The sequence below is a fragment of the Streptomyces sp. NPDC058579 genome (assembly GCF_042718575.1).
Lineage (GTDB): Bacteria > Actinomycetota > Actinomycetes > Streptomycetales > Streptomycetaceae > Streptomyces.
On record NZ_JBHXPI010000001.1, the window covers coordinates 112,125 to 168,758 of the forward strand.

The following is a 56,634-nucleotide window of genomic DNA, read 5'->3' on the forward strand; positions in this document are numbered from 1 at the left end:
CGGAGGTCGGTCGCGTGTCGTGCGACGGCCTCGGCGGCGGGCGCCCCCGAGGAGCCGGCCCGTTCCAGGCAGCGGGCCAGGGCCTCGGCGCCGGGTATCGCGCCGAACCTCCGCCACACGTCGGCCGGTTCGCCCCCGAGCCGCAGCTCCCCGGCCGTCCGGGTGAGCCGCTCGCCGAGCGGTCCGCCCAGCGAGCGCCCCACCGCCTCCGCCGCCTCGCCCGGCCCCGCCCCGGCGGACGCGCAGGCCGCCAACAGGTCGGCCGCGAGCGGCAGCTGACGTACGGCCTCGTCCTCGTCGCCGGTCACCGGGGCGCGGCGCGCGCTCCACCGCCGTACGCCCAAGCCCGCCGCGATCCCCGCCAGGATCCCCGGCACCCCACCGACGAGGGCCCACCCGAGGGCCGCCGCCGCGAGCGGGGTGGCCCAGGTCCTCAGCCAGGACGGGCAACCGCTCGCGAACCGTCGCCCCCGTGCCGGCCCGGTGCCGAGCAGGGCCTCGATCCGTTTCCGGGTCCGCCGCTCGCGCCGCCGGTCGGCCACCGTCCAGGCCGCCCAGGCGAGCGACGCCAGCACCGCGACCGTCACCCCCAGGCTGTGGATGAACTCTCCGGTCACGCCCGCTCCCCTCCTCGGACGATCCGGGCCGCCCACCACAGGCCGGCCGCCTCCAGGGCCGTGCCGACGGCCAGACACCCGAGCCCCACCGGCGTGTGCAGCAGCACGTACAGCGGGCGCGCGCCGAGCGCCGAACCGAGCACGAGCCCGACGGCCGGGAGCACCGCGAGGACGGCCACTGTCGCCCAGGCGCCTGCCAGTTGGGCCCGCAGCCGCTCCCGCTGGTCCCGGTGTTCCCGCAGGGCGGCCTCCAGCCGGTCGAGCCCGGCGGCAAGGCCCGCGCCGCCGTCGACGGCGACCTGCCAGCAGGCCGCGAGGCCGGCGAGACCGTCCGCCCCGTCCTGCCGCGCGGCCCTCCGCAGCGCCCGCGCCACATCGCCGCCGAACCGGGCCGCCGCGAGCACCTCCGCCTCCTCCTTCGGCCCGAGCGCTCCGGTCGCCCTGACCGCGAACAGCAGCGCCGACGCGGGCTGCCGCCCCGCCCTCAGCTCGGCCGCGACCGCGCCGCACAGGCCCACCACCGCGTCGGACCGCGCCTCCCGCTCCCTGCGGAGCGCCACCGCCCGCATCCGGCGCCCCACCAGCGGCACCGCCAGCGCGCCCGCCACCAAGGGCAACAGCGACTCCCCGAGCACCGCCAGCACCGCCGCCACGGGCAGACAGAGCCACGCGCGCCTCCCTCGGACGGCGGCCCACCACCGCTCGCCGACCGCCCGCCACGACGGCCCCCGGTGGTCCCCCGCCATGCCCGGCGCCCCGGCGCCCGCGAGCACCAGGCGCGCCCTGCGCAGCCCCCGCTCCCGCTCGGCCACCCGCCACAGCGCGGCCCCGGCGCACAGCACCGCCGCGCCCTGGGCCATGGCCCACTGGTCCCCCGTCACGCGCCACCCCCGATCAGCGACCGCAGCCGCTCCCAGCCCCGCTCCCGCTCGAACCCGGCCGCTCCCCAGCGCAGCGCGGGGACGGTCACCACAAGACCCGCCCGGTCCCGCTCCAGGACGTGGATCTCCGCGATCCGCCGGAGCCCCGCCCTGTCCCGTACGAGATGCAGCACCGCCGAGAGGCCCGCCCCCAACTGGCTGTGCAGCGCGGCCCGGTCGAGTCCTGCGGCCGTCCCGAGGGCTTCGAGACGGGCCGGTACGTCCGCCGCCGTATTGGCATGGAGCGTCCCCGAACCGCCCTCGTGGCCCGTGTTCAAAGCCGCCAACAGATCCACTGCCTCACCACCGCGCACCTCTCCGACCACCAGCCGGTCCGGCCGCATCCGCAGCGCCTGCCGGACCAGATCCCGCAGGGTCACCAGACCCGCGCCCTCCTGGTTCGCCGGCCGCGCCTCCAGGCGCACCACGTGCGGATGGTCGGGCCGCAGCTCGGCCGAGTCCTCGGCGAGGACGATCCGCTCCCGCTCGCCGACCAGGCCGAGGAGCGTGGACAGGAGCGTCGTCTTGCCCGAGCCCGTCCCTCCGGAGATCAGGTACGAGACCCGGGCCTCGATCAGGGCGCGCAGGATCCGCTCCCCGCCGGGCGGGACGGTGCCCGCCCGGGTCAACTCCCCCACGGAGAAGGCCCGGGGCCGCACCACCCGCAGCGACAGGCACGTCGATCCGACGGCCACCGGCGGCAGCACCGCGTGCATCCGGGTCCCGTCCGGGAGCCGGGCGTCCACCCAGGGCCTGGCGTCGTCCAGGCGCCGACCGGCGACCGCCGCGAGCCGCTGCGCGAGTCGGCGTACGGCCGGAGCGTCCGGGAAACGGACCCCGGTCAGTTCGAGACCGGCGCCCCGGTCGACCCAGACCAAGTCGGGGCCCGAGACCAGCACATCGGTGACGTCGGGATCAGCGAGCAGCGGCTCCAGCGGTCCGGTGCCGACCAGTTCGCTGCGCAACGCCTCGGCCGCGCCCAGGACTTCCGTGTCCCCGAGCAGCCGGCCCTGCTCCCGCAGCGCCGCCGCGACCCTCGCCGGTGTCGGTTCGGCCCCGCTCTCGGCGAGCCGCTGCCGTACGGCCTCCAGGAGCCTCGCGCCGCCTGCCTGCGTCGTGGTGGTCATGAGACGGCCTCCGAGGTGAGAGCGCGGTCCCAGAACGCCCCGCAGAAGCGGCCGAGCGGTCCGCGCGCCTCGCCGCCCGGCGGCGCCCCGCTGTCGAGCGCGGCCAAGAGGCCTGGATCGTGCGGGAGTTCTCCGGCGAGCGGCAGCCCCAGGGTGTCCGCGACCCACTGCTCGTCGATGCCGGGCGCGTACGGCCCGCGCACCACCGCCCGCAGGTCGGCGAGGACCTGGCCCGCGAGGGAGGCGACCCGGTGGGCCGCGGCGACGGCCCGCAACTCGCCCGGGACGACGAGGAGTCCGAGGTCCAGCTGAGCCAGCGCCTCGGTCACCGCCTCGTCGATCCGGCGGGGCAGGTCCACCACCACGATCCCGCCCCTCCTGCGCGCCGCCGCAAGGACCGCGCGCATGGCCTCGGCCGGAACGAGGACCGCGTCGCCCCGGTCCCAGCTGAGCACCCGCAGCCCGCGCACCGAGGGCAACGACTCCTCCAGGGCGCCGCCGCCGACCCGCCCCTTGGAGGCGACGAAATCGGGCCACCGCCGCCCTTCGGCCCGCTCCCCGCCCAGCAGGACGTCGAGGCCGCCCCCGAGCGGGTCGCCGTCCACGAGCAGGGTGCGGCGCCCGGTCCTGGCGGCGGCCAGCGCGAGCGCGCAGGCCAAGGTGGAGGCCCCGGCTCCGCCGCGGCCGCCGATGACTCCGACGGTCAGGGCCTGCCGGCCCGCGCCCTCGGCCGCGTCGGCGATGCGGTCGACGAGCCAGCTCTCGGCGTCCGGCAGCCGCAGCACGCAATCGGCGCCGATCTCGACCGCCCGCCGCCACACCTCGGGGTCGTCGGGAACGTCAGGGTCCCGGCCCACGAGGATCACCCCCTGCCTGCGCGCCGCACCACGGCAGCGGGCCGCGGCGTCGTCGCCGACCAGGACGAGCGGGGCGTCGGCCCAACTCGCGCGGCGCTCCGGCACCGTGTGGTGCACCTCGGGCTCTGCGCCCGCCGCGGCGCAGAGCCGCAGCAGATCGTCGAGGAGCCCGAGGTCCTCGGTCACGATCAGCGGCCCGGCCACGCGAACGCCCCCGGCCGGCCCCGGCGGCCCCGCCGCCCTCGAAGCCCAGGAAGCCCGGGAAGCCCTACGCACCCGCGCCGAAGCCCCCGAAGCCCGGGCCGCCGACGAAGCCCCCGCCGTTCCGAAAGTCATGGTTCCCGCCACAGCACACGCCCCCTGTCGATGCGATCCCGTCCGTGCCCGTGGCACGGTCGAGATCGGTGATTCCTTCCGTCCGCGGAGTTCGCGGTCGGAATCACCGTGGCGCCATCCCGGAAATCGTGTGGATCTTGCTCAAAAACTGTGGATAACCCAGCCGATGTGAATATCCCCGTGCCCCATACCGGGGATGTCCGGAGAGCAGCCCAGCCGCTACGCTGAGTGACGAAACGAGGGCATCAGGCCATCGCGGCCACCCGGCCGCGGAGAGGGGGAGAGATGGGGATCCGGCGGACGAAAACGCGTCCGGACATGCGACGACCCCCGCCGGGGGGGAGAGCGGGGGTCGTCTCTCCGGCCGACTCGGGGGGGGAGGAGCCGGACCGGGTTAGCACGGTCGCGAACGATCCGTGACTTCCATGGTGTACCCGAGAGCCTTCTCAGGCAAACCCACACGCCCGAGCGTACGCCGAATGGCCGCCACCTATGCTCGGCTCGTGGAAAACCACTCGTTGCCGCGCACAGCTGCCTTCTTTGACCTGGACAAGACGGTCATTGCGAAGTCCTCGACGCTGACCTTCAGCAAGTCCTTCTACCAAGGCGGACTGATCAACCGCCGCGCCGTCCTGCGGACGGCCTACATCCAGTTCGTCTTCCTCGTGGGCGGCGCCGACCACGATCAGATGGAGCGGATGCGCGAATACCTTTCCGCGCTCTGCAAAGGATGGAACGTCGCGCAGGTCAAGGAGCTCGTCGCCGAGACCCTGCACGAGCTGATCGACCCGATCATCTACGACGAGGCGGCGTCCCTCATCGAGGAGCACCACGCCGCCGGCCGGGACGTCGTGATCGTCTCCACCTCGGGCGCCGAGGTGGTCGAGCCGATCGGCGAGATGCTCGGCGCCGACCGGGTCGTCGCCACGCGGATGGTCGTCGGCGACGACGGCTGCTTCACCGGAGAGGTGGAGTACTACGCCTATGGACCCACCAAGGCGGAGGCGATCCAGGAACTCGCGGAGTCGGAGGGCTACGACCTCTCACGCTGTTACGCGTACAGCGACTCGGCGACCGACGTACCGATGCTGGAGTCCGTGGGCCACCCCTACGCGGTCAATCCCGACCGGACGCTCCGCCGCGAGGCGACCGCCCGGGACTGGCCGATCCTCTCCTTCGAGAAGCCGGTACGGCTCAAGCAGCGGCTGCCGGGATTCCGGATGCCGCCGCGCCCCGCACTCCTCGCGGTCGCGGCCGTGGGCGCGGCCGCCGCGACGGCCGGTCTCGTCTGGTACGCCAACCGGCGGCGGCACTCCGCCCTTGCCGATCGCTTTGCCCGAATTTGAGGCGAAAGTAAAGAACTGGAGCCAGGACTTTCGCTTCCCACTCGACAGGAGTAGAAAGGAATCAGGCCCGCGAGACCTAGGACATCCGAGAGGATCACCTGTTGAGCAAGAAGGCCCCACGGACCACGCACAGAAGTTGAGCACCCACGCGACGTCGACCCGTCGATTACGGGCCAGCCGCACCAGGCGAAGGGCAAAGCAACCCCGCCTGATGGGCACATATCGAGGACGCTTGGTAACTCGGCAGACGTGCCAGCGGCGGTACCAGGACTGGTACCGCCGCAACCCTGTTCAGGGGGCTTTTCAGACCCCGCAACGTCTCATACGGCGCCCCACCTCAGACCGCGCCGTGCCTCAGGCAGCTCCGCGCTGGAGCGCCTCGCAGACCGCCGTCGACTCGCGGACACCCAGCTCCACGGCCCGTCCGCAGTGGGCGATCCAGGCGGCCATGCCCTCCGGAGTCCCCGACAGGTACCCCTCGAACGCGGCGACGTACGCCGCCCGCCCCTGCTCCGCGTGTCCGACCTCGGCCGGGCAGATCGCCTTGGGGTCGAGCCCGCTGCCGATCAGCACGATCCGCTCGGCGTTCCGGGCGATGAGGCCGTTGTACGAGGTGAAGGGGCGCAGCGCGAGCAGTTCGCCGTGCACGACGGCCGCCGTCACCAGCGCCGGGGCCGTACCGCCCGCGATGATCAGCTCGCTGAGCCCGTCGAGCCGCCCGGCGACCTCCGCCGGATCCGGCAGCGGCGCCTCGATCAGCGGCTCGTCGACCGCCTCACCGAGCTGCCGCGGCCGCCCGACCGAGTCGGCCACCCCGAGCCCCGCCCCGCCGCCGGACGCCCCGGAAGCCCCGGCCGCCCCCGCACCGACCGCCGCGTCGCCGACCGCGACCAGGTGCAGCCGGGCGAGCACCCGCAGCGGGGACTGGCGCCAGATGGAGAGCAGCTGGCCCGCCTCGGCGCCGAGCCGCAGGGCCGCGCCGACCGTCCGCGCCTCGGTGTCGCCACCGAAGTCGGTGCGCCGGCGGACCTCCTCGAGCGCCCAGTCGGCACCGGACAGCGCCGCCGAGCCGCGCGCCCCGCGCAGGGCGGCCTCGGAGGTGATCTCGTTGCTGCGGCGCCGCATCACGCGGTGCCCGTAGACCCGGTCGACGGCCTTGCGTACGGAGTCCACCGAGTCGGCGACGCCCGGCAGGGAGCCGAGGGCGGCCAGGGGGTCAGAGGCGTGCGTACTCATAAGTAGGGAGGCTACGCGCCCGTGGCTCCCACCCCGGCCCGCCCCACGTTGGAGTGGTCTTCTTCACGGACCTTGACCACTCGACGCAATCATGACGCTACGCTTCGTGAACATGAAGATCGCTTTCGTAGGGAAGGGCGGCAGCGGCAAGACCACGCTGTCCTCGCTCTTCATTCGCCATCTGGCCGCCAATGAAGCCGCCGTTGTCGCCGTGGACGCCGACATCAACCAGCATCTCGGGGCCGCGCTCGGGCTTGACGAGGCCCAGGCGGCCGCGCTGCCCGCGATGGGCGCGCAGTTGCCGATGATCAAGGAGTACCTGCGGGGCGACAACCCGCGGATCGCCTCGGCGGACTCGATGATCAAGACGACTCCGCCCGGTGAGGGTTCCCGCCTGCTGCGGGTGCGCGAGGACAACCCGGTGTACGAGGCCTGCGCGCGGACCGTGCGCCTCGACGACGGCGACATCCGGCTGATGGCGACGGGCCCGTTCACCGAGTCGGACCTGGGAGTGGCCTGCTACCACTCCAAGGTGGGCGCGGTGGAGCTGTGCCTGAACCACCTGGTCGACGGCGTCGACGAGTACGTGGTCGTCGACATGACCGCCGGCTCGGACTCCTTCGCCTCGGGGATGTTCACCCGCTTCGACATGACGTTCCTGGTCGCCGAGCCGACCCGCAAGGGGGTCTCGGTCTACCGCCAGTACAAGGAGTACGCGCGGGACTTCGGGGTCGCGCTCAAGGTCGTCGGCAACAAGGTGCAGGGCCCGGACGACGTGGACTTCCTGCGCGCCGAGGTGGGCGACGACCTGCTGGTGACGGTGGGCCACTCGGACTGGGTGCGCGCGATGGAGAAGGGCCGCCCGGCCCGCTTCGAACTCCTGGAGGCGGACAACCGGATGGCGCTCCAGGCCCTCCAGAACGCGGCGGACGACTCGTACGCCCATCGCGACTGGGAGCGGTACACGCGCCAGATGGTCCACTTCCACCTGAGGAACGCGGAGAGCTGGGGCAACGCCAAGACCGGGGTCGACCTGGCGGCGCAGATCGACCCCGGTTTCGTACTCGGCGAGGAACTGGCCGTCCCCCAGCCGAGCTGAGCGACGGCGCCCCTGAGGCCGCCGGGTCAGTCCTGTCCGGGCTTCCTCAGAGGCTCGGACCCGGCCAGAGGCTCGGAACCTGCCAAGGGCTCAGCCCCGGCCAGCGGCTCCGACCCTGCCAGCGGCTTCGCCGGCGGGGTCAGCGGCTTCGAAGGGGCCAAGGGCTGGGAGGCCAGGAAGGTCGCCCAGCCGCCCTGCGGGGCCTCGCCGACCTTCAGGGTCCGCATCTTCTCGATCACCGCCGGGTCCTGGGCGTCGAGCCAGTCCGCGAGCTGCCGGAAGGACACGCACTTCACGTCCTTCTGCACGCAGACCGTGGCGATGGTCTCCTCGATGGCGCGCATGTACGTGCCGCCGTTCCAGGACTCGAAGTGGTTGCCGATCACGACCGGCGCCCGGTTGCCGTGGTACGAGCGGTTGAAGGACTGCACCAGGCCGTCCCGCATCTGGTCGCCCCAGTGCTTGTGCTGGGACGGGTCGCCCTGAGTCGTGGTGCCCGACTGGTTGACCATGAAGTTGTAGTCCATCGAGAGCGTCTGGAACGCGCGGCCGGGCACCGGGACCAGGTGCATCGACAGGTCCCACAGGCCGTGGTCCTTCTTCGGCCAGATCTGGTCGTTGACGCCACTGGTGTCGTAGCGGAAGCCCAGCTCGGCCGCGGCCTTCACGAAGTTGTCGCGGCCCTCCAGGCAGGGCGTGCGGGCGCCGACCAGTTCCTTGTCGTAGTCGAACGGCAGCGGCTGCTCGGTGGCCAGGCCGGAGTTCGTCTTCCAGTTCTTCACGAAGGACTTGGCCTGCGTGATCTCGCTCTTCCAGTCCTCGACCGACCAGGTGCCGACACCGCTCTCGGGCCCGCAGAAGTGGCCGTTGAAGTGCGTGCCGACCTCGTTGCCCTCCTGCCAGGCGCCGCGCAGCTCGCGGACGGTGGCGCGGATGCCCTCGGTGTCGTTGAAGCCGATGTCCGAGCGGCCGGCCGCGTGGCCCGGCGGGTCGTAGAGCGTGCGCTTGTCCTCGGGCAGCAGGTACACGCCACTGAGGAAGTAGGTCATGGTCGCGTCGTACTTCTTGCCCACCTCGCGGAAGTGGGAGAAGAGCTTCTGGCTGTCCTCGCCCGCGCCGTCCCAGGAGAACACCACGAACTGCGGGGGCTGCTGCCCCGGCTTCAGCTTCTCCCAGACGGGCTGGCGCGGCTGCGCGCCGGTGAAGGCGGTGGAGCCGTCGCCGATCAGGCGCGGCGCGTTCGGCGCGGCGGCAGGGGCGGGCTTCTTCGCCCCGGCGGCGCCCTTCTCCTTCGGCGCCGACCCCGAGGGATCCGAGCAACCGGCGAGGCCGGTCATCAGGGCGACGGCGAGGGCACCGGCGCCGAGTGCCCTCCTGCGGACAGTGCGGACAGTGGTCCTTCTTCCGGCGGCTGGCATCCGCCCACCTCTCCTCGGTTCCGTACAGGTGCGAGCGGCGTCAACGTCGCACCACGGAAGCCGGAATGATGAAACGACAAGCGGACCGGTGACCGACTGTCACTCCAACCGGTGAATCATTGCCCTGTTTGCCCCGAAAATAATGCCGCAGTCTTTACTCTCCATTACGATCCATTTACCGAGCGTTGATAGTCGCCGTCGGGTCGATGGTCACCGTCGCCGCCCGGTCATCCCGCCACTGCACGCCGTGACCCACGGCCGCGACCCCCACGTTCGTCCCGCACGAGCCGCGACCGCGCAGCCCCGGAGAAGACGGGAACACATGACTCTCTGCCCACCCCTTCGCCGTACCCACGACCAGCGACCGCACAGCCCACCGGACGGCGGCCCCCCGCGCCGCTTCCGCATCGCCGGCGCCGACGTGTCCGCCTCGATCGCCGTCTTCCTGATCGCGCTGCCGCTCTCCCTCGGCATCGCGCTCGCCACCGGAGCCCCGCTCCAGGCAGGCCTGGTGGCCGCCGCCGTCGGCGGCATCGTCGCCGGCCGGTTCGGTGGGTCGCCGCTCCAGGTCAGCGGCCCTGCCGCGGGCCTCACGGTGGTCACCGCCGAACTGATCCAGCGCTACGGCTGGCGCACCACCTGCGCCATCACCGTCCTCGCCGGGCTCGCCCAGATCGGCCTGTCCGCCCTACGGGTGGCCCGCTCCGCCCTCGCGGTCTCCCCCGCGATCGTGCACGGCATGCTCGCCGGCATCGGTGCGACCATCGCCCTCGCGCAGCTCCACATCGTGCTCGGCGGCACCCCGCAGAGCTCCGCCGTGGACAACGCCCTCGGCCTGCCCGCCCAGTTGGCCCATGTGCACCCGGCCGCGCTGGTGATCAGCGCCCTCACCGTGGGCCTGCTCCTGCTGTGGCCGCGTCTGCCCGGCGGTACGGGACGGCTGCTACGGAAGGTCCCGGCCGCCCTCGCCGCCGTGGCCGCCGCGACGGCCGTCGCCGCGCTCGCCGGGCTCGCCGTCCCGCGCGTGGACCTGCCGTCCTGGAGCAGCCACGCCCTGCCCGGGCTGCCGGAAGGCCCCGTCCTCGGCATCGCGGCGGGCGTCCTCACCATCACGCTGGTCACCAGCGTGCAGTCGCTGCTCTCGGCCGTCGCCGTGGACAAGCTGGTGGCCGCCCGCGCGGACCACGGCCACGGCGTGCCCCGGTCCCGGCTCGACCGCGAACTGGCCGGCCAGGGCGCCGCGAACGTCGTCTCGGGCGCCCTCGGCGGGCTCCCGGTCGCCGGAGTCGCGGTGCGCAGCGTCGCCAACGTCTCCGCGGGCGCCGTGAGCCGTAACTCCACGATGCTGCACGGCCTGTGGATCGTGCTCGCCGCGCTCTTCCTCGTGCCCGTCCTCGACCTGATCCCGCTGGCCGCGCTCGCCGCGCTCGTCATGGTCGTCGGCATCCAGATGGTCAGCATCACCCACATCCGCAGCGTCACCCGGCACCGCGAGGTCCTCGTGTACGCCGTGACGCTCAGCGGAGTCGTCCTCGTCGGGATCCTCGAAGGCGTCGCGCTCGGGATCGCGGTGGCCACCGGCGTCGCCATGCACCGCCTCACCAAGACCCGCATCACCCGCGAGGAGCGGGACGGCCGCCACCTGGTGCGCATCCGCGGGCAGTTGACCTTCCTCGCCGTCCCCCGGCTGAGCCGGGCCCTGCACCAACTACCCCAAGGAGCTCGGGTGGTCGTCGAACTGGACGGGTCCTTCATGGACCACGCGGCGTACGAGACCCTGCACGACTGGCAGGCGAGCCAGGTGCGTCACGGCGGCGAGGTCGAGGTGACCGGCCCGTCCGGCGCCCGGATCGCCGAGCCCGACACGACCTCCCACGCCTGCTGCCGCCCCTGGACCCCCTGGCGCAACCACTGCGGCGAGCACCACCACCCCACGGAGGAGACGCGCCGGGCGACGGGTCACCAAGGGGCGGCCGGCCACCGACCCGCGACGGGACACCGCCCGGCGACCGCGCACCAACTGGCGAGCGGCATCGGCAAGTTCCAGCGCAACACCGCGCCACTGGTGCGCGACGAGCTCGCCCGCCTGGCCCGTGAAGGCCAGCGCCCCTCGCAGCTCTTCCTCACCTGCGCCGACTCCCGCCTGGTGACGAGCATGATCACTTCAAGCGGGCCGGGCGACCTCTTCACCGTACGGAACGTGGGCAATCTCGTTCCGCTGCCCGGCGAGGAGAGCGGCGACGACTCGGTGGCGGCGGCGATCGAGTACGCGGTGGAGGTGCTGCGGGTCCAGTCGATCACCGTCTGCGGACACTCCGGCTGCGGCGCCATGCAGGCCCTCATGAACAGCACGCCGGACGCCCCGCAGACCCCGCTGCGGCGCTGGCTGCGCCACGGGACGCCCAGCCTGGAGCGGATGGCCAGCCGCAGCCACGCCTGGGCCCGGATCTCGGGGCGGCTGCCGGCCGACGCGGTGGAGCAGCTCTGCCTGACCAACGTGGTCCAGCAGTTGGAGCACCTGCGGGCGTACGAGCCGGTGGCGCGGCGGCTCGCCGAGGGCACGCTGACGCTGCACGGGATGTACTTCCACGTCGGCGAGGCGCAGGCATACCTACTGGCCGCACCGGACGAGCAGCACCGCTACGAGGACGTCTTCGACCAGGTCGCGCCTTCGGGACCGGCGGAGGACCGGCTCACCTCCTCGGCGGAGGACCGACTCGCGACTTCAGGACCGGCGCAGGACCTGACAGAGGCCCGCGCGTCCTGAACCGTCCCGCCCGCGCGTCCGTGAGACTGGGTGGCCCCTTCGTCCTACCGCTCGGGACGGAGGGGCCACCGCGCATCCCGCCATCGCGCACCCCGTCGACTCACAGGTCTAAACCAATTGCCGGGAGGCTCTTGTCACCCGGCCATCTGACTGATGAGCTATGACGCGGGACACATAGGCACATAGGACGCCCTGGGAAAGGGAGATGTCGTGAGCAACGAAAGCCTGGCCAACCTGCTCAAGGAGGAGCGGCGGTTCGCGCCGCCCGCCGAGCTGGCCGCGCACGCCAACGTGACGGCGGAGGCCTACGAGCAGGCCGCGGCGGACAGGCTTGGCTTCTGGGCCGAGCAGGCGAAGCGCCTCACCTGGGCCACCGAGCCGACCGAGACGCTCGACTGGTCGAACCCGCCGTTCGCCAAGTGGTTCGCCGACGGCACGCTCAACGTGGCGTACAACTGCGTGGACCGCCATGTCGAGGCGGGCAACGGCGACCGGGTCGCCATCCACTTCGAGGGCGAGCCCGGCGACGGACGCACCCTCACCTACGCCGAACTCAAGGACGAGGTCTCCCGGGCGGCCAACGCCCTGACCGAGCTCGGCGTCACCGCGGGCGACCGGGTCGCGATCTACCTGCCGATGATCCCCGAGGCCGTCGTCTCGATGCTGGCCTGCGCCCGCATCGGCGCCGCGCACTCCGTGGTCTTCGGCGGCTTCTCGGCCGACGCCATCGCCACCCGGGTCGAGGACGCCGACGCCAAGCTGGTGATCACCGCCGACGGCGGCTACCGCCGCGGCAAGCCGAGCGCCCTGAAGCCCGCCGTCGACGAGGCCCTCACGCGTACCGACAAGGTGGACAACGTCCTCGTCGTCCGCCGTACGGGCCAGGACGTCGCCTGGACCGAGGGCCGGGACGTGTGGTGGCACGACATCGTCGCGCGCCAGTCGGCCGAGCACACCCCCGAGGCGTTCCCGGCCGAGCACCCGCTCTTCATCCTGTACACCTCCGGGACGACGGGTAAGCCCAAGGGCATCCTGCACACCTCCGGCGGCTACCTGACCCAGGCGGCCTACACCCACCACGCCGTCTTCGACCTCAAGCCGGAGACCGACGTCTACTGGTGCACCGCCGACATCGGCTGGGTCACCGGGCACTCGTACATCACGTACGGCCCGCTGGCCAACGGCGCGACGCAGGTCATGTACGAGGGCACTCCGGACACCCCGCACCAGGGCCGGTTCTGGGAGATCGTGCAGAAGTACGGCGTCACGATCCTCTACACGGCGCCGACCGCGATCCGTACGTTCATGAAGTGGGGCGACGACATCCCCGCCAAGTTCGACCTGTCGAGCCTGCGCGTGCTCGGCTCGGTCGGCGAGCCGATCAACCCCGAGGCGTGGGTCTGGTACCGCGAGCACATCGGCGCCGGGAAGACCCCGATCGTGGACACCTGGTGGCAGACCGAGACCGGCGCGATGATGATCTCGCCGCTGCCCGGCGTCACCGAGACCAAGCCGGGCTCCGCCCAGCGCCCGCTCCCCGGCATCTCCGCGACCGTCGTCGACGACGACGCCAACGAGGTCCCGAACGGGGGCGGCGGGTACCTGGTCCTGACCGAGCCGTGGCCGTCGATGCTCCGCACCATCTGGGGCGACGACCAGCGGTTCCTCGACACGTACTGGTCCCGCTTCGAGGGCAAGTACTTCGCCGGCGACGGCGCGAAGAAGGACGAGGACGGCGACATCTGGCTGCTCGGCCGGGTCGACGACGTCATGCTCGTCTCCGGGCACAACATCTCCACCACCGAGGTCGAGTCGGCGCTCGTCTCGCACCCGTCCGTCGCCGAGGCGGCGGTCGTCGGCGCGGCCGACGAGACGACCGGCCAGGCGATCGTCGCCTTCGTGATCCTGCGCGGTACGGCGAGCGAGGACGAGAGCCTCGTCGCCGAGCTGCGCAACCACGTCGGTACGACGCTCGGCGCGATCGCGAAGCCGAAGCGGGTCCTGCCGGTGGCCGAGCTGCCGAAGACCCGGTCCGGCAAGATCATGCGGCGGCTGCTGCGGGACGTGGCGGAGAACCGGGAGCTCGGCGATGTGACGACGCTCACCGACTCGTCCGTCATGGACCTCATCCAGACGAAGCTGCCGAGCGCGGCCAGCGAGGACTGAGCACCCACAACTCGGGCTCCAAGAAGGGCGCCCACTCCAGGTCACCTGGAGTGGGCGCCCTTTTTGTCCACAACGAGCCGGAATACCGTCTTCTACTTAAAGTGAAGATCACCGGACACAACCCTCGCTCGTTAGGTAAAGTAAAGATCGCGTCAGAGACGCGACAGAAAAACCTAGGTGCGCCGGGAAGTCTGGTCGGCATGTGCTTCGCCCTGCCTACCCGACCGGAGGTCACCCACCGTGCCCGCGCCCGCACCCACCCCTACCGACCGTAAGTTCCTCGGCCGCCTGTCGCTGCCCGAGCGACGGTTCGTGGCCGACGCACTGCGCGCCGAGACCGTCGGTGGTGTGCTCCTGCTCGTGGCCGCCGTCGCCGCCATCGTCTGGGCGAACACCGGCCTGAGCGCAAGCTACGAAACGGTGCGGAACTTCCACATAGGCCCGGCCGCGCTCGGCCTGGACCTCTCCATCCAGCACTGGGCGGCCGACGGCCTCCTCGCGATCTTCTTCTTCGTCGCCGGTATCGAGCTCAAGCGTGAGCTGGTCGCGGGCGAGCTGCGCGACCGCAAGGCCGCCGCGCTCCCCGTCATCGCCGCCATCTGCGGCATGGCCGTCCCGGCCCTCGTCTACACGCTGACCAACATCATCGGCGACGGCTCCACACAGGGCTGGGCCGTGCCCACCGCCACGGACATCGCCTTCGCCCTCGCGGTCCTCGCCGTCATCGGCACCTCGCTGCCGTCCGCGCTCCGCGCGTTCCTGCTCACGCTCGCCGTCGTCGACGACCTCTTCGCCATCCTGATCATCGCCGTCTTCTTCACCAGCGACCTGAACTTCGCCGCGCTCGGCGGCGCCTTCATCGGCCTCGGCGTCTTCTGGCTGCTGCTGCGCAAGGGCGTCCGCGGCTGGTACATCTACGTCCCGCTCGCCCTGGTCATCTGGGGCCTGATGTACAACAGCGGCATACACGCCACCATCGCCGGTGTCGCCATGGGCCTGATGCTGCGCTGCACCAAGCACGAGGGCGAGGAGAACTCCCCCGGCGAGCACATCGAGCACCTGGTCCGGCCGCTCTCCGCGGGCATCGCGGTGCCGCTGTTCGCGCTGTTCTCGGCGGGCGTCACCATCACCGGCAAGACCCTCTCCGAGGTCTCCACCAACCCCGTCACCCTCGGTGTGATCCTCGGTCTCGTCCTCGGCAAGACCGTCGGCATCTTCGGCGGCACCTGGCTGGCCGCCCGCTTCACCCGCGCGGAGCTCAACAGCGACCTGGCCTGGCCTGACGTCTTCGCCGTCGCCTCCCTCGCCGGCATCGGCTTCACCGTCTCCCTCCTCATCGGCGAGCTGGCCTTCGAGGGCGACGCGGCACTGACCGAGCAGGTCAAGGCAGCCGTCCTGATCGGCTCGCTCACGGCGGCCATCCTCGCCACGATCCTGCTCAAGCTGCGCGTCCGCAGGTACGAGGCGCTGATGGCGGAGGAGGAGCGCGACGAGGACGAGGACGGCATCCCGGACATCTACGAGGAGGACAACCCCGACTACCACCTCCGGATGGCCGCGATCTACGAACGGAAGGCCGCCGACCATCGTCGGCGTGCCGAACTGGCGGGGGCATCGCGCGATGACGGCGACAGTCCGGCATGATCTGAGGTCGGACTTGTAGAGGTCGGACCGTAGAAGAGAAGAGGGAGCAGCGATGAGCGACCCGGTCAACGGAGCCGAGCGCAGCCTCGGTCAGCTGGTCGCCTCGGCGACCGCCGAGATGTCCGCGCTGGTGCACGACGAGATCGCCCTTGCCAAGGCGGAGATCCGGCAGGACGTCAAGCGGGGCGCCATCGGCGGCGCGGCCGGCGCGACGGCCGCCACGGTGCTCCTCTTCTCGCTGCCGATGCTGAGCTTCGCGCTCGCGTACGGCATCAACAGCTGGACCGGCGGCCACAACGGCGACGGCGGGTGGAACCTCGCCTGGTGCTTCCTGCTCTCCTTCGCGGCGAACGTGCTGCTCGCGGGGCTGCTCGGGCTGCTCGCGTACGCCAAGTTCAAGAAGGTCAAGCCGCCGGAGAAGTCCATCGCCTCGGCCAAGCAGACCGCCGCGATCCTGCAGAACGCCAAGCCGCACCCCCGCCCCGAACAGGTGGCGCTGCCCGCCGCGGTCCAGGAGAAGGTCGCGGCTGTGGGACGCTCGTCCACATGACCGTCCCTGAGAGCAGCAACGGCAGCGGCCCCGTCGGCAGCCCCGTCCGGATCGACGGTCCGTGGACCCACCGCGATGTGGCCGCCAACGGCGCGCGCTTCCACATCGCCGAGATGGGCGACGGACCGCTGGTCCTGCTGCTGCACGGCTTCCCGCAGTTCTGGTGGACCTGGCGCCACCAGCTGCCCGCTCTCGCCGACGCCGGCTTCCGGGCCGTGGCCATGGACCTGCGGGGCGTCGGCGGCAGCGACCGTACGCCCCGGGGTTACGACCCCGCCAACCTGGCGCTCGACATCACCGGCGTCATCCGCTCCCTCGGCGAGCCGGACGCGGCCCTGGTCGGCCACGACCTGGGCGGCTACCTCGCCTGGACGGCGGCGGTCATGCGGCCGAAGCTGGTGCGCCGGCTCGCGGTCTCCTCGATGCCGCACCCGCGCCGCTGGCGCTCGGCGATGCTCTCGGACCTCTCGCAGTCCCGCGCCGGATCGTACGTGTGGGGCTTCCAGCGCCCGTGGCTGCCGGAGCGTCAGCTCGTCGCGGACGAGGCGGCCCTGGTGGGGCGGCTGATCGAGGACTGGTCCGGCCCCGGGCTGCCGGACGAGGAGGCGGTCGCGGTGTACCGGCGGGCGATCTCCATCCCTTCGACGGCGCACTGCTCGATCGAGCCGTACCGGTGGATGGTGCGGTCCCTGGCCCGCCCGGACGGCATCCAGTTCAACCGGCGCATGAAGCGCCCTGTGCGGGTGCCCACGCTGCATCTGCACGGTTCGATGGACCCGGTGATGCGGACGCGCAGCGCGGCCGGCTCGGGCCAGTACGTGGAGGCCCCGTACCGCTGGCGGCTCTTCGACGGTCTTGGGCACTTCCCCCACGAGGAGGACCCGGTGGCGTTCTCCACGGAGCTCATCAACTGGCTCAAGGACCCCGAGCCCGACCGCTGACGCCCGGGCCGGCGCGATCGCTGACACACCGTCCGCGTACTTCCGTTCTACGAACGGCCATGTGCCCGGCGCATACTCCAATTGGCGGGCCCCGGGGCGGTTACCGACCTTGGGCCACGGGCAGACGTCGGGGTATGGGCTGGACGCACGACTTCGGTGACACAGCACGCAACAACCGCCGCTCGGCCGCCGGGCCGGGCTCCCACGAGAGGAGCGGCCCACAGGAACAGGGCCGTTCGCATCCCGTGCAGGGGATCGGGATCCCGCGCATCCTGCGCCGCCGGGCCCGCTGGGTCTCGGCGCGGCTCAGGCACACCCGGGACTGAGCCCGGGCGGTACCACTCGCCCTCCTCGATACGGCGCCTGTGGCTTCGGCCAGGGCCCTACAGGGCGCATCCCTGGCTGTCGACCTGCTGGGTCGCCGCGCGGCCCTGGGCGATGTCCTCGCGGATCTCGTCCACGGTCAGGGCGTAGCCGGTGTTCTTGTCGTCGAGGGAGCGGGCGAAGATCACCCCGGACACCTTGCCGTCCTCGGTGAGCAGCGGGCCGCCGGAGTTGCCCTGACGGACCGTCGCGTACAGGGAGTACACGTCCCTGCGCACCTCGCCGCGGTGGTAGATGTCCGGGCCCTGGGCGTTGATACGGCCCCGGACACGCGCCGAGCGGACGTCGTACGAGCCGTTCTCCGGGAAGCCCGCGACGATCGCGCTGTCGCCGCTGCGGGCGTCCTTGTCGGTGAACTGCAGCGGCGCGACGTTCAGGTTCGGCACGTCCAGTACGGCGATGTCGCGCTGCCAGTCGTAGAGGACGACCTTCGCGTCGTACAGCTTGCCCTCGCCGCCGATCTGGACGGTCGGCTCGTCGACGCCACCGACCACGTGGGCGTTGGTCATGACCCGGCGCTCGTCGAAGACGAAGCCGGTGCCTTCGAGGACCTTGCCGCAACTCGGGGCCGTACCGACGACCTTGACGATGGCCCGCTTGGCCTCGGCGGCGACCGGGCTGCCGGCGAGCGCCGGGTCCGGCGGGCGGACCGCGGTGATGGGCTCGTTGGCGAACGGGCTGAAGACCTGCGGGAAGCCGTTCTGGGCCAGCGTCGAGGTGAAGTTGGTGAACCAGGTGGACGCCTGATCGGGCATCACCTGCTCGACACCGAGGAGCACCTTGGAGCTGCGGACCTCCTTGCCCAGTGTGGGCATCGAGGTGCCCGCGAGGGCGGAGCCGAGCAGCCAGGCCACGAGGAGCATGGCGACCACGTTGACGAGCGCCCCGCCGGTGGCGTCCAGGGCGCGCGCCGGTGACCAGACGATGTGGCGGCGCAGCTTGTTCCCCAGGTGGGTGGTGAAGGCCTGGCCGACCGAGGCGCAGACGATCACCACGACCACGAAGACGACGGTCGCCGTGGTCGAGACCTCGGAGTTGTCCGTCAGCTGGTCCCAGATGATCGGGAGCAGCAGGACGGCGACGAGGCCGCCGCCGAGGAAGCCGATGACCGACAGGATGCCGACCACGAAGCCCTGGCGGTAGCCGATGATCGCGAACCAAACGGCGGCGAGCAGCAGCAGGATGTCCAGCACGTTCACCGTCTATAGCCTCGCAGTTTCGTCTTCGGTCGCCCCAGCCCTGGGTCGGTCCGTTCCCGGGGTCAGCCTGTCATGAGCGCCAGTCGAGCGGGACCTGCTTGGCCCGGTCCCACGGTCGCTCCCAGCCGGCGTAGTGCAGCAGCCGGTCGATCACGCCGGCCGTAAAACCCCAGACCAGGGCAGATGCGACGAGGAACGCGGGGCCCGCGTGGCCGCTGGGGTGGACGGCGGTGGCGCGGTTGGCGGGGTCCGTGAGATCCGCCACGGGCACGGTGAAGACCCGGGCGGTCTCGGCGGGGTCGACGACCCCGACGGGGCTGGGGGCGCGCCACCAGCCGAGGACCGGGGTGACGACGAAGCCGCTGACCGGGATGTAGAGCTGGGGCAGGACGCCGAAGAGCTGGACGCCGGAGGGGTCGAGTCCGGTCTCCTCCTCGGCCTCGCGCAGGGCGGCCCGCAGCAGGCCTCCGTCGGCCGGGTCGCCGTCCTCGGGGTCGAGGGCGCCGCCGGGGAAGGAGGGCTGGCCCGCGTGCGAGCGGAGCGAGCCTGAGCGCTCCATGAGCAGCAGCTCGGGGCCGCGCTCCCCCTCGCCGAAGAGGATGAGGACGGCGGACTGCCGTCCGGCGCCGCTCGCGGGCGGCAGGAAGCGGCTGAGCTGCTCGGGCTGGACGCCGCGCGCGGCCCTGTCGACGGGGGCGAGCCAGTCGGGCAGCCCGTCCCGGCGCACGAGCCCACCGCTACCGACACCGCGCGGCATGCCGTCGGCCGTCGGTGTGGGCGTCGGCTTCGACTTCGGCGTCGCCGCAGGCAGCGGCCCGTTCGTCGTCCCGCTTTCCCGTTCCGTCGCTGCTTCCGCCTCTTGGTCCGTCTCTTCGTCCGTGCGCGTCATAGGCAGGCACCCCCGTGATTCACAACGCGATCCGTGCGTGGGTTCGTTCCCCCGGGCCAGGGCTCACTCGGCCCCCGGAGCCACTCCGGGTGCGGGGGCGGCCGGGCTGCCGGGGTAGTCCGGCGGCGGGTTGAGGCGCTGGCCCGGATAGCCGCCCTTCTCGTACTTCAGGAGCTTCTGCGCCTTCTCGGGGTCCGTCTCGCCCTCTCCGTACGCCGGGCAGAGCGGGGCGATCGGGCAGGCGCCGCAGGCGGGCTTGCGGGCGTGGCAGATGCGGCGGCCGTGGAAGATCACCCGGTGCGAGAGCATCGTCCACTCGCTCTTCGGGAAGATCTCCGCGACCTCGGCCTCGATCTTGACCGGGTCGTCGCTCTCGGTCCACTTCCAGCGGCGGGCGAGGCGCATGAAGTGGGTGTCGACGGTGATCCCGGGCACCCCGAAGGCGTTGCCGAGGACGACGAAGGCGGTCTTGCGGCCCACGCCCGGCAGCTTGACCAGGTCTTCGAGGCGGCCGGGGACCTCGCCGCCGAAGTCGTCCCTGAGGGCCACCGAGAGGCCCATGATCGACTTGGTCTTGGCGCGGAAGAACCCGGTGGGCCGGATCAGCTCCTCGACCTCCTCCGGGACGGCGGCGGCCAGGTCCTCGGGCGTCGGGTAGGCGGCGAAGAGCGCGGGGGTGGTCTGGTTGACCCGCAGATCGGTGGTCTGGGCGGAGAGGACCGTGGCGACGAGCAGCTCGAAAGGGTTCCGGAAGTCCAGCTCGGGGTGGGCGTACGGAAAGACCTCGGCCAGCTCCCGGTTGATCTTCCGGGCCCTGCGGACCATCCCGAGATGGGATTCCGGTTTCGCGGCTCTGGGGGCGGCCTTCGCACCCGCCTTCGGGCCCGCCTTCGCCGCCTTCGGAGCCGCCTTCGGAGCCGCCTTCGGGGCGGGCTTCGGAGCGGGCTTCGCGGTCTTCTGGGCAGGCTTCGCCGTACGTTTCGCGGCATTTGTCCGCATCGGCGCACCCTGTTCGCCCACAGCGGAATTACCCTTCGCGGACACTCTTCCAGCCCCCTTGGCCTGCGCTCTCACCGGCGAGTTGGACACCCGGCCAGCCTAAGGGCCGACACTGACATCCGCCCCGGGCACGGCCGATGAGGACCCAATCGGGGCCCTGACGTACGGACGGGCGGTTCAGTACGTCAAACTTGTTGTGATTGATCGCACTGTTTTGTGCGTCCGGCATCATGGGATCAAGGTCCCCTGAGCAGGTCGACATAGGAGAGAACTCGTGGACGACGTTCTGCGGCGCGCCCCGCTCTTCGCGGCGCTCGATGACGAGCAGGCCTCGGAGCTGCGCGCCTCGATGAGTGAGGCGACGCTCGCCCGTGGCGACGCGCTGTTCCACGAGGGAGACCCCGGCGACCGCCTGTACGTGGTCACCGAGGGCAAGGTGAAGCTCCACCGCACCTCGCCCGACGGCCGCGAGAACATGCTGGCCGTCCTCGGCCCCGGCGAGCTGATCGGTGAGCTCTCGCTCTTCGACCCGGGCCCGCGCACCGCCACCGCGACCGCGCTGACCGAGGTCAAGCTGCTCGGCCTCGGCCACGGCGACCTCCAGCCCTGGCTGAACGCCCGCCCCGAGGTGGCCACCGCGCTGCTGCGCGCGGTCGCCCGCCGGCTCCGCAAGACCAACGACCAGATGTCCGACCTGGTCTTCTCCGACGTGCCGGGCCGTGTCGCCCGCGCGCTCCTCGACCTGTCGCGCCGTTTCGGCGTGCAGTCGGAGGAGGGCATCCACGTCGTCCACGACCTCACCCAGGAGGAGCTGGCCCAGCTGGTCGGCGCCTCCCGTGAGACGGTCAACAAGGCCCTGGCGGACTTCGCCCAGCGTGGCTGGCTGCGCCTGGAGGCCCGCGCCGTGATCCTGCTGGACGTGGAGCGCCTCGCGAAGCGCTCGCGGTAGCAGCTCCCGTACTACGTACGGAGAAGGCCGCCCGGTCGACGACCGGGCGGCCTTCCTCGTACGCGTATCGACGACTACCGCTTCGAACCGTCCACGATCACCGGGGTCCCCGTGCCGCTGCCGCACGGAACCGCGTACACCGGGTTCTTCGCGGCGGCCTCCTTGTAGGCCTCGATGCACTGGTTCGCCAGGACCTTGTCGGTCAGCGACTCGTTGAGGATCTTGTTGGCGCGGGCGATGCCCTCGGCCTCGATACGGCGCCGGTCCGACTCCGCCTTGGCCGTACGGGCCGCCTCGGTGGCGCGCTCGGTCGCCTGCTGCTGCTGGATCTTGCGGTCGATCTGGGTCTGCAGGGCCGCCGAGGGCTTCACGTTGCGCAGGTTGACGGCGGTGACGTCGATGCCGCGCGGGGCGAGGCGCTCCTTGATGAGCGTGCCGATCTCGGCGTTGATCTTCTCGCGGTCGCTCGCGTAGCCCTGCTCGCTCGTGTAGCGGGCGAAGACGTTGCGGACGATCTCCCGGCTGTCCGGGTAGACGAGCCGCGTCTGGATCAACTCCTCGCTGCCCGCGAGCCGGTACAGCTCGACGGCCTTGGACGGCGTGACCGCCCACTTCACGGTCACCTCGACCTCCATCACGCCACCCTGCGAGGAGCGGACCTCGACCACGTCCTTGTCGGAGAGGTTGAGGTCGACGGGACGCGTCGAGAACGTCGTGACGTCGGTGAACGGCGACTTGACGTGCATGCCCGAGGTCATGGGCTGGCCCACCTTGCCGAAGGCGACCGGGACGCCGACCTCGTACGCGCTGACGACGTACGTCATGGAGGCGATCAGTGAGAACGCGCCGGCGAGGACCGCGCCGAGCGCGCCCAGCTTCAGCCCCTTCGAGCCGTTGGACCTACTGACGAAGAACAGCACGACCGCTGCGACGAGCAGCAGAATCGATATGACGAACACGGGCTTTCCCCCCGAGAGCTACGGCCACAAGTAAACGGAGCGTAAAGCACCAGCCGTGCGCCGTGCGCCCTCGGGGTGGGAAGTGGTGCGGAAGCGGTACGGGGTCAGATCAGGCCGTGCTCCCGCAGGTACTCCAGCTGCGCCCGTACGGAGAGTTCGGCGGCCGGCCACAGCGAGCGGTCCACGTCCGCGTAGACGTGGGCGACGACCTCCGCCGGGGTCCTGTGGCCGTTCTCGACGGCCGTCTCCACCTGTGCGAGGCGGCCCGCGCGGTGCGCGAGGTAGAACTCCACCGCGCCCTGGGCGTCCTCCAGGACCGGCCCGTGGCCCGGCAGCACGGTGTGGACCCCGTCGTCGACGGTGAGCGAGCGCAGCCGGCGCAGCGAGTCCAGATAGTCGCCGAGCCGCCCGTCGGGGTGGGCGACGATCGTCGTGCCGCGGCCCAGGATCGTGTCGCCCGTCAGGACCGCGCGGTCGGCGGGGAGATGGAAGGAGAGCGAGTCCGAGGTGTGGCCGGGCGTCGGCACCACCCGCAGCTCCAGGCCGCCGACCGTGATGACGTCCCCCGCGCCGAGGCCCTCGTCGCCGAGGCGCAGCGCCGGGTCCAGGGCCCGTACCCGAGTCCCGGTCAGCTCCGCGAACCGGCCCGCGCCCTCGGCGTGGTCGGGGTGGCCGTGGGTGAGGAGCGTGAGCGCGACGCGCTTGCCCAGCTTCTCGGCGGTCGCGACGACGTTGCGCAGGTGGCCGTCGTCGAGCGGCCCCGGGTCGATGACGACGGCCAGGTCGGAGTCGGGCTCGGCGACGATCCAGGTGTTGGTGCCGTCCAGGGTCATCGCGGACGGGTTCGGCGCGAGGACGTTGACGGTACGGGCGGTCGCGGGCCCGGAGACGACCGCGCCCCGGGGCTGCCCGGGCAGCGCACCGGCGGCGGTCACCGCGCACCCCCGGCGGACCCCGGTGTCGTGCCCCGGTCCGTGCCGGGGTCGGCGGCCTCGCCCGCGTCCCCACCCGCACCCCCGCCCGTCGGGATGTGCTTGGTGAACTCGTCGTGGCCCGGCCAGCTCAGGATCAGCTCGTCGCCTTCGAGGCGCGCCCGCGCCAGTACGGGGGTCAGGTCCTGGTCCCCCGCGGCGGCCAGCGCCTCCGCGGCCGAGGCGAAGGGCGCGAGCGTGCGCAGGGTCGAGACGGTCGGCGGCATCATCGTCAGCTCGCCCCGGTCGTAACCGGCCGCCGCCTCCGCCGGGCGGATCCAGACCGTGCGGTCCGCCTCGGTCGAGACGTCGCGGGTGCGCTGGCCGGCCGGAAGGACGGCCGCGAAGAACCAGGTGTCGTACCGCCGGGACTCGAACTCCGGCGTGATCCAGCGCGCCCACGCGCCGAGCAGGTCGGAGCGCAGCACAAGGCCGCGCCGTTCGAGGAAGTCCGCGAACGACAGCTCGCGGGCGACCAGCGCCTCCCGGTCCTTCTCCCAGTCCTCCCCCGTCGTGTCGTCCACCACGGAGTCGGCGGTCCCACCGGCGAGCAGCACGCCCGCCTCCTCGAAGGTCTCGCGCACGGCCGCGCAGACGATCGCCTGCGCCTCCTGCGTACCCGAGACGCCGAGTCGCTCGGCCCAGCTCTCCAAGGAGGGCCCGGCCCAGCGCACCGGGTGCTCGTCACGCGGATCGACACCGCCGCCGGGATACGCGTACGCACCGCCCGCGAAGGCCATGGAGGTGCGCCGCCGCAGCATGTGGACGTGCGGCCCCTCGGCGGCGTCGCGCAGCAGCAGGACGGTCGCCGCCCGCCTGGGGGCCGCGGGCGTGAGCTCGCCCGCCGCCAGGGCGCGGATGCGGTCGGGCCATTCCGGTGGGTACCACTGACCATTCGGCATGGCCGGATGGTATGCGCAACTACCGTGATGCACGAGAGCCGATTCCCCCTGGGCGGGAGAACCGGCTCTCGATGAACGTACGGGCGGTGGTACGGGCCGTCAGGCCTCGATCAGCTCCACCTGGACCTCGACCTCGACCGGGGCGTCGAGCGGGAGCACGGCCACGCCGACCGCGCTGCGCGCGTGCACGCCCTTGTCGCCGAGGACCGCGCCGAGCAGCTCGCTGGCGCCGTTGATGACGCCGGGCTGGCCCGTGAAGTCGGCGGCCGAGGCGACGAAGCCGACGACCTTCACGACCCGCTTGATCCGGTCCAGGTCACCGGCGACCGACTTCACGGCCGCGAGCGCGTTCAGGGCACAGGTGGCGGCGAGCTGCTTGGCCTCCTCGGCGGTGATCTCCGCGCCGACCTTGCCGGCCGCCAGAAGCTTGCCCTGCACCATCGGGAGCTGGCCCGAGGTGTAGACGTAGACGCCCGACTGCACGGCCGGCTGGTAGGCGGCCAGCGGAGGCACGACGTCCGGCAGGGTCAGGCCCAGTTCGGCGAGCTTCGCCTCGACGGTGCCGGAGCCGGTGCCGCTGCCGGTGCCGTTTCCGTTCGCGGCGCCGCTCATCAGGACTTCTCCCGCTTCAGGTAGGCCACGAGCTGCTCGGGGTTGTTCGGGCCGGGAACGACCTGGACGAGCTCCCACCCGTCCTCGCCCCAGGTGTCCAGAATCTGCTTCGTCGCGTGCACGAGAAGGGGCACGGTCGCGTATTCCCACTTGGTCATGGAGCCGACTGTATCCGCTGCCACAGGCAGCCTCCTGCTTAGGCGAGCGCTCCAGTGGTTAGGCTCGAAGGCGTGAGCAGGCTCCAGGTCGTCAGCGGCAAGGGTGGTACCGGTAAGACGACGGTCGCCGCCGCCCTCGCGCTCGCCCTCGCGACGGAGGGCAAGCGGACCCTCCTCGTGGAGGTCGAAGGCAGACAGGGCATCGCACAGGTCTTCGAGACGGAGGCGCTGCCGTACGAGGAGCGCAAGATCGCCGTCGCCCCGGGCGGCGGTGAGGTCTTCGCGCTGGCCATCGACGCCGAGCGCGCGCTCCTCGACTACCTCCAGATGTTCTACAAGCTGGGCACCGCGGGCCGGGCCCTGAAGAAGCTCGGCGCGATCGACTTCGCGACGACGATCGCCCCCGGCGTACGGGACGTGCTGCTGACCGGCAAGGCCTGCGAGGCGGTCCGCAGGCGCGAGAAGAACGGCGGCTACACCTACGACCACGTCGTCATGGACGCGCCCCCGACCGGCCGGATCACCCGCTTCCTCAACGTCAACGACGAGGTGGCCGGGCTGGCCAGGATCGGCCCGATACACAATCAGGCCCAGGCCGTGATGCGCGTCCTGAAGTCCCCGGAGACGGCCGTGCACCTGGTGACCGTCCTTGAGGAGATGCCGGTCCAGGAGACCGCGGACGGCATCGCGGAGCTGCGCGGGGCCGAACTGCCGGTGGGCGGTGTCATCGTGAACATGGTCCGCCCGCACGTCCTCGACGAGGCGGCGGTACGGGCGGCCTCCGGCGACCACCGGGACGCGATCGCGCGCACCCTCGCCGGCGCGGGCATCCGGGGCGGTACGAAGCTGGTCGAGCCGCTCCTGGAGCAGGCGGCCGAGCACGCGCAGCGGGTGGAGCTGGAGCGCGAACAGCGGGCGGTGCTCATGGAGCTGGACGTACCGTCGTACGAACTCCCCTTCCTGGGGGACGGGGCGGACATCGCGGGCCTGTACCGGCTGGCGAAGGAGCTGCGGAGACAAGGGGTGGGCGTGTGACGGGTCCGGTGAACGGCACGGCGAACGGTCTGGACTCCGTCCCCGTACTCGAACTCGATCCGCTCATCGACGACCCGGGCACCCGGATCATCGTCTGCTGCGGCGCGGGCGGCGTCGGGAAGACGACGACCGCGGCGGCCCTCGGCGTACGGGCGGCGGAGCGGGGCCGCAAGGTCGTCGTCCTGACGATCGACCCGGCGCGCCGGCTCGCCCAGTCGATGGGGATCGACTCGCTGGACAACGTGCCGCGCAAGGTGGACGGCATCAAGGGCTCCGACGGCGGTGAACTGCACGCCATGATGCTCGACATGAAGCGGACCTTCGACGAGATCGTCGAGGCGCACGCGGACGCCGAGCGGGCCCGGGCGATCCTGGAGAACCCGTTCTACCAGTCCCTGTCGGCCGGTTTCGCCGGTACGCAGGAGTACATGGCGATGGAGAAGCTCGGGCAGCTGCGGGCCCGTGACGAGTGGGACCTGATCGTCGTCGACACCCCGCCGTCGCGCTCCGCGCTCGACTTCCTGGACGCGCCGAAGCGGCTCGGGTCGTTCCTGGACGGGAAGTTCATCAAGCTCCTGATGGCCCCGGCGAAGATGGGCGGCCGGGCGGGGATGAAGTTCCTGAACGTCGGGATGTCGATGATGACGGGGACGCTGGGGAAGCTGCTCGGGGGTCAGTTCCTGAAGGACGTGCAGACGTTCGTGGCCGCGATGGACACGATGTTCGGCGGCTTCCGGACCCGGGCGGACGCGACGTACAAGCTGCTCCAGGCGCCGGGCACGGCGTTCCTGGTGGTCGCGACGCCGGAGCGGGACGCGCTGCGGGAGGCGGCGTACTTCGTGGAGCGGCTCGCGGCCGAGGAGATGCCGCTGGCGGGGCTCGTCCTCAACCGCGTGCACGGCAGTGGCGCCGCCCGGCTCTCGGCCGAGCGGGCGCGGGCCGCAGCGGAAAATCTTGACGAGGGGCGCATTGTGGATCAGGGGGCCGGGAAGACTGGAGGGCGTGGCTCCCGTGCCACCGCCCCCAACGAGCCGTCAGACTCCACGACCGCCGCCGACACGAGCACAGACCCCTCCGCACTGAGCAACGAGGCTGCCCCCACAGCCGACAAGGCCGATGTTCACGCCGACTCCGACGCATCCGATGCATCCGATGCACAGGACATCCAGCAATTGACCGCGGGCCTGCTCCGACTCCATGCCGAGCGGATGCAGGTGCTCGCGCGCGAGCAGCGCACACGAGACCGGTTCACGGCGCTCCACCCCGAGGTGGCCGTCGCCGAAGTGGCCGCCCTGCCGGGCGACGTGCACGACCTGTCCGGACTCCGCGCCATCGGCGACCGCCTCACGGCGGGCCGGATGCCGTCACTCTGAGCTCAAACCTTGCCGTGTCGAGGAGCGACGGGCGGTCAGCCCACCGCCGCGTACGCCTCGTACGTCGCGTCGTCCTCGATCGCCACGGGCAGCAGGCCCGCTCCCCGCTCGTACTCCGTCCGCGCGGTCTCCAGCAGGCGACGCCACGAGGTGACGGTCGGCCGCCGGCGCAGCAGGGCACGGCGCTCGCGCTCCGTCATGCCGCCCCACACGCCGAACTCCACGCGGTTGTCGAGGGCGTCGGCCAGGCACTCGGTCCGCACCGGACAGCCGGTGCACACCGCCTTCGCCCTGTTCTGCGCCGCTCCCTGCACGAAAAGTTCATCCGGATCGGTAGTGCGGCAGGCCGCCTGCGCACTCCAGTCAGCTACCCAGCCCATACCGGCGCCGTCCTCTCCCGAATCGAGGCTCCCCCACGGCGGTAGCGGCATATTCACCGCTGCCAGTTGGTGACGTTACGGAAGGTGGGCACAGCGCAACACCCCCTTCGGGCCCAATCTTGAATGGCCCGAACGGACTATGCGTACGCGGCAGATCACCCAGAGGAGTGACCGATGGACATGCGTGTCAAAACCGGCGAACCGGTACAGTTCGCCCGACTGTGACGGGGCCACTTGGGGCGTCGAGTGACGCATGGGGCGGAATCGGGCAGGGGGTTCCCAAGGTTCGGGGCCAAGGGAATTCCTGCCGATGTCACGCCCGGGTCTTGCCTCGACCTTGATGCAAAACCACACTGCTGTGACAGTTGGGAGCAGCTTAGGCCAAGGCATTCACGTGTGTCCGGCGAATGCGAACACCGCTCCCGGACGGGCCCCGGAGCCTCCCGGACGTGCCCCTGACGCTCCCGGATGTCACGGTCTGGTACTCGAACGCTCCGAGAGACCCCCGCTCCTACGGAACGCTCATCACTACGGATTAGGCTGCCCCCATGGCAAAGAAGCGCTCGGGCGGAGGTCTGACCGGGACCCAGCAGGCCGCCAAGTTCCTCGGAGTCAGTGTGCTCGCGGGAGCCGTACTGGCGGGCATCGCCCTGCCCGCGGCCGGTGCACTGGGTCTGGCGGCGAAGGGGACGGTCGAGGGGTTCGACGAGATTCCGTCCAACCTGAAGACGCCACCCCTGAGTCAGCGGACGACGATCCTCGACTCGGACGGCGGTGTCCTCGCCACCGTGTACTCGCGCGACCGGAAGGTCGTGCCGCTGGAGAAGATCTCTCCGTACATGCAGAAGGCGATCGTCGCGATCGAGGACTCGCGCTTCTACGAGCACGGGGCGATCGACCTCAAGGGCGTGCTGCGCGCGATCAACCGCAACGCCCAGTCGGGCGGCGTGGCCCAGGGCGCGTCCACGCTCACGCAGCAGTACGTGAAGAACGTCTTCGTCGAGGAGGCCGGTGACGACCCCGAGAAGGTCGCCGCGGCCACCCAGCAGACCATCGGCCGCAAGGTTCGCGAACTGAAGTACGCGATCCAGGTCGAGGAGGAGCTGGGGAAGAAGAAGATCCTCGAGAACTACCTCAACATCACGTTCTTCGGCCAGCAGGCCTACGGCATCGAGGCGGCGTCCCAGCGCTACTTCTCCAAGCCCGCCGCCGACCTGAAGGTGGAGGAGGCCGCGATGATGGCCGGCCTCGTCCAGTCGCCGAGCCGCTTCGACCCGATCAACGACCTCCAGGAAGCCACGAAGCGCCGCAACGTGGTCCTCCAGCGGATGGCCGACGTGAAGGACATCAGCCAGGCCGAGGCGGACAAGGCGAAGGCCACGCCGATCAAGCTGAAGGTGAAGACCCCGAAGAACGGCTGCATCACCGCCGTCGACGGCGCCGGCTTCTTCTGCGACTACGTGCGCAAGACGATCCTCAACAACCCGGTCTTCGGCAAGACCGTCGAGGAACGGCAGAAGCTGTGGAACCTCGGCGGCCTGACCGTCCGGACCACGCTCGAACCGCGCGCGCAGGAGGCGGCCAACGAGGCCGCCGTCGCCCATGTCAACGAGGACGACAAGGTCGCCGCCTCGGTCGTCCAGGTCCAGCCGGGCAGCGGCAAGATCCTGTCGATGGGTCAGTCGCGGCCGTACGGTCTCGACCAGAAGCAGCACCAGACCACGCTCAACCTGGCCGTCGGCAGCAAGATGGGCGGCACGACGTACGGCTTCCAGACCGGTTCGACCTTCAAGCCGATCACGGCCGCGGCAGCCCTGGAGAAGGGACTGAGCCCGGCACAGAGCTTCTCCACCGGTTACGAGATCAACATCCCGGAGAACTCGTACACGCGCTGCGACGGCAAGCCGGCCGGTTACGCCGACTGGAAGGTCGGCAACGAGCTCAAGTCCGAGACCGGCACCTGGGACATGACGAGCGCGCTCGGCAAGTCCATCAACACCTACTTCGCCAAGCTGGAGCAGATGGCCGGCCTGTGCGAGACGGTGACGATGGCGAAGAACGTCGGGTACGAGCGCGAGCTGGGCAAGAAGGTCAAGGAGAGCCCGTCGATCACGCTGGGCGCCATCGAGGCCACCCCGCTCGACATGGCCGCCGCCTACGCCACGTTCGCCAACCGGGGCACGTACTGCACGCCGATCGCCATCGAGTCGATCAAGACGGCCAACGGCGAGCAGCTGAAGGTGCCTCAGACCGAGTGCTCGCGGGCGATGAGCGAGCGGACGGCGGACACCATCAACCAGATGCTGAAGGGCGTCGTCGAGGACGGCACCGGTACGAGGGCCGGTCTGAGCGACCGCGACAACGCAGGTAAGACGGGTACGACGAACGACCGCAAGGACGCCTGGTTCGTCGGGTACACGCCGAACCTGTCCACGGCCGTCTGGGTCGGCGACGACGTCGGCGAGAAGGTGTCGATGTTCGACATCACCATCGGCGGCGAGTACTACCCCAAGGTCTGTGGTGGCTGCCTCCCGGGCCCGATCTGGAAGATCGCGATGCGCGGGGCGCTCGACGCCTCCGAGACGCCGCAGTTCGCCCCCATCTCCGTACCGCGCGGCGAGAAGCCGGAGGAGAAGGACAAGGACAAGCCCGGCGGCGACGACGGCAAGCCTGGGAAGCCCAACAAGCCGAACCGGCCCAACATCCCCGGGATCACGCTCCCGCCGGGCGTGATCGGCGGCGGAGACGGTGGCGGGAACGGCGGCGGGGACGGCCGTGGTGGCGGCGGCAACGGCCCGTAGCCGGATGTGGCAGTGACGACTGAGGGCGCCTCCCGCGCGGCGGGGGGCGCCCTTTTCGTCCGGCCTCGTGGTGGCTAGCCGGCGAGCAGCTTCTTCACCGTGGCCGCCACGCGCCCGCCCTCGGCCTGGCCGGCGACCTTCGGGTTCACGATCTTCATGACGGCGCCCATGGCGCGCGGGCCCTCGGCGCCCGCGGCCTTCGCCTCGGCGACGGCGGCGGCGACGATCTGCTCCAGCTCCGCGTCGTCGAGCTGCTTCGGCAGGTACGCGTCGAGGAGCACGCCCTCCGCCTTCTCCCGCTCGGCCGACTCGGCGCGGCCGCCCTGGGCGAACGCCTCCGCGGCCTCGCGGCGCTTCTTCGCCTCGCGGGCGATCACCTTCTGCACCTCGTCGTCGGAGAGCTCGCGCTTGGTGGTGCCCGCGACCTCCTCCTTGGTGATCGCGGTGAGGGTGAGCCGCAGCGTCGAGGAGCGCAGCTCGTCGCGCTCCTTGATGGCGGCGTTGAGGTCGTCCTTGAGCTTGGCCTTGAGCGTGGTCATGCCCCAAGTGTGTCAGGTGCCGAGCCCCGACCGCCCGCGCATTTCCGCCCATCGGGTCTGCGACGATGGGGGGATGCGCGCACGGTACGGGATCCCCCTGAAGGTCACGGCAGGTCTCACGGCGACGGCCGCGGCCGGAATCGTCTACGCGGCGGGCTTCGAGGCCCGCTCGTTCCGGCTGCGCCGGGTGACGATCCCGGTGCTCCCGCGCGGGATGCGCGACCTGCGGGTCCTTCAGGTCTCCGACATCCACATGGTGTGCGGGCAGCGCAAGAAGCGGGCATGGCTGCAGAAGCTCGCGGGGCTGCGCCCTGACTTCGTCGTGAACACCGGCGACAACCTCTCCGACACGGACGCGGTGCCGGAGGTCCTGGACGCGCTCGGCCCGCTGATGGAGTTCCCGGGCGTGTACGTCTTCGGCTCCAACGACTACTACGGGCCGAGGCTGCGCAACCCCGCCCGCTACCTCCTGGAGAAGGCCCAGGGGCGGCACGGCCTGAACGGCAACAAGCCGGTGGTGGGCGCGGTGCACAACCCGTGGGGAGATCTGCGGGACGCCTTCGACGAGGCGGGCTGGGTGAACCTGACCAACACCCGCGGCCGGCTGAAGCTGCCCGGTCTCGACCTGGCCTTCACCGGCCTGGACGACCCGCACATCAAGCGGGACCGGTACGAGCGGGTGGCCGGCGGCCCGGACGTGTCGGCGGACTTCTCGATGGGCGTGGTGCACGCCCCGTACCTGCGGACGCTGGACGCGTTCACAGCGGACGGCTACGGGCTGATCCTGGCGGGGCACACGCACGGCGGTCAGCTGTGCGTCCCCTTCTACGGCGCGCTAGTGACCAACTGCGACCTGGACACGGACCGGGTGAAGGGCCTCTCCACGCACACGGTGGAGGGCCGGACGTCGTTCCTGCACGTCTCGGCGGGATGCGGCACGAACCGCTTCACCCCGGTCCGCTTCGCCTGCCCGCCGGAGGCGACACTGCTGACGCTGACGGCACGCGACTGACGGTCTCTGCCGGCTCGACGGCACTAGGGCCCCGCCGCGGACGGGTGGGGTGCTGCTGTGCATCTCGGTGGGGGCTCGTCCTCCCCTTCGTCCTGGCGAACGGTTCGAGCGAGTTCAACCAGGCCGCGGAGATCGCGCGGCCCACGGGCGGGAAGGCGGTCGCCAACCAGCTCCGGCACACGATCGGCGCGGCCCCGGCGGCGTACCTGCCCCTCGCGCTGGTCCGCGGCGCAACGCCCTCGTCCTGGGCCTCGCCTTCTACGCCCTCGGCCTCGCGATCGCCGGCCTGGACTACGTCCGACCTGCGGTGAGGGGCAGCGAAAACCGGATTTCGTCTCCGGGCGCCGGTGGGCTAAAGTAATCGATGTCGCCGCGACGTGAAGAACTGAGCAGTGACATCGGGGTGTAGCGCAGCTTGGCAGCGCGCTTCGTTCGGGACGAAGAGGTCGTGGGTTCAAATCCCGCCACCCCGACAGCTGAAACACCAGGTCAGGGGCCTGATCCGCGAGAGCGGGTCGGGCCCCTGAGTGGTTTCCTGGGCATGGAGGGCTCGATCGGGGCTCGGCCTAGGAAGGAGCCACGGGATGAGCGGGAACGCGGTCTCGTCCGTGTCGGCGGAGCTGAGTGGGGCCGAGAGGGTTCGGCTGGCCGTCTATCACGGGTTCGCGCGCACCGGGGGCGCGCCAGGTGTGGGGGAGCTTGCCGGGCTCACGCGGCTCACCGGGGACCAGGTGCGGCGGGAGCTGCGGGGGCTTCACGAGAGTCGTGATCTGGTTCTGGATCCCGAGGACGCCGACCGGGTCGTGATGGCGCATCCCTTCGCGTCCGTGCCGCTCGGGTTCTCCGTCATGGGGGCGCACACGTTGTGGTGGGGCGGCTGTGCCTGGGATTCGTTCGCCCTGCCCCACCTGCTTCAGGACGAGCCCGACGTCCTGGTCGCCACCCGCTGTCCAGCCTGCGACACCCCGCACGCCTGGGTGGTCGGCCGGGAGGCGCCCCCGGCGGGCGGGCAAGTGGCCCACTTCCTCGTCCCCATGGCGCGGGCCTGGGACGACGTCGTCCACACCTGTGCTCATCAGCGGCTGTTCTGTTCCGGGGAGTGCGTCGAGAGGTGGCTGCGGCTCAGCGGGGAGGAGCGTGGTTATGTCATGGGGCTCGGCACCCTTTGGCGCCTTGCCCGTGACTGGTACAGCGGGCGCCTCCAACCGGGGTACACCCGCCGCGATCCCTCCTCCGCCACCGCCTACTTCGCTGAAGTCGGTCTGCATGGGGCGTTCTGGGGACTGCCCGAGTAGGTGCCGCTCCACGGGGCGTGTGTTCGGAGTCGATCAAGCGGCTCTACGCTGTTACGGCATCGGTGCCGGACGGCGGCGCGTGCTGCTGTCAGGTTGTCGACCAGGTAGTCGACCGTCGAAAGGCTGGGTCTCAGGTGCTGGTCGCGGACCGATATCGGCTTCAAACGTGTGTCGGGCGTGGCGGCATGGGCGAGGTCTGGCAGGCCACCGACGAGGTGCTCGGGCGGTCCGTGGCCGTGAAGTTGATGCTCGGGCACGAGCACGATCCCTCCGCGGGCGAGCGGTTCCGTCTTGAGGCGCAGACCGCCGCACGGCTCAGTCATCCCCACGTCGTCGGCGTCTTCGACTTCGGTACGTGGGACGGAAAGCTGTTCCTCGTCATGGAGTTGGTCGAAGGCGCCAGCCTCGCCTCCGAGCGTGGAGCGCCGCCCCTCGTGCTGCCGGCCGAGCGAGTGGCCGTCGTCGCCGGCCACGCCGCCGCCGGGCTCGCCGCCGCGCACCGTGAGGGCGTCGTGCACCGGGACATCAAGCCCGGGAACCTGCTGCTCGACGGCGACGGGACCGTGAAACTCGCGGACTTCGGGATCGCCCGGTTCGTCGACGACCCCTCCGCCGCGCTCACGACCACCGGCCAGATCGTCGGCACCGGTCTCTACCTCGCCCCTGAGCGCGCCCTCGGCCGGGCCGCCTCGCCTGCCTCCGACGTGTACTCGCTCGGCTGTGTGCTGTACCAACTCCTCACCGGACGGCCCCCGTTCCAGGGCGACACCGCCACCTCCCTGCTGTACCAGCACATCGACACGCCTCCCGCGCCGCCCCGGCAGCTCGGCGTGGGGCTGCCCGCGGCGTTCGAGGCGTACCTCCTCACCATGCTGGCGAAGGAGCCCGAGCAGAGACCTCCCGCCCAGGCCATCTCCGACTGGTTCACCTCGGGTGCCTGGCGGGGGAATCCGATGCCTCCGGTTCAGCCGCAGGTACGGGCGCAGGTACGGCCGCCGACGCATCGTTCGCCTCAGCCGCCGATGCGTCGTCAGCCTCAGAGGTCGGCGCAGCCCGCGCCCCGCGCCGGCTCCCGGCGGCAGGCCCGGCGTACGGAAAGTGGGCTCGCCGCCCTCTCCCGGCGGCGGCCCCGGAAGACCGCCGCCGTGGCCGGCGGCATAGCCTTCGTCGTCTTCCTCCTGATCGGCATGGCCTGGCTGTCGTGATTGACCCGAACGGGGGTCGCCGGGTGGCCCGGGGTGGGGCGGTCCGGTCCCCTGGGGACATGCACCCCCTCCAAACAGCCGCCGAGGCGGCGGCCACCGTTCCCGCCGAGGTCGTCTCCGACTCCGGCCCGTCCGCCCTCGCCCTGGGCCTCGGCGCCGCCGCCGTCGCGGGCGCCATCGGCACCGCCGTCGTACGCAGTCGCATGTCGAAGACGATCGACGTGGCGTCCGAGCCGACGCCCGGGCCTGGGGCGGGTTCCGAACCGTCCCAGAACTGAGCCCCTTACGGGGTTCCCGCACCAGTTCCTCCAGGCCTCGGCGGGCGCCCTCCTCGTACGCCCTGGTCAGCTCCCGGGCCGGTAGCGCCTCGCGGAGCGCGCTGTCGCTGTGGCGGCGCACCGGGGCGCTGAACTGTGCGGCGCTGTACGCGTCTTCGAAGGCCGACGTCCGCAACCGGTCCACGGCGCCCAGCAGATGGGCCGCGCCTCTCGGGCGGCTGGTCAGGATCCGCAGGCGGGCTACGAGTTCGGCCGCGCAGGTCGCCCCGACGACGCAGCCGAGCCGGAGGTGGGTGCCGTCCCGGGCTCCGGATCGCGGGCACGACCCTCTCCCTGCGCGTCCGCGAGCTCGGCTCCCAGGTCCTCGGCCCCGACGGGCGGCGTATCCACCATGTCCGGCCGGACACCTGGTCGGCGGCGGAGGGAAGCCAGGAGGGGTAGCCCGGCGCGGACCGCCCCCGGACAATGGCGCGCATGGAGTTCGCCGTGTTCGTGACGCTGCCGGGGCTGGTCATTCTGCTCACCGTGGTCGCCTTCGCCGACCAGATCCTGCGCATGACCGGGCGCGGCCGGCGGACGGGGCAGGTCTCGTCGACCGGCTTCGAGCAGCTGCACGCCACGTTTTCGCAGGGCAAGCAGAACGAGCTCAAGGAGCGGCAGAGCGCCCTCGTCCTGCGCGACGACGAGGAGGACGGCGCCCCGCCGAACCGCTCGACGGTGGATCTGGCGGGCGGACGCGCGGTCATCCGCACCCGCGCGCGGACGTAGCCGGGGGGCGGGCTGCGGCGAGTTATCCACAGGCTGCGGACGTGGGCGACGGAATGTCCGCCGATCGGAGCATGATGGGGGGCATGACCGAGAGCAACGAGATGATCAACGACATCCCCGCCTGGGAGCAGCGGTTCCGGGCCCCCCGTGTCTCCCTGCCCGAGTGGGCCGAGGAGGCGCCCGATCGTTCGCTGTTCGTTTCCAACGCGACGGGGACGTACGAGCTGTACGCCTGGGACCGGGCGACCGGTGTCCAGCGGCAGGTCACGGACCGGCCGAACGGGACGACGGACGGCACGCTGTCGCCTGACGGGCGATGGATCTGGTGGTTCTCGGACAAGGACGGGGACGAGTTCGGGGTCTGGATGCGCCAGCCCTTCGAGGGCGGCGCGGACGAGCCCGCGGTGCCCGGGCTCGCGCCCTCGTATCCGGCCGGGCTCGCGATCGGCCGTGAGGGCACGGTGGTCGTCGGCCGCTCGACGGACGAGGAGGGCTCGACGATCCATCTCGTACGGGGCGGGGCGGCGCCCGTCGAGATCTACCGGCACCCGGAGTCGGCCGGGGTGGGCGACCTCTCGCACGACGGTTCGCTGCTCGTGATCGAGCACACCGAGCACGGCGACGCGATGCACGAGGCCCTGCGGGTGCTGCGCACCGAGGACTCCTCGGTGGTGGCCGAGCTGGACGACTCCAAGGGCGGCACGAAGGAGCTGGGGCTCTCCGTGCTCGGCTTCGCGCCGGTGGACGGGGACACCCGGCTGCTCGTCGGACACCAGCGGCGCGGCCGCTGGGAGCCGATGCTGTGGGACGTGGCGACGGGCCGGGAGACCGACCTCCGCCTCGACCTGCCGGGCGACGTGGCGGCGGAGTGGTACGTCGACGGCACGGGCCTGCTGATCGTCCACAGCTTCGAGGCGCGCAGCGAGCTGTGGCGCTACGACATCGCGACAGGTGCCCTGGCGCGGGTGGAGACCCCGGCCGGTTCGGTGTCGGAGGCCACGGCCCGCCCCGACGGCGCCGTGGAGTACCTGTGGTCCTCGGCCGCGGAGCCGGCGAGCGTGCGCTCGACGTCCGGTGGGGTCGTCCTCGACCCGCCGGGCCCGAAGGCGCCCGGTTCGATTCCGGTGGAGGACGTGTGGGTGGAGGGCCCGGGCGGCCGGATCCACGCGCTCGTGCAGCGGCCGGCCGAGGGCGAGGGGCCGTTCCCGACGGTCTTCGAGGTGCACGGCGGTCCCACCTGGCACGACAGCGACGCCTTCGCCTCGGGCCCGGCGGCCTGGCTCGACCACGGGTACGCGGTGGTCCGGGTCAACTACCGCGGCTCGACCGGTTACGGCCGGGAGTGGACGGACGCGCTCAAGCACCGCGTCGGCCTGATCGAGCTGGAGGACATCGCCGCGGTCCGTGAGTGGGCCGTCGCCTCGGGGCTCGCCGACCCGGCCAAGCTGGTGCTGTCCGGTGGCTCGTGGGGCGGGTATCTGACGCTCCTCGGGCTCGGCACGCAGCCGGGGGCCTGGTCGGTGGGGCTCGCCGCCGTCCCGGTCGCCGACTACGTGACGGCGTACGCGGACGAGATGGAGGCCCTGAAGGCGCTGGACCGGACGCTCTTCGGCGGCTCGCCCGAGGACGTGCCGGACCGGTTCGAGGCCTCGTCCCCGCTGACGTATGTGGACCGGGTCACGGCCCCGGTGTACATCTCGGCGGGCGTCAACGACCCGCGCTGCCCGATCCGCCAGATCGACAACTACGTGGACCGGCTGGTCGCCCGGGACGCGGTCCACGAGGTGTACCGGTACGACGCGGGGCACGGCTCCCTGGTGGTGGAGGAGCGGATCAAGCAGGTCCGCCAGGAGCTCGCCTTCGCCGCGCGTCACCTGGGGACCCGGCCGGTCGGGGGGTGAGGCGGCTGCGTACCGTGGAGGGGTGTACCGGTTCCTGAGAACGCCCCGTTGGTGGGGGATCAACGTCTTCGTCCTGCTGGCGATCCCGTTCTGCCTGTTCATGGGGACGTGGCAGATGGGCAAGTTCGAGGACCGCGTCGACTCCCACCAGGAGGCGGAGCGGGCCCCCGACCCGGGCACGCTGAAGACCGAGCCGCTGGCCGCGCTGCTGCCCGTGGACAAGGAGACGTCGGGCCGGCACGCGCAGGTGAGCGGGCGGTACGACCGGCAGTTCCTGGTGCCGGACCGTGAGCTGGACGGCCGCGCGGGCTCGTACGTCCTGACGCTGCTGAAGACGGACGGCGGCAAGTCCCTGCCGGTGGTACGGGGCTGGCTGCCGGTCGGCGCGAAGGCGCCGGCCCCGCCGTCGGGCGAGGTCACCGTGGTCGGCGCGCTCCAGGCCTCGGAGACCACGGGCACGAAGGGGGTCCGCGCGGCCGGCGGTCTCCCCGAGGGCCAGCTCGCCATGATCAGCGCGGGGTCGCTGGTGAACGTGGTCCCCGACGAGGTCTTCGACGCGTGGGTCACGCTCACCGACTCCCCCGCCGGGCTGACCCCCGTCCCGGCGGCGGCCGCGGCGGGCACGTCGCTGGACCTGAAGGCGTTCCAGAACCTCGGCTACACCGCGGAGTGGTTCGTCTTCGCCGGCTTCGTCGTCTTCATGTGGTTCCGCCTGCTGCGCCGCGAGGCGGAGGCCCAGCGCGACGAGGCGCTGGGGCTCTAGACACCCCGCTGGGGATCGCCGGCGTTCTGAGGACCGCCGGCGTTCTGAGGACCGTCGGCGTTCTGAGGGCCGGCGGCGTTCCAGAGACCGCCGGCGCCCCAGGGACCACCGGCGTCGAGGCGGCCCGGCGTCGGCATCAGGACGCGTCCAGGACGCCCGTGCGGTAGATGGTGCCGGCGCACGCGTTCGGGATCGTGGTGGCCGCCTGGGGGGCGCCCGGGTCGGCGGTGTGGCTGATCGCGACGCTGCCGTCGGCGGGCGTCCCGTCCATGACGAGCTGCGGGGCCGTGCCGTCGACCACTTCGCCGTTGCCGGTCGAGCCCGAGGCCCCCGTCGACGTACCGTCGCCGGCGTCCTTCGTCGGGGACGGGGTCGGATCCGGGGTGGGAGTCGGCGTCGGGTCCGGGCCGGGGCCGGGGTCCGGGGTGCCCGTGGTGGGGCAGGTCGCCGCCGGGACCCAGGCGAACTTCACCTCGTACGCGTTGTCCGGCTTCAGGAGCAGCGTGGGCGACTCCTGGGAGGGGTCGGGCAGTCCGCTCGCCGCGTCCCCGGCCGTGTGCGAGACGACCGTGATCTTGGACGGGTCGGCCGCGCCGAGCGCCTGGAAGCCGACCGTGCCGTCGCCGCCGACCACGCACTCCTTGCCGGAGACGTTGGAGATGCGGAAGGTGCCGTAGACCTTCCCCTGGGCGTCGGGGCCGCCCGCCTGCGCCGAGCCGACGGCCAACTGCCCTGCCGCGCAGACCGGCAGGGAGCCCGCCGGGGAGCTCGAACCGGAGCCCGTGGCGCCGTTGGCGGCGTCCTCCGTCTGGCCCCCGCCGGCGGAGGCGCCCTGGCTCGGAGCCGCGGTGCCGCTCGGCTTGCCGGCGCCCTGCCCGCCGCCCTCGACGCCGGTCTCGGAGCCGGTGCCGCCCTGGGCCTGTTCGCCGTGGCCGGCGTTGACGGCCTGGTCGGCGGTGATGCCGCCGGAGCCGGCGACGTGCACGAGGGCGGGCACGGCCGTGCCGATCAGCACGGCGGCCGCGGCGAAGCCGACGACGGCCTGGCGCTTGCGGGTGCGCCGCGCGGGGACGGCCCGGCGCAGGTGGTCGAGGGCGCCGTCGGAGGGCTGGAGGTCGCCCACGGCGCCCTGCAGCAGCCGCCGCAGCGCCAGTTCGTCCCCGTCGAAGAGGTCGTCGTGGCCGTCGGCCCGCTCGTTGTCCGGCCGGTCGTTCACAATCCTGTGTCCCATGTCGTCGCGTTCACCGTCGGGCAGTCCGCTCGTACCACCGGAACTCGTACCACCGGAGCCCGTGCCGCCGGAGCTCGTACCGCCGAGACCTGTACCGCCAGGGTCCGTGCCGCCGAACCCCGTACCGCCGGGATCCGTGCCACCGGAGCCCGTACCGCGAGGATCCGTGCCGCCGGGGCTCATGCCGTCGCCTCCATCGCGACGCGCAGCGCCGCGATGCCACGCGAGCCGTACGCCTTCACCGACCCCAGGGATATCCCGAGGGTCTCGGCCACCTGGGCCTCCGTCATGTCCGCGAAGTATCGCAGGACAAGCACCTCGCGCTGCCGCCGCTGGAGTCCACGCATCGCCTTGATGAGGGCGTCGCGCTCCAGTTGGTCGTACGCGCCCTCCTCCGCGCTCGCCATGTCCGGCATCGGCTTGGACAGCAGCTTGAGCCCGAGGATGCGGCGGCGCAGGGCCGAGCGCGAGAGGTTGACGACCGTCTGGCGCAGATAGGCCAGGGTCTTCTCAGGGTCCCGGACCCGTTTGCGCGCGGAGTGGACGCGGATGAACGCCTCCTGGACGACGTCCTCGCAGGAGGCCGTGTCGTCGAGGAGCAGCGCGGCGAGACCCAACAGCGAGCGGTAGTGCGCTCGGTAGGTCTCGGTCAGGTGATCGACGGAGGTGCCCGCGGACACGATGCCTTCAGCGCTCTCGCGGGGCGCGGGTATGCCGGACACACCGGCCGCCCTGGTCCCCGCGGGCATGGGGGCGATCACCGGCATGCCGCCGGTCGCCGGACGCGGCCGCCGGAGCGGGCGCACCACAGGGACGCCGCTGCCCAAGGCGCTGCCCAAGCCGCCGCCCACAGCGCTGCCCAAGCCGCTGCCGGCGCGTGCCGGAACCGTGAACGTGCCGCGGAGCGGGACGACCGCCGCGATATCGAGTACCTCTGCCACGCCTGTTGGACACGCTTCCCCCCGTCAGGGTTGTACGAGTACGCCACCGTTCTTGACGGTGCACCTATTGCCCTCATGCGTACTCGTTCATCCCCAATGCCCCGTTTTCACAGCCCGTACTGCGACACACCAAAGACACACCACCTGGGTGCGCAAAGAGACGTCCCCCACCCAACTCTCGGTTGCGGCAAGGGTGAAGAGCATCGTCGGACATGGCGTCACCCCAGTTCAAGGGGCATCTGGAGCCGACTTGCTCACAGGTCGTTCACAGATCCTACAAAAGTGAACGATCAGCCGTCGCCGATTTCCGGACGCTCCGGACTCTCGGGGCGAATGATCGACTCCGCGATCTGTACGGCGTTCAGCGCCGCGCCCTTGCGGAGGTTGTCGCCGCAGACGAAGAACTCGAGCGTCCGCTCGTCGTCCATCGACCGGCGCACCCGCCCCACCCAGACCGGGTCCGTGCCCACGACGTCGGCCGGCGTGGGGAAGGCGCCCGAGGCCGGATCGTCGAAGAGGACCACGCCCGGCGAGGTCGCCAGGATCTCGTGCGCCCGCTCGACGCTCACCGGCTGCTCGAACCGCGCGTGCACGGAGATCGAGTGCGCGGTCACCACCGGGACGCGGACGCAGGTCGCGGCGACGGGCAGCCCGGGAAGGTCCAGGATCTTGCGGGTCTCGGCGCGCAGCGCCAGCTCCTCGGAGGACCAGCCGTCCGCCGAGAGCTCCCCCGACCAGGGCACCACGTTGAGCGCGACGGGACCGGCGAACGGCCCGGTGTCGTCGCCGACGGCCCGCCGGACGTCTCCGGGGTGCGTGCCGAGCTCGGTCCCTGCCACCAGCGAGAGCTGCGCGCGCAGCGCGGCGACGCCCGCCTGCCCGCCCCCGCTCGCGGCCTGCTGGGCGGTCACCACCAGCTCGCCCAGCCCGAATTCGGCGTGCAGCGCGCCCACGGCGACGATCAGCGGCAGCGTGGAGCAGCCGGGGCTCGCGACGATGCCCCGGGGCCGTACCCGTACGGCGTGCGGATTGATCTCGGGGACCACCAGCGGCACGTCCGGGTCGGCCCGGAACGCCGCCGAGGTGTCCACGACCACCGCGCCCTTGGCGGCGGCGATCGGCGCCCAGCGCGCCACGATGTCCTCGGGCACCAGGAAGAGGGCGAGGTCGACGCCCTGCAGTGCCTCCTCGCTCAGCGCGAGGACCTCGGTCTCCTCCCCGCGTACGGCCAACTTGGCGCCGGCCGAACGCGGAGAGGCGACGAGTCGGATCTCGCCCCAGACGTCCGCGTGCTGCGTGAGCATCTGGAGCATGACCGCACCGACGGCTCCGGTCGCACCGACGACCGCGAGCGTCGGTTTACGGGTCATCGGCCGGTGCCTCCATAGACGACGGCCTCGTCGGAGTCGCTGTCCAGACCGAAGGCGGTGTGCACGGCGCGCACGGCCTCGTTGACGTCGTCGGCGCGGGTGACGACCGAGATACGGATCTCCGAGGTGGAGATCAGCTCGATGTTCACCCCGGCGTCGGAGAGCGCCCGGAAGAAGTCGGCCGTGACGCCCGGGTTCGTCTTCATGCCCGCGCCGACCAGGGAGATCTTGCCGATCTGGTCGTCGTAGCGCAGCGAGTCGAAGCCGATGACGTTCTTCGTCCGCTCCAGGGCGTCGATGGCCTTGCGGCCCTCGGCCTTGGGGAGGGTGAAGGAGATGTCCGTCAGACCGGTCGACGCGGCCGACACGTTCTGGACGATCATGTCGATGTTGATCTCGGCGTCCGCGATGGCACGGAAGATGGCCGCGGCCTCGCCCGGCTTGTCCGGCACGCCGACGACGGTGATCTTCGCCTCGGAGGTGTCGTGGGCGACGCCCGAGATGATGGCCTGCTCCACCTTGCGGTCCCCTTGCGGCTCGTTGCTGACCCAGGTTCCCTGCAGCCCCGAGAAGGACGAGCGGACGTGGATCGGGATGTTGTAACGACGTGCGTACTCGACGCAGCGGTGCAGCAGCACCTTGGAGCCGGAGGCGGCGAGCTCCAGCATGTCCTCGAAGGAGATCCAGTCGATCTTCTTCGCCTTCTTCACCACACGCGGGTCGGCCGTGAAGACGCCGTCGACGTCGGTGTAGATCTCACAGACCTCGGCGTCGAGCGCGGCGGCCAGCGCGACGGCGGTCGTGTCCGAGCCGCCGCGGCCGAGCGTGGTGATGTCCTTCTTGTCCTGGGACACACCCTGGAAGCCCGCGACGATGGCGATGTTGCCCTCGTCGAGGGCGGTACGGATCCGGCCCGGCGTGACATCGATGATGCGCGCTTTGTTGTGGACCGAGTCGGTGATGACACCGGCCTGGCTGCCCGTGAACGACTGGGCCTCGTGACCCAGGTTTTTGATCGCCATGGCCAGCAGGGCCATGGAGATCCGCTCTCCGGCGGTCAGCAGCATGTCGAACTCACGCCCGGCCGGCATCGGGGATACCTGCTCGGCGAGATCGATCAACTCGTCCGTCGTGTCGCCCATCGCGGAGACCACGACGACCACCTGGTGGCCGTTCTTCTTGGCTTCCACGATTCGCTTGGCGACGCGCTTGATGCCTTCGGCATCGGCAACGGAGGAGCCTCCGTACTTCTGCACGACAAGGCCCACGTGCGCTCCTCGATCAGTCTTAGCCGCAGTCATTACTGCGGTCGGCTCAGTTTAACGAGCGGCCCGGGATCGCCGACCGCATATCGCATCCTGAGATGTCCCGCTCAGGACGTGATCACGTCGGGAGGACCCGGGCCGCCCGTGGGGGACCGCATGCCCGCCGGGCGCGGCGGTACGCGGAGGTGTGCCCTGTCTCACACGAGCCGCCGGCCTCCGGCACCGTCACCACCACGGACTCCCAGGTGGGCGTACGTGATGCAGGTGGACAGTGAAGGGATGCTCGTCCCCGAGCCCCCGTACGGAGTCGGCGACCACGGCGTCGAACTCCTCAGCCGCCCTCTCGACCTCCCCCACGGCCTCGTACAGCCGGACCAGGTTCAGCCGGGAGGTCAGCGTCTCCGGGTGGTCCGGACCGAGCAGCCGCCCGCGCTCGCCCAGCGTCCGCTCGTGCAGGGCGATCGCCTGCTCCAGGCGCCCGGCGTCCTGGTAGGCGACGCCCAGGTTGCTCCGCACCCGCAGGGTGTCCCGGTGGTCGGGGCCGAGCAGCCCTTCGAGCCCGGCGAGCGCGCGCTCCAGCAGGGCCACCGCGCCGTCCTTGTCGCCCATCTGGCGCCAGGTGACCGCGAGCCTGCCGCGGGCCATGTGCGTCTCCGCGCGGTCCTCGCCGAGGACCCGCTCCAGGTCGGCGACGACCCGCGCCTGGAGGTCGGCCGACTCCCACAGCTCGCCCTCGATGGCCCAGCACTCGGCGATGCCCTGGCGGCTGGCGACGGTGTCCGGGTGGTCCGCGCCGAGCACGCGCTCCCGGCATTCGACGGCCCGGTCGAACCAGTGCACCGCTCGCAGCAGGTCGCTGTGCTCCACCAGGAACCAGGCCGCCCGGTCCACGAGCGCGGCCGTACGCGCGGTGTCGGCCGCCGGGTCGACCTGCGCGAGGTACGTCTCCACGTGCGGGAACAGCTCGCGCCACGCGCCCCACTCCGCCGCGCCCGCGACACCCCGGGGCACGGCCTCGGTGAGCGTCTCCTCCGCGAGGGCGCGGGCCGCGTCGATGTCCTCGGCCCGCCGGTGCGGATCGTGTGCGTCCGCCGTGCGCGCGACGGACTGCACGAGCCGGTGTACGGAGACGGCGCCGTCGTCGTGCACCGTCACCATGCTGTGCGCGGCGAGCCGCCCGACCGCGCGGCGCACGACGGGCGTGGGCCCGAGCCGGTCGAGCAGCTGCCGGGGGATCCGGTCGGGCCCCCACCAGGCGAGGACCCGCAGCAGGGTCCCAGTGAGCGGATCGGCGGCCACGAGCCGGTCCAGGGTGAGCCGCCAGGTCCGTGCGACGGCCTCCTGCCCGTCGCCGGGGTACCGGCGGAGCTGGTCGAGGTACTCGGCGGGCGTCGTGCGCGTCTCGCCGCAGTAGGCGGCGGCCTGGGCCACGGCGAGCGGCAGGTGCCCGAGCGTGGCGCAGACCGTCTCCACGTGGCGGCCGTCCCCGGGCCCGAGACCGCTGACGGCCTGCGCGTACATGGTGTACATCGCGTACGACTCGTCCGGGTCGAGCACGGTCAGGTCCAGGACCTCGGCGAGACCGTGCCAGCCGGCCGCGTGCCGGGTCGTGATCAGGACCCGGCCGCGTCCGGCGAGCCGGGAGAGCAGGTCCTCGACGTCGGCGGCCTCGGTGACGTTGTCGAGCACGAGCAGCCACCCGTCGTGCGTGGCCAGCCACTGCAACGCCCGCTGCCGCAGGGCCTCTTGCGGGAGTACGTCGATCAGTGCGGGCTGCATGGCCCCGGCGAGGGCGGCGAGCCCGGTGTCGAGGTCGGCGCGGCTCTCGGCGGTGATCCACCAGGTGGGGTGGTGGCCCCTCCGGTCCGCCCAGCGGGCGGCGAGCGACGACTTCCCGATGCCACCGAGTCCGCGGACGACGGCGAAGCGGTGATCCGGGGTGCCTGGGGTGCTTGCGGTGCCCAAGTGGACGTCCAGCCACCGCAGTTCCCGCTCACGCCCGACGAACCGCACGGCCTTGCGCGGGATCTTGGACAGCCCGTCCGGACAGACGGCGGGCGCGAGTGCCTCCGGCGGGAGCAGGATCGCGCGCTCGACCTGGGTGACGTAGTCCCCGGTCACGACCCGCCCGATGTTCCCCGCGGCCGCGACGGCCCGGTCCCCGGCGGCCTCGACGCGGGGCTCGCGGGGGCGTTCAGCGCGCGCGGGGTGCTCGGTGCCGGTCACGCGTCGCCCGTCGACACGCTCCCGATGTCACCCCCGGCGGCGACGGAACGATCACCGGACGCGGTGACGGGCCCTTGGGCGGGCGGCGGGGTGGGCGTGGGGTTGGGGGTGGGCGTGGGGTTCGGTGCGGGGGCGGGTACAGGTGCGGGGGTCGTACCGCTGCCCGTGGCCACGGACCCGATGTTGCCGCCCGCGGCTACGGAGCCGGCGCCCGAGGCGGTGACGCTGGGCGCGGGCGGCGGGGCGGCTGCGCCCCGGCCGAACTGCCCCCAGAGGGTGAGCCCGATGCCCACGGCGGCGAGAACGGCCCCGGTGACGCTGGCGATCTGGTCGGCCTTGCCGAGGTCGGCGAGGGCGACGGCGATCAGCGCACCGATCCCGACGACACCGACGCCAACGCCGGTCCACAGGAGTGCCTTTGACCGCATGCGCGGCTGCGGCTGCGTTGTCATGCGTCCATGATTGCAGCGCGGAAAGATAGCCGCGCCGGCCTATGCCATCGTTCGCCGGACCAACTGCGTCAGCTCGCCTTCCCCGAACACCCGCAGGCAATCCTCCAACAACGTAGCTCGTAGGGCACGGGCACGCTCCGTCTGGCCGTCCACAAGGAGCACTTGGATAGCTGTCAGGCGCAAGAGGTGGATACGCGCGTCATGAGTGCCGAATCGGTGTCGGGACTCCTCGATGACTTCCTCCGCGAGGGCCAGAGCGCGCTCCGTCTCTCCTCGGGTAGACAGCATCCAGATCAGGTCGCGTTTGATCATGGCGCACAGGTCTGGATTCTCCGGCTCGGCTCGCACGGCCGCATCGACGAGATCCTCGAGTTCAGCCACTTCGATGCTCTCGCCGGATCTGGTGCCGAGCAACGCGTACCGTGACTGGATCGTCTGCGGGTGCGTCGGCCCCAGGAAGCGATGGCACTCCGCGATGTTCTCCGAAAGCAGTTCCTCCGCTCGCTTCGGCTCTTGCTTCCACAGGGCGAGGGCCAGGTGCTCACGAGTCGCCAGGGTGGTCGTGTTCTCCCGTCCGAGGGTCCGGAGCCTGACCGCAAGAGCCTGCGTCAGCAGCTCGACGGCCCGGGTTCCCCCGTCGAGGAAGCGCGCATGTATAGCCAGGTTCTCCGCCGCGAGCAGCGTCTCCGGATGGTCGGGTCCGAGTATCCGGCTCTTGGAGTGCACCGCCCGCTCGCCGAGTGGCAGGGCCCGGCTGGGGGCCACATGCGCCCCGAAGATCGCACTGGCGATCAAGAACAGAAGGGCATCCATCTCCGTGTCTTCAACAGGGTCGGCGTATCCGGCAAGCGCCTCGGCGTGGACGGCGACCTGCCCTCGCGCTCTGTCGGCCACGAGGAGTTCCACTCCTCGGCACAGCAGATCCGAGGCTAGTCGACGTGCCGTCGCTGCCGCTTCCCCCTGATCCGCCCGGGCCACCGCCTGCACCAGACGGTGGACGGACAGCTCCTCCTCCCGCACCGTGATCATGCTGTGCGCGGCCAGCCGCCGTACCGCCTCGACTACCTCCAGGGGTGTCCCCAGCGGCTCCAGGAGCCCCCGTTGAATCCCCTCGGGCGCCCACCAGGCGATAACCCGGAGCACGACGACGGCCAGCGGGGTGTCCCCCAGTCGATCCAACGTCACCTGCCACACCCGCGCCAGCGTCCGCGCCGCCTCGCCGCCCTCCGCCGTCGCCGCGAACATCTCGGCGGGGTACTCCCCCAGCAGCTCCAGGTACGTACGCGGGGTGATGCCGGCCTCCGCGCAGTACGCCGCCGCCTGCTTCAGCGCAAGCGGCAGGTAGCCCAACTCCGCGCAGAGCGCGTCGAGTCCGTCGTCGGCCTCACAGACACCCCGGAAGAGCTCCGCCGCTTCCTCCGGACCCAGGACCTCCAGCGCCACCGTCCGCCCGATGTCCTGCCAGCCCGACGCCCGCCTCGACGTCACCAGGATCCGGCCGCCCGTCGCCCGGGCAAGAAGCGGGCGCAGGTCCGACGGGTCCGAGACGTTGTCCAGGACCAGGAGCCAGCCCTCATGGGTCGCCAGCCACTGCAACGCCCGCTCCCGCAGGGCGTCCTCGGGCAGGACGCCCACCACCGACGGCTGCATGGCCCGCGCCAGCTCCGCCAGGCCCGCGTCGAGTTCGGCCGGGGTCTCGGCCGTGATCCACCAGACCACCTGGTGGTCGGCCACCCGGTCCGCCGCCCACCGGGCCGCCAGCGTCGACTTGCCGATGCCGCCGAGGCCGCAGAGGACCTGGATGCCTGTTCCGCCGTCGAGGAGGGCCAGTTCGCGCGTTCTGCCGACGAACAGCTTCGTCCGCTCAGGGAGATGGACCAATCCGGACGCGGTCAGCGTCAACGCCTCCGCCGGCAGCAGCGTCGCGCGCTCCACCTGCGTCACGAAGTCGCCCGTGTTGACCCGCTCGATCGCCCCGCCCGCCGCCACCGACCGCGCGCCGGACGCCTCCGCTCCCCCCGTCATCGGCCCTGGGCGTTACTTCTTCAGGCCGAGCCCCAACGGCCCCGCGATCTCCTCCGCCATCACGCGACCCGCCTCCTCCGCCAGGTCGTCCTCCGCCAGGTCCTCGTCCGTGTCCAGGCCGTCGAGGGCGGCCAGGGGCTGGTCGAGGCGGACGTGGGCCACCAGGGACTGGAGGGCGCGGAGGGTCGCCGAGGCGGTGGGGCCCCAGTTGGAGAAGTACGAGAACTGCCACCACCACAGCGCCTCGCTCGTGCGGCCCGCGCGGTAGTGGGCCAGGCCGTGGCGGAGGTCGGTGACGATGTCGGCCAGGTTGTCGGAGATCCGGGCCGGTACGGGGGCCTTGCGGGGCTCGTACGGGTCGAAGACCTCGGAGAAGACGTCCACCGGTTCCAGCATCACCGCGAAGCGCTCGCGCAGGTCGTCCACGTCCGGCTCCGGGCCCGTGTCGGGCTCGTAGCGCTCGTCCGGGAGGATGTCCTCGTGCGCGCCGAGCCGGCCGCCCGCGAGCAGCAGCTGCGAGATCTCCAGGAGCAGGAAGGGCACCGCGCTGTCGGGCTCGTCGCCCTTGGCCACTTCCGTGGTCGCCACGATGAAGGACTCGATCGAGTCGGCGATCTGGACCGCGAAGTCGTCCGGGTCCTGCGTGATCGCGTGCAGTGTGGCGTCAGACATCGCGGGTGCCTCCTTGGAGCGCGGGCGCGGGCGCGCGGACCTGTCGGTCATACATCTAGCAGTCGCCGCCCCTCGAAGGCACGACCCAGGGTCACCTCGTCGGCGTACTCCAGGTCCCCGCCGACCGGCAGGCCGCTCGCCAGGCGCGTGACCTTCAGGCCCATGGGCTTGATCATCCGCGCCAGGTACGTCGCGGTGGCCTCGCCCTCCAGGTTCGGGTCGGTCGCCAGGATCAGCTCGGTGATCGAACCGTCCGCGAGCCGCGCGAGCAGCTCCCGGATGCGCAGGTCGTCCGGGCCGACGCCCTCGATCGGGCTGATCGCGCCGCCGAGCACGTGGTAACGGCCGCGGAACTCACGGGTCCGCTCGATCGCCACGACGTCCTTGGGCTCCTCGACCGCGCAGATGACCGTCTGGTCCCGGCGCGGGTCGCGGCAGATGTTGCACTGCTCCTGCTGTGCCACGTTGCCGCAGACCGCGCAGAACCTGACCTTGTCCTTGACCTCCAGGAGCGCGTGCGCGAGACGGCGTACGTCGGTCGGCTCCGCCTGGAGGATGTGGAAGGCGATCCGCTGGGCGCTCTTGGGACCGACGCCGGGCAGCCTGCCCAGTTCGTCGATGAGGTCCTGAACCACGCCTTCGTACAACGGAACGCCCTTCTCAGAAGTGCTTGTTTCTTACGGTAGTGGCTGCCGGGGCACCTTAGAAGCCCAGGCCGCGAAGCAGCTCCGAAGTAACTCAGCAGTAGCTCGGAAGCGGCCCGGAAGCGCCTCAGAAACCCAGGCCCGGCATTCCGCCCAGGCCCTGCGCCAGCGGGCCCAGCTTGTCCTGCTGGAGCTGCTGCGCGTTGTCGTTCGCGGCCTTGACGGCGGCGACGACCAGGTCGGCCAGGGTCTCGGTGTCCTCGGGGTCGACCGCCTTGGGGTCGATCACCAGGCCGCGCAGCTCGCCGGAGCCCGTGACCGTCGCCTTCACCAGGCCGCCGCCCGCCTGGCCCTCGACCTCGGTCGCGGCGAGCTCCTCCTGGGCGCGCGCGAGGTCCTGCTGCATCTGCTGGGCCTGCTGGAGGAGCTGCTGCATGTTGGGCTGGCCACCACCGGGAATCACGGTCACTCCTGGCATTTCGCCGGTATCCGGAGGACACCGGGACGACTGATGTTCGGTATGCCGAGCCTACGTGGTCCATGCCCGGCCTGCCGCCACAACTCTTTCGAGTGAGAAACTGCGTGCTCCTCTACCTGATCAAGACCCTCTTGCGGGCGGAAATCCCGGGATTCCGGGCCCACAGCCCACCATTCGGCGGTAGGAAGGGCAGGCACCACGTGCACCGCACGTCACAGAGCGACACGAGCGCTGAGCTGAACAGAGGAGTGCCCCGGTGAGCCAGCAGCCGGAGATGCCGCCGCAGCCGCCGCCCGGGCAGCCGGGTCAGCCGGGACAGCCCGGGCGGTCCTCCGCGCGCCGCGATCTGACCGGGACGCCCTTCCCTCTCGGCGACTGGGGCGAGCCCGCGGAGCGTCTGGACGAGCTGTACCGCTGGGTCGAGTCGAACGCGCTGCGCACCGCCGAGTGGTACCTCTCCGACCGGGTCTGGAAGCGCCGCTGCGCCCGGGCCCTGCGCATAGGTACGGCTCTGGGCGTCATCGCGGGCGCCGCGCTGCCGCTGCTCGACCTGACCGACGTCGCGGACGGCGCGGCCGGCTGGGGGTACCTCTCCCTGCTGCTCGGCGCCGCCTGCATGGCCTGCGACCGGTACTTCGGCCTCACCTCGGGCTGGATAAGGGACGTGGCGACCGCCCAGGCGGTGCAGCGCCGACTCCAGGCCCTGCAGTTCGACTGGGCGTCGGAGAGCGTACGGGAGGTCCTCGGGCCCACCGAGGGCACCGCGAGCGAGGCGGCCGATCGCTGCCTGGGCGTGCTGCGCCGGTTCTCGGAGGACGTCACCGAGCTCGTACGGGCGGAGACGGCGGACTGGATGGTCGAGTTCCGCTCGGGCCCCGCGCCGCTGGCCCTGCAGTCGGTCGGCGTCGGCACGCCCCGCCCCGAGGGCGGGCATCCGTCGTCCCGCTTCCCGCTCCCGCCGGGCACCCGGCCGAACATGCCCCGGCAGCGCCCGCCCGAGCCCCGCTGACCCTCATAACGAGATACGCGATACGAGATACGAGAAGAGGGCGCTCCCCTGGTCGGAAGCGCCCTCTTCTCGTCGTCTCGGCTCGGGCGTCTCAGCTCAGGATGATCATCGAGCCCTGGCCGAGGCTCCGGGTCGCCGCCGCGTGCAGCCCCAGCCACACGTGGCGCTCGCGCGCGAACGGACTGTCGTCGTACGCGATCGGCCTGGCCGGCTCCTCCAGGGAGGTCGGCCGTTCCGGCGGCAGCGGCGGGGCCGGCGGGTTGGCCGGGTCGATCCCGATTGCGGGCGCGACGAACTCCAGCTCCCGCAGCAGCCCGTGCGAGGAGCCCAGCGGGCCGCCGCCCTCCAGGAGCTCGTCGGTGGAGATCGGGGCCGGGAAGTCGACGGGGACGTACGCCCCGGCGTGGTCGTAGTGCCAGACGAGGTGGGACTGCTGCGCGGCCGACTCGAACATCTCCAGGAGCTGTTCGTAGTCCCCGCCGAGCTCGCCGACCGGCTCGACGGGCAGCCCGCACAGGTGCAGCAGGTAGGCGCGGCGCAGGAAGTGCAGGGCGTCGTAGTCGAACCCGGCGATGGGCGCGACGTCGCCGGAGAGCCCCGGCATGTAGGCGTACACGGGGACGGTCGGCAGACCGGACGCGGTCAGGGCCGTGTCGTAGGCGGCGATCTCTTCGGCGAAGGGATTGTCGGGGCTGTGGCACAGCACGTCCACCAGCGGGACCAGCCACAGGTCACAGGCCAAGGGAGGCTCGCTCTCCGTCAGTTGCAGGGACGGCCAGGGTAATCGGCGCGGTCCGCGTCGCACACCCGGTAGGGCCTGCTCCTCACCTGCCCCTCGACACACCGCCCGACACCCCCACCGGGCGGCGCGATCAGCCGGTTCGCGTCTCCAGGCGGTCCGCCCACTCCAGCGACTGCAGGTTGTACGCGCGCATGACCTCGGCCGCCGCGGTCGCGTCGCCGAGGGTCAGCGCGTCGACGAGGTCCACGTGCCCGCTCCACAGCCAGCCGAGGAAGTCCCGGTCGGAGCGCAGGTACGGCACGGAGAAGACCCAGGCCTGGACGCGCAGCCGGTGCAGGAAGTCGGCGATGTAGTCGTTGGCGGAGACGAGCCGGGCCAGCTCGCGCCAGTAGCGGATGTCGTAGCCGATGAGGATGTCGAGGTCGCCGGCGCGGGCCGCGCGGGCCGCCGCCTCGCCCCGGCGCCGTATGGAGACGAGCGCGACCCCGCGCGAGACGTCGGGGCCCGGCGGGTGGGCGACGGGGTCGTGGCGGCGGAAGATGCCGTCCACGACGAGCATGCGGGCCTCGACCATGCCCCGGTAGTCGGCGATCGTGAACTGGTGCACGCGGAAGCCGCGGTGCTGGTCGGAGTCGAGGAGGCCCTGCGCGGAGAGGTCGACGAGCGCCTCGCGGACCGGGGTCGCGGAGACGCCGTACTGCTCGGCGATCTGCTTGACGGTGAACTCCTCGCCCGGCTGCAGACGGCCGGCGAGCACTTCGTCACGGAGCGCGTCCGCGATCTGCTGCCGCAGGGTGTTGCGGGTGACAGCTCCGCTCGCGGGCATGTTGGTCGGCCCCCCTCCGTCCGGCTTCGGGACACCCTAGACCAGACGGAGGGTTGGGCTCCGTGACGCTTATTACCCTTACGGGATACTTGCGCGCGTTACGCGGTGTGCTCGTCGGCCACGGAGAGCGCCGCGTCGAGGGCGGCGAGGCCCTCCTTGGCCTCCGCCTCGGAGACGTTGCAGGCGGGCACGGCGTGGGTGCGGTTCATGTTGATGAAGGGCCACAGGCCGTGCTTCTTGGCCTCCGCGCCGAAGGCCGCCATCGGGGCGTTGGCCTCGCCCGTCGCGTTGTACGGGACGAGCGGCTCGCGGGTCTCCTTGTTCTTGACCAGGTCGAGCGCCCAGAACGTACCCATGCCGCGGACCTCGCCGACGGACGGGTGGCGCTCCGCGAGGTCGCGCAGGCCCGGGCCGAGGACGGTCTCGCCGATGCGGGCGGAGTGCTCGACGACCTTCTCGTCCTCCATGACCTGGATGGTCGCGACGGCGGCGGCGCAGGCGAGCGGGTGGCCGGAGTAGGTCAGTCCGCCCGGGTAGGGCCGCTTGTCGAAGGTCGCGGCGATCCGCTGACTGATCGCGACACCGCCGAGCGGGACGTAGCCCGAGTTCACGCCCTTGGCGAAGGTGATCAGGTCGGGCACGACGTCGAAGTGCTCAGCGGCGAACCACTTGCCGGTGCGGCCGAAGCCCGCCATGACCTCGTCGAGGACGAAGACGATGCCGTACTTGTCGCAGATCGCGCGGACGCCCGCGAGGTAGCCGGGCGGCGGGGTCATGATGCCGGCGGTGCCGGGGACGGTCTCCAGGATGATCGCGGCGATCGTGCCCGGGCCCTCGAAGGCGATGGTGTCCTCGAGGTGCGCGAGGGCGCGCTCGCACTCCTGCGCCTCGGTCTCGGCGTAGAACGGCGAGCGGTAGAGGAACGGCGCCCAGAAGCGCACGACGCCCGCGGAGCCGGTGTCGGAGGCCCAGCGGCGCGGGTCGCCGGTCAGGTTGATCGCGGTGGAGGTGGCGCCGTGGTACGAGCGGAAGGCGGAGAGCACCTTGTGGCGGCCGGTGTGCAGCCGGGCCATCCGTACGGCGTTCTCGACGGCTTCGGCGCCGCCGTTGGTGAAGAAGATCTTGTCCAGGTCGCCGGGGGTGCGCTCGGCGATGAGGCGTGCGGCCTCGGAGCGTACGTCGATGGCGAAGGCGGGCGCGAAGGTGGTGAGCTTCGCGGCCTGCTCCTGGATGGCGGCGACCACGCGGGGGTGCTGGTAGCCGATGTTGGTGTAGACGAGGCCGCTGGTGAAGTCGAGGTAGCGGTTGCCGTCGTAGTCCCAGAAGTACGAACCCTCGGCGCCGGCGACGGCGAGCGGGTCGATCAGGCCCTGGGCGGACCAGGAGTGGAACACGTGCGCGCGGTCTGCGGCCTTCACGGCCGCGCCGGCCTGGGGGTCGGGTTCGACATGAGGGGTCATATGCCCAGGGTAAGGACGCGCAGGTCGGAGCGGCCATGACCATCTTGTCCATCGAGACCGGGGCGGACCAGACAGGTTGTTGTGGGGTGCGTCCGCCCATGTCCCGCACGGACGGATGGACTATTGACAGCATCCTGTCATCATGACAGTCTTCTGTCATCAGCAGAACGGCACCGACCACCGCAGGAGGCCCGCTATGCCCCGCACCGTCCACCTCGCCGTCTACGACACCCTCGCCGACTGGGAGACGGGTCACGCCACCGCCTGGCTCGCCCGCTCCGGCTTCACGGTCACGACCGTCGGGACCGTCGCCGACAAGCCCGTCGCCACCGTCGCCGGGACGCGGATCCTGCCCGACCTCGCGCTCGAAGACCTCCGCCCCGAGGACAGCGCGATGCTGATCCTCCCGGGGGCCGACCTCTGGGACGCGGGCGACGACCTGGCCCCCTTCGCGGCCGCCGCGCGCCGCTTCCTCGACGCGGGCGTCCCCGTCGCCGCCATCTGCGGCGCCACCGCCGGCCTGGCCCGCGAGGGCCTCCTCGACGACCGCGCGCACACCAGCGCCGTCTCGTTCTACCTGGCCGCGACCGGGTACCGGGGCGGCGAGCACTACGTCGACGCGGACGCGGTCACCGACGGCGACCTGATCACCGCCGGGCCGACCGAGCCGGTGGCCTTCGCCCGCGAGGTGCTCGGGAAGCTCGGCGCCTTCGAGGGCGCCCAGCTGGACGCCTGGTACCGGCTCTTCCACGACTCGGACCCGGCGGCCTACGAGGAGCTGAACGCGTGAGCCGCGAGCAGCAGGACGCCCTGTCCCGTACGGCCCTCGGCGTCTTCCGGCTGAACGGCCAGTTCCTCGCCGTCTCCGAGAAGCTGGCCGAGCCCGCCGGCCTGACCGCCGCCTGGTGGCAGGTCCTGGGCGCCGTGCTGCCCGAGCCGCTGCCGGTCGCCGGGATCGCCCGCGCCATGGGCATCACCCGGCAGAGCGTCCAGCGGATCGCGGACCTGCTGGTGGAGCGCGGCCTCGCGGCGTACGAGCCGAACCCGGCCCACCGCCGCGCCAAGCTCCTCACCCCGACCACCGAGGGCCGCGCCGCGATCGGCCGCATCGACCCGGGCCACGCGGAGCTTGCGGCCCGCCTGACGAGCGAGCTGGGCGGCCTGGAGGCCTTCGAGGAGACCGTACGGGTGCTGGAACGGCTCTCCAGGGCCCTGGACGCGCTGGAGGAGGCCCCGTAAAGGCCCCCTCTCCAGGCCCTCCAAGCCCTAGGCGCGCCGAGGCCGCCTCGGGGTCCCCCCGCCCGCTTGGGGCTGCCCCTGCCCCTGTCCCGCCAGGATGTCGGCGAACACGATCACGGCCGCGCTCTCTCCGTACTTCTCCGACTTCTCCTGCCGGAAATCGCCGCTCCGCACGAGGATCTTCCTGATGTGGATCTTGGTGCCGATCGGGAAGGTCATCTCCTCCTCGGACTTGTTGTTCTTGCCGAGTTCCCTTCCCTGGTGCTGATCCGGCAGGCCGAACTCCCAGACGATCTCCTTGCCGGCCACGTACGTGTGGGTCAGCGGATCGCCGTACGTGGTCGACAGGATCGCCGGCCATTCGATCGTCTGGTCGATCGAGACGTAGCCACCGTCCGGGTGGCTCTCCTGCTGCTTCAGGACGCCGCCGAACGACTCGTACATGTACTTGCTGTCGCCCCGCACCACGTTGCCGTCCTCGTTCGCGCCAGGCGTCGCGAAGTCGTCCCACACGCCGTTGATCCGGGCGAAGATGTCGAAGGTGTCGGCGAGGTGTTTCGCGTCCCAGCTCTCCGTGGCCTGCTCGTCCGCGTAGCCCCGTGCCATGGCCACGCTGCGCCACGCGTCGAGCACCTCGCTCTCCTTCGACTTGTACGAGAAGCCGGGGGCGGCGATCTCGGCGGGAGTGAAGCCGACCTGCCCGAAGGCCGCCAGCAGCGGGTTGATCCGGCGGTAGTCGGCGCTGAGGTAGTTCTCGCCGAGGTCGAGGTCCTTCTGCTTCTGCTTGGCGGCGAGGACCTCCGGGTCCAGCTCCTGTGCGCGGGCGGCGTCGTACTCCGCGCGGGACGCCTCACGGTTCTCGACCGTTCCCCATGACTTGTCCTTCGTGGACGCCCTGGGCTTCTTGCCGTCCGCGCCCTCGGAGATCAGATAGGACCCGAAGCCGAAACTGAGGATCGTCTGCCCCTCGACGTCCCCGTTGTCCGTGTGCTTGACGACCTGAGTCCCCTTCGCGAGGCCCGCCGCCAGGGTGCGCTGCACGGGCGCCTCCGCCGCACCGGCGGTCTCCGGAGCGGCCGAACGCTGCACGTCGGCGGAGGCCTGGGGTGCCGGACGGCTCATCACCGCGTGGGCGTTGGCCTCGGCCTCGCGCTCGAAGCGGTCGGAAGGGTCGGAGACCGCAAGGCCGTTGCCGTTGTCGGTACCGCTGACCGGGCCCTGGCGCTGCTGGATGACGTGGGTGAGCTCGTGGGCGAGGGTGTGCGCGTCGCCGCCGCCGTCGCCGATGACGACGTGGTTGCCGGAGGTGTAGGCCCGGGCGCCGACCTCGGCGGCGGAGGCCTTCGCGGCGCCGCCGGTGTGGAGGCGTACGTCGGAGAAGTCGGCGCCGAGACGTGACTCCATGTCCGTACGGGTGGCGTTGTCCAGGGGCCGGCCGGGGCCGCGCAGCACGTCATGGACGGCCGACCGCTGGACGGCGGGGCCCGCGGAGCGCTGGACCGCAGGGCCCTCGACCTCGTCGTGGCCGCAGCCCTCGCCGTGCCGGTGCTCCTCCTGGTCGAGGCCATGACCGGCCCGGCGGAGCATCTGGACCACCGCCGCGTTGCCCACGGTGCCCTGCAGCCCGAGGAGTTCGGACCGTGACTGCCCGGCCTCGG

52 protein-coding genes and 1 tRNA gene (2 of these 53 running past the window's edge) are annotated in these 56,634 nt (G+C 71.7%); 23 read left to right on the forward strand and 30 right to left on the reverse strand.

All coding sequences use genetic code 11. From position 1 onward, the window contains the following. The 4 genes in view from ACFWRO_RS00540 to ssd are tightly spaced (at most 17 nt apart) and all read right to left on the reverse strand, a layout consistent with a single transcriptional unit that may run on beyond the window. Positions 1 to 617: the 5' portion of a type II secretion system F family protein gene (locus tag ACFWRO_RS00540; RefSeq protein ID WP_384502956.1), read on the reverse strand. It extends 151 nt beyond the left edge of the window; only the first 617 of its 768 coding nucleotides appear in the window; it begins with the start codon at positions 615 to 617; the stop codon falls past the left edge of the window. After that, the gene (locus ACFWRO_RS00545) at positions 614 to 1,477 is read right to left on the reverse strand and encodes a type II secretion system F family protein (RefSeq protein ID WP_384503694.1); all 864 of its coding nucleotides are present in this window, start codon (positions 1,475 to 1,477) and stop codon (positions 614 to 616) included. The genes ACFWRO_RS00540 and ACFWRO_RS00545 overlap by 4 nt, the downstream gene beginning before the upstream one ends. Before the next feature lie 17 nt (positions 1,478 to 1,494). Beyond that, positions 1,495 to 2,664 carry a TadA family conjugal transfer-associated ATPase gene (locus tag ACFWRO_RS00550; protein WP_384502957.1) on the reverse strand — a complete coding sequence of 390 codons (1,170 nt, stop codon included), beginning with the start codon at positions 2,662 to 2,664 and terminating at the stop codon, positions 1,495 to 1,497. After that, on the reverse strand, positions 2,661 to 3,725 hold the full coding sequence (gene ssd, locus ACFWRO_RS00555) for a septum site-determining protein Ssd (RefSeq protein ID WP_384502958.1): 1,065 nt from the start codon (positions 3,723 to 3,725) through the stop codon (positions 2,661 to 2,663). Before ssd ends, ACFWRO_RS00550 begins: the two co-directional genes overlap by 4 nt. Positions 3,726 to 4,336: 611 nt before the next feature. Here ssd and ACFWRO_RS00560 point away from each other — a divergent pair. After that, entirely contained in the window at positions 4,337 to 5,203 is an 867-nt protein-coding gene (locus tag ACFWRO_RS00560; RefSeq protein WP_384502960.1) for an HAD family hydrolase, read from the forward strand. Positions 5,204 to 5,557: 354 nt separating this feature from the next. On the opposite strand, the gene ACFWRO_RS00565 is transcribed toward ACFWRO_RS00560, so the two are convergent. Continuing rightward, a complete protein-coding gene (locus ACFWRO_RS00565; RefSeq protein ID WP_384502961.1) occupies positions 5,558 to 6,439 on the reverse strand; it encodes an oxidoreductase in 882 nt (293 codons plus the stop codon). Between the two features lie 112 nt (positions 6,440 to 6,551). On the opposite strand from ACFWRO_RS00565, the gene ACFWRO_RS00570 reads away from it, so the two are divergent. Further along, the gene (locus ACFWRO_RS00570; RefSeq protein ID WP_384502963.1) at positions 6,552 to 7,538 is read left to right on the forward strand and encodes an ATP-binding protein; all 987 of its coding nucleotides are present in this window, start codon (positions 6,552 to 6,554) and stop codon (positions 7,536 to 7,538) included. 26 nt (positions 7,539 to 7,564) lie between these two features. Here the strand turns inward: ACFWRO_RS00570 and ACFWRO_RS00575 are convergent, their stop codons facing one another. Beyond that, positions 7,565 to 8,956, reverse strand: a complete 1,392-nt coding sequence (locus tag ACFWRO_RS00575) for a hypothetical protein (RefSeq protein ID WP_384502964.1) — start codon at positions 8,954 to 8,956, stop codon at positions 7,565 to 7,567. 322 nt (positions 8,957 to 9,278) lie between these two features. Between ACFWRO_RS00575 and ACFWRO_RS00580 the strand changes: the two genes are divergently transcribed. The 6 genes from ACFWRO_RS00580 (at position 9,279) to ACFWRO_RS00605 (ending at position 17,350) form a co-directional block, all read left to right on the forward strand. Next, entirely contained in the window at positions 9,279 to 11,723 is a 2,445-nt protein-coding gene (locus ACFWRO_RS00580; protein WP_384502966.1) for a bifunctional SulP family inorganic anion transporter/carbonic anhydrase, read from the forward strand. A gap of 210 nt (positions 11,724 to 11,933) precedes the next feature. After that, positions 11,934 to 13,889, forward strand: a complete 1,956-nt coding sequence (acs, locus tag ACFWRO_RS00585; RefSeq protein ID WP_384502968.1) for an acetate--CoA ligase — start codon at positions 11,934 to 11,936, stop codon at positions 13,887 to 13,889. Between the two features lie 240 nt (positions 13,890 to 14,129). After that, entirely contained in the window at positions 14,130 to 15,533 is a 1,404-nt protein-coding gene (nhaA, locus tag ACFWRO_RS00590) for a Na+/H+ antiporter NhaA (RefSeq protein ID WP_384502970.1), read from the forward strand. 52 nt (positions 15,534 to 15,585) lie between these two features. Further along, on the forward strand, positions 15,586 to 16,083 hold the full coding sequence (locus tag ACFWRO_RS00595) for a phage holin family protein (protein ID WP_384502972.1): 498 nt from the start codon (positions 15,586 to 15,588) through the stop codon (positions 16,081 to 16,083). After that, positions 16,080 to 17,024, forward strand: coding sequence for an alpha/beta fold hydrolase (locus tag ACFWRO_RS00600; protein WP_384502974.1), 945 nt, complete (start codon positions 16,080 to 16,082; stop codon positions 17,022 to 17,024). The genes ACFWRO_RS00595 and ACFWRO_RS00600 overlap by 4 nt, the downstream gene beginning before the upstream one ends. A 134-nt stretch (positions 17,025 to 17,158) precedes the next feature. Further along, positions 17,159 to 17,350 (forward strand): hypothetical protein, encoded by a 192-nt coding sequence (locus ACFWRO_RS00605; protein ID WP_384502975.1) that lies wholly within the window; start codon positions 17,159 to 17,161, stop codon positions 17,348 to 17,350. Between the two features lie 57 nt (positions 17,351 to 17,407). On the opposite strand, the gene ACFWRO_RS00610 is transcribed toward ACFWRO_RS00605, so the two are convergent. From ACFWRO_RS00610 to nth, 3 genes are all read right to left on the reverse strand, one after another. Beyond that, on the reverse strand, positions 17,408 to 18,607 hold the full coding sequence (locus ACFWRO_RS00610; RefSeq protein WP_384502977.1) for a MarP family serine protease: 1,200 nt from the start codon (positions 18,605 to 18,607) through the stop codon (positions 17,408 to 17,410). 70 nt (positions 18,608 to 18,677) lie between these two features. After that, positions 18,678 to 19,364, reverse strand: a complete 687-nt coding sequence (locus tag ACFWRO_RS00615; protein WP_384503695.1) for an NUDIX hydrolase — start codon at positions 19,362 to 19,364, stop codon at positions 18,678 to 18,680. Positions 19,365 to 19,559: 195 nt separating this feature from the next. After that, entirely contained in the window at positions 19,560 to 20,495 is a 936-nt protein-coding gene (gene nth / locus ACFWRO_RS00620; protein WP_384502979.1) for an endonuclease III, read from the reverse strand. A gap of 274 nt (positions 20,496 to 20,769) precedes the next feature. Between nth and ACFWRO_RS00625 the strand changes: the two genes are divergently transcribed. After that, positions 20,770 to 21,444, forward strand: coding sequence for a Crp/Fnr family transcriptional regulator (locus ACFWRO_RS00625; RefSeq protein WP_384502980.1), 675 nt, complete (start codon positions 20,770 to 20,772; stop codon positions 21,442 to 21,444). A 74-nt stretch (positions 21,445 to 21,518) separates the two neighbouring features. Here the strand turns inward: ACFWRO_RS00625 and ACFWRO_RS00630 are convergent, their stop codons facing one another. The 5 genes from ACFWRO_RS00630 to ACFWRO_RS00650 all read right to left on the reverse strand — a co-directional run bounded on the left by ACFWRO_RS00630 (position 21,519) and on the right by ACFWRO_RS00650 (position 25,046). Beyond that, positions 21,519 to 22,403 (reverse strand): prohibitin family protein, encoded by an 885-nt coding sequence (locus tag ACFWRO_RS00630; RefSeq protein ID WP_384502982.1) that lies wholly within the window; start codon positions 22,401 to 22,403, stop codon positions 21,519 to 21,521. Positions 22,404 to 22,507: 104 nt separating this feature from the next. Beyond that, a complete protein-coding gene (locus ACFWRO_RS00635) occupies positions 22,508 to 23,338 on the reverse strand; it encodes an MBL fold metallo-hydrolase (protein WP_384502984.1) in 831 nt (276 codons plus the stop codon). Next, positions 23,335 to 24,276, reverse strand: a complete 942-nt coding sequence (locus ACFWRO_RS00640) for an NUDIX hydrolase (RefSeq protein ID WP_384502986.1) — start codon at positions 24,274 to 24,276, stop codon at positions 23,335 to 23,337. The genes ACFWRO_RS00635 and ACFWRO_RS00640 overlap by 4 nt, the downstream gene beginning before the upstream one ends. A 99-nt stretch (positions 24,277 to 24,375) precedes the next feature. After that, positions 24,376 to 24,888, reverse strand: coding sequence for a RidA family protein (locus ACFWRO_RS00645; RefSeq protein WP_384502987.1), 513 nt, complete (start codon positions 24,886 to 24,888; stop codon positions 24,376 to 24,378). Then, complete coding sequence (locus ACFWRO_RS00650; protein WP_017947820.1) at positions 24,888 to 25,046, reverse strand: DUF4177 domain-containing protein; 159 nt, start codon at positions 25,044 to 25,046, stop codon at positions 24,888 to 24,890. The genes ACFWRO_RS00645 and ACFWRO_RS00650 overlap by 1 nt, the downstream gene beginning before the upstream one ends. A gap of 72 nt (positions 25,047 to 25,118) precedes the next feature. On the opposite strand from ACFWRO_RS00650, the gene ACFWRO_RS00655 reads away from it, so the two are divergent. Both ACFWRO_RS00655 and ACFWRO_RS00660 read left to right on the forward strand, forming a co-directional pair. Continuing rightward, positions 25,119 to 26,081 carry an ArsA family ATPase gene (locus ACFWRO_RS00655; RefSeq protein ID WP_384502988.1) on the forward strand — a complete coding sequence of 321 codons (963 nt, stop codon included), beginning with the start codon at positions 25,119 to 25,121 and terminating at the stop codon, positions 26,079 to 26,081. Next, on the forward strand, positions 26,078 to 27,454 hold the full coding sequence (locus ACFWRO_RS00660; protein ID WP_384502990.1) for an ArsA family ATPase: 1,377 nt from the start codon (positions 26,078 to 26,080) through the stop codon (positions 27,452 to 27,454). The genes ACFWRO_RS00655 and ACFWRO_RS00660 overlap by 4 nt, the downstream gene beginning before the upstream one ends. 35 nt (positions 27,455 to 27,489) lie before the next feature. Here ACFWRO_RS00660 and ACFWRO_RS00665 read toward each other — a convergent pair whose 3' ends face one another. Next, positions 27,490 to 27,834, reverse strand: a complete 345-nt coding sequence (locus ACFWRO_RS00665) for a WhiB family transcriptional regulator (RefSeq protein WP_015034550.1) — start codon at positions 27,832 to 27,834, stop codon at positions 27,490 to 27,492. 548 nt (positions 27,835 to 28,382) lie between these two features. Here ACFWRO_RS00665 and ACFWRO_RS00670 point away from each other — a divergent pair. Continuing rightward, on the forward strand, positions 28,383 to 30,635 hold the full coding sequence (locus ACFWRO_RS00670) for a transglycosylase domain-containing protein (RefSeq protein ID WP_384502991.1): 2,253 nt from the start codon (positions 28,383 to 28,385) through the stop codon (positions 30,633 to 30,635). A 74-nt stretch (positions 30,636 to 30,709) separates the two neighbouring features. Here the strand turns inward: ACFWRO_RS00670 and ACFWRO_RS00675 are convergent, their stop codons facing one another. Further along, positions 30,710 to 31,174 carry a GatB/YqeY domain-containing protein gene (locus tag ACFWRO_RS00675; RefSeq protein ID WP_384502992.1) on the reverse strand — a complete coding sequence of 155 codons (465 nt, stop codon included), beginning with the start codon at positions 31,172 to 31,174 and terminating at the stop codon, positions 30,710 to 30,712. A gap of 73 nt (positions 31,175 to 31,247) precedes the next feature. On the opposite strand from ACFWRO_RS00675, the gene ACFWRO_RS00680 reads away from it, so the two are divergent. From ACFWRO_RS00680 to ACFWRO_RS00715, 8 genes are all read left to right on the forward strand, one after another. After that, a complete protein-coding gene (locus ACFWRO_RS00680; RefSeq protein WP_384502993.1) occupies positions 31,248 to 32,186 on the forward strand; it encodes a metallophosphoesterase in 939 nt (312 codons plus the stop codon). 399 nt (positions 32,187 to 32,585) lie between these two features. Further along, positions 32,586 to 32,659 (forward strand) — tRNA-Pro (locus ACFWRO_RS00685). A 111-nt stretch (positions 32,660 to 32,770) separates the two neighbouring features. Further along, positions 32,771 to 33,481, forward strand: coding sequence for an organomercurial lyase (merB, locus tag ACFWRO_RS00690; RefSeq protein ID WP_384502995.1), 711 nt, complete (start codon positions 32,771 to 32,773; stop codon positions 33,479 to 33,481). Between the two features lie 134 nt (positions 33,482 to 33,615). Next, positions 33,616 to 34,686 carry a serine/threonine-protein kinase gene (locus tag ACFWRO_RS00695; RefSeq protein WP_384502997.1) on the forward strand — a complete coding sequence of 357 codons (1,071 nt, stop codon included), beginning with the start codon at positions 33,616 to 33,618 and terminating at the stop codon, positions 34,684 to 34,686. A gap of 59 nt (positions 34,687 to 34,745) precedes the next feature. After that, positions 34,746 to 34,964: a hypothetical protein gene (locus tag ACFWRO_RS00700; RefSeq protein WP_384502998.1), complete on the forward strand. Its 219-nt coding sequence runs from the start codon at positions 34,746 to 34,748 to the stop codon at positions 34,962 to 34,964. 474 nt (positions 34,965 to 35,438) lie between these two features. Next, the gene (locus ACFWRO_RS00705; protein ID WP_362005913.1) at positions 35,439 to 35,732 is read left to right on the forward strand and encodes a DUF6191 domain-containing protein; all 294 of its coding nucleotides are present in this window, start codon (positions 35,439 to 35,441) and stop codon (positions 35,730 to 35,732) included. 83 nt (positions 35,733 to 35,815) lie between these two features. Then, positions 35,816 to 37,633 carry a S9 family peptidase gene (locus tag ACFWRO_RS00710; RefSeq protein WP_384503000.1) on the forward strand — a complete coding sequence of 606 codons (1,818 nt, stop codon included), beginning with the start codon at positions 35,816 to 35,818 and terminating at the stop codon, positions 37,631 to 37,633. 22 nt (positions 37,634 to 37,655) lie between these two features. After that, positions 37,656 to 38,396 (forward strand): SURF1 family protein, encoded by a 741-nt coding sequence (locus ACFWRO_RS00715; RefSeq protein ID WP_384503002.1) that lies wholly within the window; start codon positions 37,656 to 37,658, stop codon positions 38,394 to 38,396. A gap of 136 nt (positions 38,397 to 38,532) precedes the next feature. Here ACFWRO_RS00715 and ACFWRO_RS00720 read toward each other — a convergent pair whose 3' ends face one another. The 10 genes from ACFWRO_RS00720 to ACFWRO_RS00765 all read right to left on the reverse strand — a co-directional run bounded on the left by ACFWRO_RS00720 (position 38,533) and on the right by ACFWRO_RS00765 (position 49,685). Then, positions 38,533 to 39,627, reverse strand: a complete 1,095-nt coding sequence (locus tag ACFWRO_RS00720) for a hypothetical protein (RefSeq protein ID WP_384503004.1) — start codon at positions 39,625 to 39,627, stop codon at positions 38,533 to 38,535. 179 nt (positions 39,628 to 39,806) lie between these two features. Continuing rightward, positions 39,807 to 40,568, reverse strand: a complete 762-nt coding sequence (locus tag ACFWRO_RS00725) for a SigE family RNA polymerase sigma factor (protein ID WP_384503006.1) — start codon at positions 40,566 to 40,568, stop codon at positions 39,807 to 39,809. 290 nt (positions 40,569 to 40,858) lie between these two features. Beyond that, complete coding sequence (locus tag ACFWRO_RS00730) at positions 40,859 to 41,938, reverse strand: aspartate-semialdehyde dehydrogenase (RefSeq protein WP_384503007.1); 1,080 nt, start codon at positions 41,936 to 41,938, stop codon at positions 40,859 to 40,861. Next, positions 41,935 to 43,206, reverse strand: coding sequence for an aspartate kinase (locus ACFWRO_RS00735; RefSeq protein WP_362005903.1), 1,272 nt, complete (start codon positions 43,204 to 43,206; stop codon positions 41,935 to 41,937). Before ACFWRO_RS00735 ends, ACFWRO_RS00730 begins: the two co-directional genes overlap by 4 nt. 222 nt (positions 43,207 to 43,428) lie before the next feature. Then, positions 43,429 to 45,429 (reverse strand): tetratricopeptide repeat protein, encoded by a 2,001-nt coding sequence (locus tag ACFWRO_RS00740; protein ID WP_384503010.1) that lies wholly within the window; start codon positions 45,427 to 45,429, stop codon positions 43,429 to 43,431. Then, the gene (locus ACFWRO_RS00745) at positions 45,426 to 45,881 is read right to left on the reverse strand and encodes a hypothetical protein (RefSeq protein ID WP_384503011.1); all 456 of its coding nucleotides are present in this window, start codon (positions 45,879 to 45,881) and stop codon (positions 45,426 to 45,428) included. Before ACFWRO_RS00745 ends, ACFWRO_RS00740 begins: the two co-directional genes overlap by 4 nt. Positions 45,882 to 45,920: 39 nt before the next feature. Next, entirely contained in the window at positions 45,921 to 47,870 is a 1,950-nt protein-coding gene (locus ACFWRO_RS00750) for an NB-ARC domain-containing protein (protein WP_384503012.1), read from the reverse strand. Between the two features lie 48 nt (positions 47,871 to 47,918). After that, complete coding sequence (locus ACFWRO_RS00755) at positions 47,919 to 48,578, reverse strand: DUF5063 domain-containing protein (RefSeq protein WP_384503014.1); 660 nt, start codon at positions 48,576 to 48,578, stop codon at positions 47,919 to 47,921. A 47-nt stretch (positions 48,579 to 48,625) separates the two neighbouring features. Further along, a complete protein-coding gene (gene recR / locus ACFWRO_RS00760) occupies positions 48,626 to 49,225 on the reverse strand; it encodes a recombination mediator RecR (RefSeq protein ID WP_384503015.1) in 600 nt (199 codons plus the stop codon). Positions 49,226 to 49,349: 124 nt separating this feature from the next. Beyond that, positions 49,350 to 49,685: a YbaB/EbfC family nucleoid-associated protein gene (locus ACFWRO_RS00765; RefSeq protein ID WP_384503697.1), complete on the reverse strand. Its 336-nt coding sequence runs from the start codon at positions 49,683 to 49,685 to the stop codon at positions 49,350 to 49,352. A gap of 289 nt (positions 49,686 to 49,974) precedes the next feature. Between ACFWRO_RS00765 and ACFWRO_RS00770 the strand changes: the two genes are divergently transcribed. Beyond that, the gene (locus tag ACFWRO_RS00770; RefSeq protein ID WP_384503699.1) at positions 49,975 to 50,709 is read left to right on the forward strand and encodes an SLATT domain-containing protein; all 735 of its coding nucleotides are present in this window, start codon (positions 49,975 to 49,977) and stop codon (positions 50,707 to 50,709) included. A gap of 91 nt (positions 50,710 to 50,800) precedes the next feature. On the opposite strand, the gene ACFWRO_RS00775 is transcribed toward ACFWRO_RS00770, so the two are convergent. The 3 genes from ACFWRO_RS00775 to ACFWRO_RS00785 form a co-directional block, all read right to left on the reverse strand. After that, positions 50,801 to 51,451, reverse strand: a complete 651-nt coding sequence (locus ACFWRO_RS00775) for a hypothetical protein (RefSeq protein WP_384503017.1) — start codon at positions 51,449 to 51,451, stop codon at positions 50,801 to 50,803. Between the two features lie 130 nt (positions 51,452 to 51,581). Then, a complete protein-coding gene (locus tag ACFWRO_RS00780) occupies positions 51,582 to 52,277 on the reverse strand; it encodes a GntR family transcriptional regulator (RefSeq protein WP_384503018.1) in 696 nt (231 codons plus the stop codon). A 98-nt stretch (positions 52,278 to 52,375) separates the two neighbouring features. Beyond that, positions 52,376 to 53,737, reverse strand: coding sequence for an aspartate aminotransferase family protein (locus ACFWRO_RS00785; RefSeq protein ID WP_384503020.1), 1,362 nt, complete (start codon positions 53,735 to 53,737; stop codon positions 52,376 to 52,378). 196 nt (positions 53,738 to 53,933) lie between these two features. Here ACFWRO_RS00785 and ACFWRO_RS00790 point away from each other — a divergent pair, with 196 nt between their 5' ends. After that, the gene (locus tag ACFWRO_RS00790) at positions 53,934 to 54,527 is read left to right on the forward strand and encodes a DJ-1/PfpI family protein (RefSeq protein ID WP_384503021.1); all 594 of its coding nucleotides are present in this window, start codon (positions 53,934 to 53,936) and stop codon (positions 54,525 to 54,527) included. Further along, the gene (locus ACFWRO_RS00795) at positions 54,524 to 54,976 is read left to right on the forward strand and encodes a MarR family winged helix-turn-helix transcriptional regulator (RefSeq protein ID WP_384503023.1); all 453 of its coding nucleotides are present in this window, start codon (positions 54,524 to 54,526) and stop codon (positions 54,974 to 54,976) included. The genes ACFWRO_RS00790 and ACFWRO_RS00795 overlap by 4 nt, the downstream gene beginning before the upstream one ends. Before the next feature lie 27 nt (positions 54,977 to 55,003). On the opposite strand, the gene ACFWRO_RS00800 is transcribed toward ACFWRO_RS00795, so the two are convergent. Continuing rightward, a protein-coding gene (locus ACFWRO_RS00800) for a DUF4157 domain-containing protein (protein WP_384503025.1) crosses the window boundary here: on the reverse strand, positions 55,004 to 56,634 show its 3' portion. It continues 67 nt past the right edge of the window; 1,631 of the gene's 1,698 nt are visible here — the last part of the coding sequence; its start codon lies off the right edge, out of view — the gene reads right to left on this strand; its stop codon occupies positions 55,004 to 55,006.

Coding starts and splice junctions, on each gene's coding strand:
- merB (WP_384502995.1), top strand. CDS start 32,771: ATGAGCGGGAACGCGGTCTCGTCCGTGTCGGCGGAGCTGAGTGGGGCC.
- ACFWRO_RS00570 (WP_384502963.1), top strand. CDS start 6,552: ATGAAGATCGCTTTCGTAGGGAAGGGCGGCAGCGGCAAGACCACGCTG.
- ACFWRO_RS00705 (WP_362005913.1), top strand. CDS start 35,439: ATGGAGTTCGCCGTGTTCGTGACGCTGCCGGGGCTGGTCATTCTGCTC.
- ACFWRO_RS00565 (WP_384502961.1), bottom strand. CDS start 6,439: ATGAGTACGCACGCCTCTGACCCCCTGGCCGCCCTCGGCTCCCTGCCG.
- ACFWRO_RS00675 (WP_384502992.1), bottom strand. CDS start 31,174: ATGACCACGCTCAAGGCCAAGCTCAAGGACGACCTCAACGCCGCCATC.
- ACFWRO_RS00645 (WP_384502987.1), bottom strand. CDS start 24,888: ATGAGCGGCGCCGCGAACGGAAACGGCACCGGCAGCGGCACCGGCTCC.
- ACFWRO_RS00790 (WP_384503021.1), top strand. CDS start 53,934: ATGCCCCGCACCGTCCACCTCGCCGTCTACGACACCCTCGCCGACTGG.
- ACFWRO_RS00575 (WP_384502964.1), bottom strand. CDS start 8,956: ATGCCAGCCGCCGGAAGAAGGACCACTGTCCGCACTGTCCGCAGGAGG.
- ACFWRO_RS00640 (WP_384502986.1), bottom strand. CDS start 24,276: ATGCCGAATGGTCAGTGGTACCCACCGGAATGGCCCGACCGCATCCGC.
- ACFWRO_RS00730 (WP_384503007.1), bottom strand. CDS start 41,938: ATGACCCGTAAACCGACGCTCGCGGTCGTCGGTGCGACCGGAGCCGTC.
- ACFWRO_RS00745 (WP_384503011.1), bottom strand. CDS start 45,881: ATGACAACGCAGCCGCAGCCGCGCATGCGGTCAAAGGCACTCCTGTGG.
- nth (WP_384502979.1), bottom strand. CDS start 20,495: ATGCGGACAAATGCCGCGAAACGTACGGCGAAGCCTGCCCAGAAGACC.
- ACFWRO_RS00605 (WP_384502975.1), top strand. CDS start 17,159: ATGGGCTGGACGCACGACTTCGGTGACACAGCACGCAACAACCGCCGC.
- ACFWRO_RS00670 (WP_384502991.1), top strand. CDS start 28,383: ATGGCAAAGAAGCGCTCGGGCGGAGGTCTGACCGGGACCCAGCAGGCC.
- ACFWRO_RS00780 (WP_384503018.1), bottom strand. CDS start 52,277: ATGCCCGCGAGCGGAGCTGTCACCCGCAACACCCTGCGGCAGCAGATC.
- ACFWRO_RS00560 (WP_384502960.1), top strand. CDS start 4,337: ATGGCCGCCACCTATGCTCGGCTCGTGGAAAACCACTCGTTGCCGCGC.
- ACFWRO_RS00785 (WP_384503020.1), bottom strand. CDS start 53,737: ATGACCCCTCATGTCGAACCCGACCCCCAGGCCGGCGCGGCCGTGAAG.
- ACFWRO_RS00665 (WP_015034550.1), bottom strand. CDS start 27,834: ATGGGCTGGGTAGCTGACTGGAGTGCGCAGGCGGCCTGCCGCACTACC.
- ACFWRO_RS00770 (WP_384503699.1), top strand. CDS start 49,975: ATGCCGCCGCAGCCGCCGCCCGGGCAGCCGGGTCAGCCGGGACAGCCC.
- ACFWRO_RS00615 (WP_384503695.1), bottom strand. CDS start 19,364: ATGCCGCGCGGTGTCGGTAGCGGTGGGCTCGTGCGCCGGGACGGGCTG.
- ACFWRO_RS00550 (WP_384502957.1), bottom strand. CDS start 2,664: ATGACCACCACGACGCAGGCAGGCGGCGCGAGGCTCCTGGAGGCCGTA.
- ACFWRO_RS00600 (WP_384502974.1), top strand. CDS start 16,080: ATGACCGTCCCTGAGAGCAGCAACGGCAGCGGCCCCGTCGGCAGCCCC.
- ACFWRO_RS00545 (WP_384503694.1), bottom strand. CDS start 1,477: ATGGCCCAGGGCGCGGCGGTGCTGTGCGCCGGGGCCGCGCTGTGGCGG.
- ACFWRO_RS00650 (WP_017947820.1), bottom strand. CDS start 25,046: ATGACCAAGTGGGAATACGCGACCGTGCCCCTTCTCGTGCACGCGACG.
- ACFWRO_RS00680 (WP_384502993.1), top strand. CDS start 31,248: ATGCGCGCACGGTACGGGATCCCCCTGAAGGTCACGGCAGGTCTCACG.
- ACFWRO_RS00700 (WP_384502998.1), top strand. CDS start 34,746: ATGCACCCCCTCCAAACAGCCGCCGAGGCGGCGGCCACCGTTCCCGCC.
- ACFWRO_RS00580 (WP_384502966.1), top strand. CDS start 9,279: ATGACTCTCTGCCCACCCCTTCGCCGTACCCACGACCAGCGACCGCAC.
- ACFWRO_RS00720 (WP_384503004.1), bottom strand. CDS start 39,627: ATGGGACACAGGATTGTGAACGACCGGCCGGACAACGAGCGGGCCGAC.
- ACFWRO_RS00595 (WP_384502972.1), top strand. CDS start 15,586: ATGAGCGACCCGGTCAACGGAGCCGAGCGCAGCCTCGGTCAGCTGGTC.
- ACFWRO_RS00755 (WP_384503014.1), bottom strand. CDS start 48,578: ATGTCTGACGCCACACTGCACGCGATCACGCAGGACCCGGACGACTTC.
- ACFWRO_RS00710 (WP_384503000.1), top strand. CDS start 35,816: ATGACCGAGAGCAACGAGATGATCAACGACATCCCCGCCTGGGAGCAG.